This window comes from Microbacterium sp., from assembly GCF_036566905.1.
Classification (GTDB): domain Bacteria; phylum Actinomycetota; class Actinomycetes; order Actinomycetales; family Microbacteriaceae; genus Microbacterium.
On the sequence record NZ_DATCVK010000218.1, the window covers coordinates 56,893 to 112,630 of the forward strand.

Consider the following 55,738-nt stretch of genomic DNA (forward strand, 5'->3'; position numbering starts at 1 on the left):
ACCGACTGGGCCGACGCCGGCTTCGGGCTGTTCGCCGACAAGACCGTGCGCGACGGGCTGCCGACCGCCTACGACTGCGGCGACTTCGCGTGCCGGCTGCCGGTCACCGACCCCGCCGGGCTGAATCCCTGAACGGCTGTTTCAGACCCAGCTGTCCAGCCACATGTGCAGGTGCCAGAAGTCGTACGGCACGTCGACCGCCGCGATGATCGGGTACCAGAAGGCCGACAGCGCCAGGGCGACGCCGAGGAACACCAGCACCAGGCGCTGGCCGGTGAGCCGGCGGTAGGAGCCGGCCGTCGGCGGCCCGGCGATGTCCTTCAGCGCGAAGGTCAGCGCCAGGAGCATGAACGGCAGGATGAGCACCGTGTAGAACTGGAACACCGTGCGCTCGGGCAGGAACAGCCAGGGCACGTACGTGACGGCGACGCCGGTGAGCACGAGCGCGTAGCGCCAGTCGCGCACGACCACGAAGCGGTACGCCAGGTACAGGACGGCGGCCACCCCGGCGTACCAGATGAGCGGGTTCGGCATCGTAGAGATGACCTCGACGCAGCCGTTCGAGGTGCCGCAGCCGTTCACGCCGAGCGCATCGTGGTGGTAGTAGACACCGGTCGGGCGCATCAGCAGCGGCCACTGCCACGCCGGGCTCGCATACGCGTGACCCGAGGTGATACCCGCCGTCGAGGAGTACATCGCCACGTGGTAGAGCCACAGGCTCTCGAGCGGATTGCTTCCGGCGTGGCGGTCGTAGCCGCCGTCGGTGACCAGCCAGCCGGTCCACGACGCCACGTACACGAGCACGGCGACGGGGACGAACAGCACGAACGTGACGAGACCCTGGCGCACGGCATCCGTCGGCCAGAACAGCACGCCCGCGCGGCGACGCGCGAGCGCGTCGGTCACCACGAGGTAGACGCCGAGACCGGCGAGCACCCATGCGCCCGACCACTTCACGGCGCTCGCCGCCCCGAGCGCCGCGCCCGCCGCGATGAGCCACGGCCGGTTCCACAGCACCGGTCCCCATGACGGAGCCTCGTCGCCGTCGAACCGCGCCGCCACGGACTCGGCGATCCGCGTCATCGTGCGCTCCCGGTCGCGCAGCACGAAAAGGAAGGCGAGCAGCACGAAGAACGTCAAGGAGGTGTCGAGCAGCGCGACGCGGCTCATCGAGATCGCGAGTCCGTCCACCGCCATGAGCAGCCCCGCCACCACCGCGAAGGTGGTCGATCGCGTCAGGCGCTTCGCGATCAGCATCAGCAGAAGGACGGAGGCGATGCCGAGGAGCGCGGTGGTGATCCGCCATCCCCACCCCGACTCGGGGCCGAGCACCATCATGCCCAGTGCGATGATCCACTTGCCGAGCGGCGGGTGGACGACGAAGGACGGGTTCGTGGTGAAGATGTTCACGTCGCCCGCCAGGAAACGCTCGTTCGCGCCGCCGGGCCAGGACCCCTCGTACCCGAGGTTGAGCAGCGTCCAGGCGTCTTTGACGTAGTACGTCTCGTCGAACTGGTTCATCAGGTCGTGCGCGGCCGCGAGGTTCCACAGGCGCAGGACGGCGGCGATGACGAGGACGATCGCCGGTCCGAGCCAGGCGTAGAGGCGCCGGGCGCGCGCATCCCCGCTCAGGCGGCGCGCGAAGCGGTCGTACAGGCTCGGACGTGCCGGAGGGAGGAGGGGCGCGGCGGGCTGGTCGACGCTGGGCTGGTCGACCGCGGGCCGTGGGGCATCCGTCACCCGGCAAGTTTAGGCTGAGGGCGTGATCATCCTCGCGGCGACCCCCATCGGAAACCTCGGGGACGCGTCCCGCCGCCTCGTCGAGGCGCTCTCCGAGGCGACCATCGTCGCCGCCGAGGACACCCGCACGACGCAGCGGCTGCTGGCGGCGCTGGGCATCTCCAATCGGCCGCGCCTGATCGCCCTGCACGACCACAACGAGAAGGAGCGCGCTCCGGAGCTCGTGGAACTGGCGCGCGACCAGGACGTGCTCGTGCTGAGCGACGCCGGCATGCCCACCGTCAGCGACCCCGGCTACGGGCTCGTCGCGGCGGCCGCCGACGCGGGCGTCCTGGTGACGGTGATCCCCGGGCCGAGCGCGGTCGTCACCGCGCTCGCCGTGTCGGGCCTCCCGACCGACCGCTTCACGTTCGAGGGCTTCGTGGCGCGCAAGCCGGGGGAGCGGGCGGCGGCCTTCCGCGCGCTCGCCTCCGAGCCGCGCACCATGGTGTTCTTCGAGGCGCCCTCGCGGGCGGCGGCCACGCTGGCCGACATGGCCACCGCCTTCGGCGCGGACCGCCGTGCGGCCGTCTGCCGCGAGCTGACGAAGTTGCACGAAGAGGTCGCGCGGGGTCCGCTCGCCGACCTCGCCGGGTGGGCCGAAGCCGGTGTGCGGGGCGAATTGGTCATCGTCGTCGAGGGTGCGCCGGCCCGCGCCGTCGCCTTCCCCGACGCCGTGAACCAGGTGCTCGAACTCGTGCGCGGCGGCACGCGACTGAAGGATGCCGCCGCCGAGGTGTCCGGCCTCACCGGGCACTCCAGCCGCGAGCTGTATCAGGCCGCGCTCTCGATGCGCGGGGAGCGCGCCTAGGGCTTGCGCTTCTTCAGCTGGTGCACCGCCTTCTCGACGAGCTTCGTGGCCGCCTTCACATCGACGGCCGTCGCCTTCGAACCCGCGAGCACGACCTCGCCCACCGCGACGGCGTCGTCGAGTCGGGCCAGCGAGCTGTCCGTGTACCGCGTCCGATCGACCGCGGCCGCCGCCCCGAGTGCGCGCTCCAGCGAGGTCGTGTCGGCTTCGACGCCGCCGCCGGTCGAGGCCGCGTCGACGAGGCGCACCTCGTCGAGCACTCCCCAGGCGCCGGCCGCGAGCGAGAACTCCGCTGAGATCTCGACCACGCCGTCGGCTCCGACGACGATCCCGGGGACCTCGGCAGTGTGGAGCTCGTTCCATACGGTGAACTCCAGCGGCGCGCTCCAGGAGCCCTCCGACGTGGTGGCGCGCAAGGTGCGCGCGTCCGTGTCGGGGCTGTTCGTGCCCTGTGTCGTCGCCTGCAGCACGTAGGTGCCGGCCGGAACGCCCGTCACGGTCTGCGAGACGGAGGTCTCGTACGCCGACCCGTTCCAGAACGTCACGGCGTAGTCCCCGGCGACCGCGTCGGCGCTCTGCTGGCGCGCGGCCGGCGCGGTCAGCGACCACGCGCCCATGTCGGCGCTCTCGAACCCGGGGTTCACGACGAAGTTGGGCGCGTCGACGGTCACGCTCGCCGTGACCGCGAGCCCGGAGTCGGTGCGGCCGGGGATCGAGTACTGGCCGGGCCCGCGGATCCACTCGACGGCGTCGCTCCACTGCACCGCGTGGTACTCGGTGGTGCCGTCGTTGAAGTCGATCGCGAGTTTCGCGGGCAGCTCGATCGGCGCGCCGTCGACCACGACGAGCGACACGTCTTCGACGCCGACGATCTCGCGGGGCGCGACCGCCCCGGTGCGCACGTACGAGAACGTGCGGAGCGACTCGAGCGGTGTGCCGTCCCCTGCGAACAGCGCCTGGTTGTCCCACGCCGAACCGCCGTAGAACTCGCCCACGTGGAGCGGGTCGTAGTCGCTGGCGGCGCTCGTCGCCCAGCCGGAGCCGAACTGCTCCCAGAGCACGCGGTTGGCGTCGATCTCGGACGCCGGTCCGACGGGCAGCCAGGCCGGCTCCCAGTAGTACACACCGATGCCCGCATCGCCCACGGCAGCGACCGCCGCGATCACGTCGCGAAGCTCCCACGCCTGTCCCTGCACGCTCACCGGGTACTGGCCCGTGATGCCGCCCGCGCCGATGACGTTCGGGTAGCCGTCGCCGTCCTCGAGCGTGTGCGCCCAGCTGGTCTCGGCGACCATGACCTTCTTGTCATAGGTCGTGGCGATGTCGGACAGGACGGTGGTGAGGTTCTCGACGGTGCCGTGCCAGTACGGGTAGTAGGAGCTCGCGAAGACGTCGTAGTCGACACCGAACGACGCAAGGCCTGCCGCGTAGGTGGCGTACCGGCCCGCCGTCTCGGGGTTCGTGAAGTGCACCGCGACCAGCGCGCCGGGAAGCACCTCGCGGACGGCGGCACTGCCGGCGGAGACCAGCGCCGCGAACTGCGCGTCGATCTCGCGGCCGGGCCGGGTGTGGCCGGCGATCGCGTTGTTGGTCTCGTTGCCGATCTGCACCATCCGCACATCCACGCCGGCGTCGGCGAAACGCTGCAGCGCGGCGGCGGTGAAGTCGTGCAGCGCCGTCACGGTCTCAGCGTCGGTGAGCGCCTCCCACGCCTTCGGCGCGAGCTGACGCGCGGGGTCGGCCCAGAAGTCCGAATAGTGGAAGTCCACGAGCACGTCCAAGCCTGCGGCGGTTGCACGCTCCCCGATCTCGACGGCGCGGTCGACGTCGACGTTGCCGCCGCCGTAGCCGCGGCCCGACGCGTCGGAGGGGTCGTTCCAGACGCGGATGCGCACCGAGTTCACGCCGTCGGCGGCGAGCACGTCGAAGAGGTCCGCGGGCTGCCCCGCGGCATCCCGGAACACCACGCCGCTCTCCTCGAGCGAGATCACGGTGGACACGTCGACGCCCATCGCGAAGTCGTCGGCCAGACCTTCGACCCTGTCGACGAAGATGCCGGCGTCGACCGGTCCATCGGCCTCATCGGCGGCGGCCGGGGCCGCCAGTGCGAAGCCTGCGATGAGGGTGACGGATGCCGCGGCGGCGGCGAGGACGGACCGCACAGGGCGGCGGAAGAGGAACGACATGTTTTTCTCCGATCGACGGTGATACGGGATGCCGTCAGCCCTTGACGGAGCCGGCGGTGAGACCGCCGACGATGTAGCGCTGCAGCGACAGGAAGAGGACGAGCACGGGGATGGCGGCGATGACGGCGCCCGCCGCGAACAGGCCCCAGTTGGAGGCGAGCTGGTTGGAGACCCACTGGTACATGCCGACGGCGAGCGTCCAGTTCTCCTCCGAGACGAGGACGATCTTGGCGATGATGTAGTCGCCGAACGCCGCGATGAAGGCCAGCAGCGCGACGACCGCGAGGATCGGCGTCACGAGCGGGATGATCAGTCGCCAGAAGATCTGCGCATGCGTCGCGCCGTCGATCTTCGCGGACTCGTCGATCTCGATCGGCACCGTGTTGAAGAAGCCGTACATGAGGAACGTGTTCACACCGAGAGCGCCGCCCAGGTACACGCAGATGAGCGCGATCTTCGAGTTGAGCCCGAGCACGGGCACGACCTCGCCGAGGGCGAGCAGCATGAGGAAGATCGCGACGAACGCGAGCGCCTGCGGGAACATCTGGATGATGAGCAGGCCGGTCAGCCCGGCGCGGCGACCCGAGAAGCGGAAGCGCGAGAACGCGTAGGCGGCCGCGGCGCCCATCAGCACCGCGCCCACCGCGGCGATGCCGCCGATCAGCAGGGTGTTCCCCGCCCAGGTCCAGAAGCGCGTCTCGCCGAGCGCGGCGTAGTTGGACACGTCGATCACGCTGAAGAGGGCGTTGCTGGCGGCCAGCGTGCCGTACGGGTTCAGCGATGCCGACAGCACGTACACGAGCGGGAAGATCGCGTAGAAGATCACGACGACGGCGAGGAGGTACTTCCAGCCGACCTCGAGCAGCCAGCGCCGTCGGCGGGCGGCACGGCGATCTTCGGAGGCACGGGTGGTCTGTCCCGCAGCGACCTCGGTGGTGGTGGTCATCACTGGAACTCCTCGAGCTTGCGGGTCTGGCGGAACGCGATCGCCGAGATGCCCCCGACGACGGCGAACACGAGGATCGACAGGGCGCTCGCGAGGCCGTAGTCGGCCGCGCCGCCCGAGACCCCTGAGATGTCGTAGATGGCGGAGATCAGGATGTCGGTGGCACCGAGCGCGTACGGCGCGCCGGGTATCGCCGGGCCGCCGTTGTTGAACATGTAGATGACGGTGAAGTTGTTGAAGCTGAACGCGAACGACGAGATCAGCAGCGGCGCTGTCGCGACGAGCACCAGCGGCAGGATGATCGAGCGGAGCTGGCGGGCACGGCCGGCGCCGTCGATGGATGCCGCCTCCAGCGCGTCCTGCGGAAGCGCCTGCAGCGCGCCGGTGCACACGAGGAAGTAGTACGGGTAGGTGAGCCACAGGTTCACCCAGACCACGGCGGCGCGGGCGAGCCACGGATCGCCCAGCCAGTTGATGTTCGCGCCGAAGAAGAACAGGTCGTTGATGATGCCGAACTCGGCGTTGAACATGCCGCGGAACAGCAGCGCCGACATGAACGCGGGGAACGCGTAGGGGAGGATGTACAGCGTTCGCAGGAACCGCCGGCCCTTCAAGCGCGCGTCGTTGTAGATGAGCGCGAGGAGGAGTCCCAGTGCGAACGGCAGCACGACCGAGAGCGTCGCGAAGGCGAAGGTCCACACGGTGACCGAGAGCAGCGTCTGCGCGAGCGCGGGATCGGTGAACAGGCGGACGAAGTTCTCGAACCCCACGTTCACGTACCAGCCGGTGGGAAGCGCCGAGCCGTCCTCGGCGACGAACGAGCCCTGGTCGTTCGCGGTGTAGACCGTGCCGGTGGTCGTGTCGGTGATCGTCTCCGCCCCGGCGTCCCACACCAGCGTCGATTCGTAGACGGCGCCCGATGATCCGTCGCGCGTGCGGATCGAGCCGTCGTTGGGGTCTTCCGATACCGCGACCCGCAGGCCGGCGATCTGCTCCTGCAGCTCGGCGTCGGTGATGACCGTGGCACGCGGCACGACGTCCCAGCCGGGGACCTCCGTGGGGACGCCGCCGCTGCCCACTTCGGCATCCCGGGCCTCTTCCAGCGGCTGTTCCGCCGAGCCCACGAGCACGTCGCCGTTCTCGTCGACGACCGCGAAGCCGAGCTCGCCGACCCGCTCGACCACCGAGAGCGGGTAGGTCGGCGAGTCCTCGATCCGGCGCTCGCCCTGGATGAGCGCCGCCTCGACGGCCTGCTCCTGCGTGCCGGCGTGCCCGGTGCCGTAGTTCGTGAAGGCGATGTACGCCGTATACCCGAAGATGAACACCTGGAACACGAGCAGGAACACGAGCCCCGGCAGCAGGTACTTGAGGGGCAACGACCGTCTGGTGAAGTAGACGATGTCGGCCGCGAGCAGCAGCACGAGCGTCGCCGAGAACACGACCCAGGATTCGACGCGGAACGCGCTCAGCAGCGTCATCACCCCGAACGCGTTGACGAGCGCCATCAGCGCGAGCTTCGCGAGGAAGCCCCAGCCGGGGCCGCGCCAGCGGCGCGCGTGCGATTCGCGCGGCGGCGCCTCTGCCGGCGCCAGTGGCGTGGTGGGTGCGTCCACCGTCATGCGTCTGCTCCTGTCACGGTCCCCGTCGACCTGTGGGGCATCGGGGTGCGGATGTGTGGGTCGAGATGGTTGTGGGGTCCGGGAGGCGGGGAGAGGCACTCACCCGCCTCCCGGAGTCGGTCGGCCGCAGCAGCTCTGCGGCCCGTTCAGGCGACCGCGATCAGCCCGCGACCGCGGCCTGGACGTCGGCGACCATCGTGTTCCACGTCGACACGGGGTCGGCGCCGTTGATGATCTGCGACTGTGCGGCGTTCCAGAGATCCCACACCGAGCCCATCTCGGGGATGCTCGGCATCGGCACGCCGTTCTGCGCCGACGCGAGGAAGCCCGCGATGATCGGGTCGGACGAGACCTCGGTGGCCAGGGTCGACCACGCGGGGATTCGCGGGTCGGCCTCGTAGAGCGCGCGCTGCGCCTCCTCGGTGCCGAGGTAGTTCACGAGGAACTCCTGCGCGAGCAGCGCGTTCTTCGACTGCGAGCTCAGGTAGAAGCCCTGCACGCCCACGAACGGCGCCGCCGTCTCGCCGCCCGCCGTAGGGATCGGGTTCACCGCGATGTTCGCCACGTCGGGGTAGGCGCTGATCGCCCACGGGCCCTGGATCGTGTACGGCGCCTTGCCGGTGTTGAACAGCTCGTTGTTGATGTCGTAGTCGACCGTCGTCGAGACGTAGCCGGTGCCAGCCGAGCCGTTCGCACCGAGCCATGTGGCGAAGGCCTCGCCCGCCGCGCCGCCCATGCCGACCTCGGTCGTGTACGAGCCCGAGTCGTCCTGCACGAAGACGGGAGCGCCGAACGACGTCTGGAAGCCGTACATCGTGTAGCCGTCGCCGGTCTCGCCGTTGGTGTTGATCACGAACGGGCGCTCCGCGCCTGACGCCAGGCCCTTCTGGATCATGTCGTCCCATGACGCGGGGGCATCGGCACCGACGAGGTCGACGTTCTGCACCAGCGCGATGGTCTCGAGCGAGTACGGGAGGGCGTAGAGCTGACCGTCGTAGGTCATGGCCTCGAGGGCGACGGGCTCGAACTCCGAGGCCTTGTCGCCGAGGTCGATCGTGTCGACGACGCCCGCGGCGACGAGCGCGCCCAGCCAGTCGTGCGCGCCGACGGTGATGTCGGGGCCCTCGCCGGTGGGGACCTGCGCGATGAAGTCGTTGCGGAGGTCCTCGAAGTTCTTCTTCACGAGCGTGACGGTGGCGCCGGTCTCCTCTTCGAAGGCGGCCGCGGCGTCGGCGATGGCCTGCTCGCGCTCCTCGTCGGTCCAGATGACGAGCTCGGCGCCGCTGCCGTCGGACTCGCTGTCGCCGTTGTCGGACGAGCCGCCGCCGGCGCAGCCGGCGAGGACGACCGCTGCCGTGAGCGCCAGCGCTCCGAGTGCGATCTGCTTTCGCATGGTTTCCCTTTCGGTGGTGGGTGGTGTTGCAGGTTTCGGGTGCGGGTCAGGAGGTGCGATCCGTGCGGACGACCGCGATGCCGCCGGCGGTCACGACGAACCCGCCGTCGACGGCCCGGCCCGTGAGAAGCTCCACGCCCGAGGCGGCGAGGGTGACCTCGTCCTCTCGATGGTTGATGGCGACCGTGTAGTCGGCCGCGTCGCCGCGGCGCACGACGACCTCGAGCCCCTCCGGGTGGACGGAGGGCGCCACGCCGGCGTCGGCGTAGACGTCGGTCATCACGGTGCGCAGGCCGGCGGCATCCAAGCGGGTGCTGATGTACCAGCCGTGCCCGGCGCCGTGCGCGTGGCGGGTGATCGCGGGCTTGCCAGCACCGGGGCCGTCGACGTACGTCGCCATCACGTCCGCGGCGCTGGGCACCAGGTCCTCCTGCCAGGCATCAGCGAGGAGTGTGGCGGATGCGGCAGCCGTCCACTTCACCGCGTGGCGGGCGCCTTTGCGCAGGGGGAGGAACTCCTCCACGACCACGCCCAGCGCATCGCGCAGGGGCGCGACGAAGCCGCCGGGGTGCACGGCGTCGTTCTCGTCGACGATCGCCGAGAAGAACGAGACGACGAGGGTGCCGCCCGCTTCGACGTACCGCGTCAGGTTCGCGGCGTCTGCGGCACTCAGCAGGTACTGCGCGGGGGCGAGGACGAGCTTGTAGCCGGACAGGTCCTGACCGGGGAGGGCGAAGTCCACCGTGATGCCGTCACGCCAGAGCCGCTCGTAGAAGGCGCGGATCTGCTCGGCGTGCGAGACGTCCACCGACGGGCGCCACTCGAGGTCCTGCGCCCAGAAGGACTCGAAGTCCCACAGGATCGCGACGTCCGCCTGTACCCGCGAGCTGCGCACCTCGTCGAGTCGTCCGAGCGTATCGCCGAGCTCGACCACCTCGCGCCACACGCGGGACGAGGTGCCGGCGTGGGGGATCATCGCCGAGTGGAACTTCTCGGCGCCCGAGCGCGACGCGCGCCACTGGAAGAAGAGGATCGCATCGGCCCCGCGCGCGAGGTGCGTGAGCGAATTGCGGGCCATCTCGCCGGGCCGCTTGGCGACGTTTCGGGGCTGCCAGTTCACCGCCGACGTGGAGTGCTCCATGAGGATCCACGGCTTGCCGCCGCCCACCGAGCGCGACAGGTCGGCCGCGATCGCGAGCCCGACCTCGCCCTCCGGGTCGGCGGCCCAGAGGTAGTGGTCGTCCGACACGATGTCGACCTCGCGGGCCCACGCCCACATGTCAGTCGTCCAGCTCTGGTTCGCCATGAAGTTCGTCGTGATCGGCTGTGAGGCATGGGCGCGGATGGCATCGCGCTCGGCGACGAAGCATTCGCGGAGCTGGCGGTCGGTGAAACGGGCGAAGTCGAGACGCTGCGCCGGATTCACGACCGAGGGTGCCGCCGCGGGCGCACCGATATGGTGCCACTCGCCGTATCGCTGGCCCCAGAACGTCGTGCCCCACGCCGCATTGAGGGCATCGAGGGTGCCGTACTTGTCGCGGAGCCACCCGCGGAAAGCCTGGACCGACTGGTCGGAGTAGTCCTCGCCGACGGGCACGCCGTACTCGTTGTGCACGTGCCACATGACCACGGCGGGGTGCGACGCGTAACGCTCGGCGAGCGCCGACGCGATGCGCACGATCGCCTCGCGGTAGGCGGGCGAGGAGTGCGAAGCCATGCCGCGCGCTCCGAAGCCCATCGTCACCCCTTCACGCGTGACGACGCGGGCATCGGGGTGATCGGCGAAGAACCACGCCGGGGGAGAGGCGGTGGGGGTGCCGAGGTCGACCGAGATGCCGTTGTCGTGCAGCAGGTCGAGCAGCTCATCGAGCCACGTGAAGTCGAAGACGCCCTCGCTCGTCTCGATCAGAGCCCAGGCGAAGATGCCGACGCTCACGAGGTTGACGCCCGCCTCGCGCATCAGGGCGACGTCTTCGCGCCACACCTCCCGTGGCCACTGTTCAGGGGTGTAGTCGCCGCCATAGGCGATTCCCCGGATCTCGGGCCAGCGGTCGGGCGAAGTCATGGACACTCCATCGGGTCGATGCGGGGTGATCCGCAAGTCGTGGGCGGGCACTGTCCGTGGTTGGACTGTGACCGGTCACAGTTCTACCCGAGCAGGTGCGGGGACGCAGGCTCCGGTGGACAACCGTTACATAACTGTGACCGGTCACAGTCGGCCTCGTGTCGGCGCCATGATCGCGTCGCGGCGGGAGTAGAGTCGCTCGTCGTGGACGAGACGACGACCGTGCGGCGCAAACCGACGATCCGCGATGTGGCCGCGGCGGCCGGCGTCTCTCGCGGCACGGTCTCGCGGGTCATCAACGGCGGGCACTGGGTGTCGCCCGACGCGCGGGTGGCCGTCGAGGAGGCGATCCGTCGCACCGGCTACACCGCCAACCACGCGGCGCGCAGCCTCGCCACCGGGCGGGCCGGTTCGCTCGCATTCCTGCTCACCGAGCCGCAGCATCTGCTGTTCGACGACCCGACCTTCGCGCTGCTGCTCCGCGGCGCCGCCGAAGCCCTCGCCCAGAGGTCGATGACGCTCGTGCTGCTGGTCGCCGGCACGCCGGCGGAACGCGCCAACGTCACGCACTTCGTCAGCGCCGGACACGTCGACGGCGTGCTCCTCATCTCGTCGCACGAAGCCGATCCGCTGGTGGAGGAACTGCTCGAAGCCGGCGTGCCCACCGTGTGCTGCGGCATCCCGCTCGGTCACGAAGCCCAGGTGCCGACGGTGTCGGTCGACGAGATCGGCTCGGCGCGCGAGATGACGCGCTACCTGCGGAGCCGCGGCCATCGCCGCATCGCGATGATCGCCGGCCCCCACGACACCCCAGGCGGCAAGTTCCGGCTCGTGGGCTTCGAAGAGGAGATGGGCGCGGACTTCGACCCCGCGCTCGTCGAGGAGGGCGACTACAGCCAGGAGTCCGGCGCCGTCGCGATGGCGCGCCTGCTGGAGCGGACGCGCGACATCGACGCCGTCTTCGCGGCGAGCGACCGGATGGCCGCCGGCGCCGTCGCGACGCTGCGCAAGGCGAACCTGCGCGTGCCCGAAGACATCGCGGTCGCGGGATTCGACGACTCGGGTCTCGCCGCCACCCACGAGCTCGCGCTCACCACGATGCGCCAGCCGTGGGACCGCATCAGCGAGGGGATGGTGTCGCTGTTGCTCGATGTCATCGCGGGCGCCAACCCGGAGCCGATCACGCTGCCGACGACGCTCATCGTGCGCGACAGCGCCTGAGCATTGCGTTCGCGCCCGAGTTGCGTTCGGGCCTGAGTATTACGTTCGGGCCGGTTTCTGTGCGCCCGCGGCGGCGTCCGGTCACAGCGGCGGTCGGGGCATCCGCGCTGGCTAGACTCGTCGGGTGACTTCCGGCCCCTCGTCCTTCTACATCACGACGCCGATCTACTATCCGAGCGACGTGCCCCACATCGGCCACGGCTACACGACCGTGGCGGTCGACACCCTCGCGCGCTGGCACCGCCAGGCGGGCGACGACACCTGGATGCTGACGGGCACCGACGAGCACGGCCAGAAGATGATGCGGGCGGCCGCCGCGAACGGCGCGACGCCGCAGGAGTGGGTCGACCGTCTCGTCGGCGAGTCGTGGTTCCCGCTGCTGAAGACGCTGGATGTCGCCAATGACGACTTCATCCGCACGACGCAGCCGCGCCACGAGGAGCGCGTCCGCGCGTTCGTGCAGGCGATCTACGATCGCGGCTACATCTACGCCGGTGAGTTCGAGGCGCTGTACTGCGTGGGCTGCGAGGAATTCAAGACGGAGTCCGAGATCGTCGACGGCACCGGGCCCTTCGAGGGTCTCAAGGTCTGCGCGATCCACTCCAAGCCGCTCGAGCTGCTGCAGGAGAAGAACTACTTCTTCAAGCTGAGCGAGTTCCAGGACAAGCTCCTCGAGCTCTACTCCGGCGGCGACTTCATCCGGCCCGAGTCGGCGCGCAACGAGGTCGTCTCGTTCGTCAAGAACGGCCTGAAGGACCTCTCGATCTCGCGGTCCACGTTCGACTGGGGCATCAAGGTGCCGTGGGACGAATCGCACGTGATCTACGTGTGGGTCGACGCGCTGCTCAACTACGCGACAGCCGTCGGCTACGGCAGCGACCCCGAGGAGTTCGCGCGACGCTGGCCCGCCTACCACGTCGTCGGCAAGGACATCCTGCGCTTCCACGCCGTCATCTGGCCCGCGATGCTGATGGCCGCCGGCGTCGACGTGCCCAAGGGCGTCTTCGCGCACGGCTGGCTGCTCGTCGGCGGCGAGAAGATGTCGAAGTCGAAGCTCACCGGCATCGCCCCGACCGAGATCACCGACGTGTTCGGGTCGGACGCCTACCGGTTCTACTTCCTGTCGGCGATCGCGTTCGGCCAGGACGGCTCGTTCTCGTGGGAGGACCTCTCGGCCCGCTACCAGGCGGAGCTCGCGAACGGCTTCGGCAACCTCGCGTCGCGCACCACCGCCATGGTCGAGCGCTACTTCGAGGGCATCGTTCCGCCGCCCGCCGCGTACACCGAGGCCGATCTGCACATCCAGACGACGGTGGCGGATGCCGCCGCCCGCGCCGACGCCGCGATCGAGCGCTTCCGCATCGACGAGGCGATCAGTTCGGTCTGGACGATCGTCGACGCGCTGAACCTGTACATCACCGAGAACGAGCCGTGGACGCTGGCCAAGGACGACTCCCGGCGCGAGCGCCTCGGCACCGTGCTGTACACGGCGGCCGAAGGACTTCGCGCCCTGGCGGTGCTGCTGTCGCCGGTCATGCCGGAGTCGACCGAGAAGCTCTGGATCGCGCTCGGCGCCGCAGAGTCGATCGGCCGCCTGCAGGATCAGCGGATCCGCGAGGCAGGCGGATGGGGCGTGCTGAAGCCCGGCACGTCGGTCAACGGCCTGGCGCCGCTGTTCCCGCGCGTCGAGCAGTCGGTCTGATGGCGACACCCCCCGTCCCCTACCCGGCGGAGGGCTCGGACCCCTCGCAGTACGTCCGCACCCGCGAGAAGGGCTCGCGCGACGTCACGTACCCCGTGGCGCCCGAGCCTCTCGCGGTGCCGGTGTACGACAACCACGCCCACCTCGAGATCGAGGACGGCGAGGTCGGTCTGTCGCTCGACGAGCAGCTGGAGCGGGCCGCGGCGGTCGGTGTCGTCGGCGTCGTCCAGGCGGGCGGCGACATCGACTCCAGCCGGTGGTCGGCGTGGGCAGCGGCATCCCATCCCCGAGTGCTGGCAGCCGTCGCCATCCACCCGAACGAGGCGCCCGCGTACAAGGACGCCGGACGCCTCGACGAGGCGATCGCCGTCATCGACGAGCTGGCGGCGCAGCCGCGCGTGCGTGCGATCGGTGAGACCGGACTCGACTTCTTCCGCACCGGCGAAGACGGGCGGCCCGCGCAGTTCGAGAGCTTCGAGGCGCACATCGCGCTCGCGAAGACGCACGGCATCGCGATGCAGATCCACGACCGCGACGCCCACGACGCCGTGCTCGAGACCCTCGAGCGGGTCGGCGCGCCGGAGCGGACCGTGTTCCACTGCTTCTCGGGCGACGCCGCCATGGCGCAGGTCGCGGGCGAGCGCGGCTACTGGCTGTCGTTCGCCGGCAACGTCACCTTCAACAACGCGCAGAACCTCCGCGACGCGCTCGCGGTGATCCCGCGCGAGCGGATCCTCGTCGAGACGGATGCCCCGTTCCTGACCCCGACGCCGCACCGCGGTCGTCCGAACGCGCCGTACCTCGTCCCGGTGACCGTGCGGTTCATGGCCGCCGAACTCGGCATCGACGTCGACGAGCTGTGCGCACAGCTGGCGGCGAACACGCTCGAGGTCTACGGAGCATTCGAGGACTGACGGGCGTTCGGGGGAGCGGTGGACGGCGAGCTGTGGGATGTGACGGATGCCGACGGCATCCCGACCGGGCGCACGCACCGTCGTGGTGACCCGGACTTCCCTGCGGGGATGTTCCACATCGTGGCGTCGGTGTGCGTCGTGCGCGGCGACGGGCTCGTGCTCATGACGCGGCGCGCGGCCACCAAGGACTTCCCGCTGGACTGGGAGTTCCCCGCCGGCAGCGCTCTCACTGGCGAGACGAGCGCCGAGGCCGCGGTGCGTGAGCTGGCCGAGGAGGCCGGGGTGCGGGTCAGCGCCGACGACGTGGTGCTGGTCGGCCGGCTCACCGAGAGGACGGCCCTCTTCGACGTCTACGTCGCGGCCGTGGCCGGCGACCCGGCGCTGACGCTCGATCCGGAAGAGGTGTGCGAGAGCGCATGGGTCCCGTTCGCGGAGGCGCTTCGCCGCGCAGCGGCGGGGGAGATGGCAGCGCCGTGGGTGCGGCGCCTGGAGCAGTTCGGCCCGCGTCTGGCCGAGCTCGTGGAGTCGCGAGGCGCGTAGCCGGCTGATTCGCCGCGCGTCGGCTCGGGTGACGAGCCGATACGGCACAGCTGAGCCGATGCACCGCGCCAGCGCGCCCGTCAGTCGGGCAGCGGCATACCGCCGGCTCCGGGCTCGTCTGAAGGTGGCACCTCGCCTGCCGCGCCTTCGCCGATGACGGGCTTGGCAGCGGCGATGTGCGAGATCGAGCGCCACACCAGCAGCAGCGTGATCGCCGATCCTGCGAAGGCGAACCACCAGGGGGCGGTGAGTCCGAACAGCTGGGCCAGGATGCCGCCGATGAACTGCCCGATCACGAGTCCGCCGAAGACGCCCACCATGTTGACCGAGGCGATCCGGCCCTGCAGCTCCATCGGCACGAGTCGCTGGCGCACGGTGGTCGAGATCGTGCCCCACACGAAGGCGTACACCCCGAAGCCGAACATGATGACGAACGCGACCGCCGGCGACGTGGTCAGGGCGAAACTCAGGTGCATGAGCACCTCGAGCGACAGGCACACGCGCATGAGCGTCGAGAACGACACGTGCTTCTCGAGCCAGCCGAAGCTCGCGATGCCCACGAGGCCGCCGAGCGCGGACGCGGTGGTGAGTGCGCCGTAGCCGACGGCGCCCATGCCGAGGTGCTCGGTGGCGTAGAGCACGAGCACGCCCCAGGGGGCGGCCCAGGTGACGTTGAACACCAGGATGATGATCACGAGGGTGCGCACCGGCGCGTTGTGACGCAGCCATCGGAGGCCCTCGCGGATCGCGTGCACCTTGGTGCCCGCCGCACCGGGATGATCCGGCACGGGCGTGCGCGCGATGCGCGAGATGAGCAGCACAGCGAGCGACACGCAGACCACCTGCAGCAGGAACGGCCAGAACGAGCCGAGCGCGAACAGGAAGGCTCCCAGCGGCGGACCGGCAAGCTGGTTGGCCACGAGGTAACCCGCCTGCATCCGCGCGTTGCCGATGCCGAGGTCTGCCGGCTTCACCAGCATCGGCAGCAGCGTGCTGCCGGCGGAGTCGGCGAACACCTCCGCCGTGCCGTAGAGGAACGCCGTCGCGAGCACCAGCCACACGGTCGCCTGGCCGGTCACGAGGAAGCCGACCAGGGCGAGCACGACCACCGCTCGCAGCCCGTTCGCCAGCATCACGAGGCGGCGGCGGTCGTGGTGGTCGGCGACGGCGCCCGCGAGCAGGCCGAAGAGCAGCCACGGCAGGAACTGCATCATGGCGCCCGCGGCGACGAGGAACGGCGACGACGTCAGCGAGGCGATCAGCAGGGGCGCGGCGGCGAGTGCGATGCCGTCGCCGAGATTGCTCGTCCACGACGACGCGAGCAGCCACCGGAAGTCGGTCCCGAGGCGGCGCGGCGCGATGATCTCCCCGAGCGAAGGCATCCCGCCATCCTATGAGGGCGGCGGACGCGCGACGCGCGCTGCCGGGATGTGGCCTCAGCTCGTCGGTGCAGCGGCGCCCTTGTGCGTGAACAGCGTCTCGGTCTGCTCGATGTCCATGCCCTTGGTCTCGGGAATGCGCAGCAGCACGTAGAAGAACGAGAGCGCCGCGAACAGGGCGTACATGCCGTACGTGAGCGGCAGCGACCACGACGACATCGCCGGGAACGAGATCGTGATGAGGAAGTTCGCGATCCACTGCGCGCCGGCGGCGACCCCGAGCGCCTTGCCGCGGATGCGGCTGGGGAAGATCTCGCCGAGCAGCACCCAGACGAGGGGTCCCCACGAGGCGCCGAACCCGACGACGAAGACGTTCGCCGCGACGAGCGCGATCGGTCCCCAGGGAGCCGGCAGGGTCACCGCGCCCTCGGCGTCGGTCTCGGAGAACACGAACGAGAGCGCCATCAGTCCCAGCGAGAGCGCCATCATGACGGAGCCCGTGAGCAGGATGGGCTTACGCCCCACTCGGTCGACGAGGAAGATCGCGATGAGTGTGACCAGGACGTTCGTGATGGAGGTCACGACGCTGATCGTGAACGAGTCGCTCTCGTCGAACCCGACCGACTGCCACAGGCTCGTCGAGTAGTAGAAGATCACGTTGATGCCGACGAACTGCTGGAAGACCGACAGGATGATGCCGACCCAGACGATCCGCTGGAGGCCGAGCACAGGTCCTCGAAGCGACACGCCCTCGTTCTTGCGGTCGGTCTCGATCGCCGTCTGCAGGTCGCGGATGGTGTGGTCGAGGTCGGCGGCCGGGACGAGCCGCGAGAAGATCTCCTTCGCCTCGGCGTAGCGGCCCTTCGCGATGAGGTAGCGCGGCGACTCCGGCAGCGTGAACGACAGGATGCCGTAGACGGCCGACGGGATCACGCCGACGAGGAACATCCACCGCCACGCCTCGAGTCCGAACCACAGCACGTTGTCGGCGCCGCCCGCGGTGTTGGCGAGCAGGGCGTCCGACAGCAGCGCGGCGAAGATGCCGATCGTGATCGCGAGCTGCTGCAGCGACGCGAGGCCGCCGCGGATCTGTCGCGGGGCGATCTCGGCGATGTAGGCCGGCGCGATCACCGAAGCGATGCCGATGCCCAGTCCGCCGATGACGCGCCACAGCGCCAGGTCCCAGGCCGAGAACGCGAGGCCGGCCCCGATGGAGCTGACGAAGAACATGATCGCGCCGAGGAACATGACCCGCAGGCGCCCCCAGCGGTCCGACAGGTTGCCGGCGATGATCGCGCCGACGGCGCAGCCGAGCAGCGCGATCGCGACGACGAATCCGGTGATGACGTCGTTGAGCCCGAAGTCCTGCGAGATGGAGTCGACGGCGCCGTTGATGACCGACGAGTCGAAGCCGAACAGGAAGCCGCCGACGGCGGCGGCGACCGAGAGGCCGATCGCGCGGCGCCCGTAGGGGCTGCGGAGAGAGAACGCGTCTGCGGGGATCGATCCGGTCGAACTCATGGTCGTACGCTAGCGGCCGAGTGCGCCGAGGGCGAGGCCATCGACGGCTCGTCGGCGAACCCGCGCGGGCGGCTGCCGCCGCCGTCGCAGAACGGCTGCTGCGACCCCGCGATGTCTGCGACCACGGGTTCCCCGGCCAGGCGCCGCGGCGACGATGGGTACAGTGAACGCATGCCCGTGACACTCCTCGGTGCGGCCGAGATCCGCGCGCTGGCCGCCGACCTCGACGTGACGCCGACCAAGAAACTCGGGCAGAACTTCGTCGTCGACGCCAACACGGTCCGCAAGATCGTGACTGTCGCAGAGGTGTCTCCCGGCGACCGCGTGGTCGAGGTGGGGCCCGGACTCGGGTCGCTGACCCTCGCGATCCTCGAGGCGGGCGCGTCCGTCACCGCCGTCGAGATCGACCACCGACTCGCCGAGCGTCTGCCGGCGACGGCGGCCGCCCACGGCGTCGCAGACGGCGCCCTCACCGTCGTCGACGCGGACGCGCTGCGCGTGACCGAGCTGCCCGGCGACCCCGCCGTGCTCGTGGCGAACCTGCCCTACAACGTCAGCGTGCCGGTGCTGCTGCACTTCCTCGAGAACTTCCCCGGCCTCCAACGCGGTGTCGTGATGGTTCAGGCCGAGGTGGGGGAGCGCCTCGCCGCCCCGCCCGGATCGAAGGTGTACGGCGCGCCGAGCGTCAAGGCCGCCTGGTACGGACCCTGGCGCCTGGCCGGCACCGTCTCGCGCCAGGTGTTCTGGCCCGTCCCCAACGTCGACAGCGTGCTGGTGGGATTCCGCCGCGACCCCGAGCCGCGCGGCGACGAGACCTTGCGCCGGAGGACGTTCGGCATCGTCGATGCCGCGTTCCAGCAGCGGCGGAAGATGCTGCGTCAGGCTACGTCGGGCGTTCTCGGCGGCACCGCGGCCGCCGCATCCGCGGTGCTGGAGAGCGCCGGCGTGGCGCCGACCGCCCGCGGCGAGGACCTCTCCATCGACGATTTCGTGCGCATCGCGCAAGCCGCCGGAGACGCCACCGTCGTGTGAGTTTGGTGATTGTTCACCGTGTGGTGACCGGATGCGCCGAAACATGCCGGTAACATTTCTGCGTCTGCCGTCCCGTTCACGGGCAGCTCGCCTCGCGGTGGACCGGAGTGAATCGACATGCGACCCGCCGAGTATCCGGCCCCTGAACGCATCTTGCTGCACATCAGCGACACCCACCTGCGTGCGGCGTCGACGCCTCGCCTCTTCGACGCCCTGGACGGTGCGGCTCAGCTGGCCCGCGCGCTGGGGGTCATCGAGGACTCGGGCATCCGGCCCGACGCGGTCGTCTTCACGGGCGACCTCGTCGACCTGGGGGAGCGCGGCGCCTATGCGGACCTGCGCGCCCTCGTCGAGCCGTTCGCCGCGCGCATCGGCGCCCGCGTGCTCTGGGTGATGGGCAATCACGACGATCGCGCGGCGTTCCGCGCCGAGCTGTTCGGCGAGGCGTCCGACACGCGTCCCGTCGACCGCGTCGACGAGCTCGACGGCCTCCGCGTCGTCACCCTCGACACGAGCGTCCCGGGGCACCACTACGGCGAACTGCGCGACGAGCAGCTCGCGTGGCTGACCGAGGTGCTGGCGACGCCCGCCCCGCTCGGCACCATCCTCGCCATGCACCACCCACCGGTTCCGGCTGTGCTGCCGCTCGCGGCGAGCGTGGAGCTGCGCGACCAGGCGCGCCTGGCGTCGGTGCTGCGCGGCAGCGACGTCCGCGCCATCATCGCCGGCCACCTGCACTACTCGACCTTCGCGACCTTCGCCGGCATCCCCGTGTCGGTGGCGTCATCCACCTGCTACGCGCAGGACCTGACGGTCCCCGTCGGCGGCACCCGCCCGCAGGACGGCGCGCAGGCGTTCAACCTCGTGCACGTCTACGACGACACCGTCGTGCACTCGGTGGTGCCCGTCGACGCTCCGCGCACACTCGAGTACATCGACCCCGACGAGGCGCAGCGCCGCCTGCGCCTGGCCGAGGTCGCGCCCTTCAGCGCCGTGCGGAGGGATGCGCCGACCGAGCCGATTCCTCTGCTGCGCTGAGCTCAGCGCGCTCCCACGGCGCCCGCACCGGGAACATGCGCTCCAGCGCATCTCGCAGGCTCCGAACGCGCACGTCCTCGGGGACCTCGGCATTGCCGCCGTCGTTCAGGCAGAACATGTCGACGTCGGTGCGGTCGGCCAGGCGCTGCATGCGGCGAAGCCCCGACGCCATCGTGGTCTGCGCGTAGCGCACGCGCGGCTCGCGCGTGGCGACCGCCCGCCCGGTCATGAGCGCGTAGTAGTGGTAGAGGCTGTTGGTGACCGAGATGTCGGTGGCGGAGCGGAAGCGGGACGCCGCGGTCCGGGCGAAGTCGTCGGGGAAGGCGGCCTCGAGCTCGGTCATCACGCTCTTGCGCAGCGGTGTCGCGCAGTGGTCGAGGTCGCGCACGATCGTGCGCCCGAACCGCTCGCTGAGGAGGGCTCGGTTGACGCGGAGTCCGTTGTCGTGGCCGCTGCGATGCAGCGCCGGCGCTCCGGATCCGATCCGCACCTCGCACTCGACGAACTTCGTCACTCCCGCGGGCGTGAAGAACAGCTCCGGCTCCACCAGCCGCCCGAAGAACATGTCGTCGTTCGAGTACAGGAAGTGCTCGGCCAGCCCCGGGATCCGGTGCAGCTGCGCCTCGACGGCGTGCGAGTTGTGGGTCGGCAGCACCGACGGGTCTGCGAAGAACTCCTCGCTGCGGACGATCGTGACCTTGGGGTGGTCGAGGAGCCACGACGGCGCGGGCGAGTCGGTCGCGATGAAGATCCGCCGCACCCAGGGGGCGTACATGTGGACGCTCCGCAGCGCGTAGCGCAGCTCGTCCACGTGCCGGAAGCGCGCAGGGCTGTCGTCGCCGTCGCCGACGACGTACTCCGCCATCTGGGCGGCGCGCATGCGCTGGAAGGCGCTCGAGGAGCCGTCCACCCACGAGAAGACGAGGTCGACCTCCTCGGTGAACTCGTGAGGCTGCGGATCGAACATGCCGTCCAGCGTCCGCCAGGGACGCCCGTAGCGCTCGACCGTCGTGTACGACAGGTCGTCGGCGGGCGTGAGCTTGCGGGTGAGCGCGTTGTCGTGCGGCGCCTCGACGAGGTCGCCGGTGGAGCGCCAGAACTCGAGGTGGGCGCCGAGCGCGGCGGTGTAGCGCAGCGTGCCGTTGCGGCTGATCCGGGGACGGTAGACACGCACGGCCGATGGCGCTGCGGCGAGAGGTGGTGCGTCGGAGGCGAGCACCGGGGGACGCCCCTTCGCCTTGAGGTACACGGGCTCCGTTTCGCAGAGGCCGGCGAGCGCGGCCAGGGCGGCGTCCCGATCGTCGAGGTCGACGGCCAGCGCCGGGATCGCGCGATCGTGGCGGATCAGGGTCACGGTGATGCCGGCCGCCTCCAGGGCGCCGGCGACGAGCAGCAGATCCGTCGTGCGGGCCTCGACCGGCGTGACATCGTCGTGCACGAGATGCAGGATGCCGCGGTCGACGGCGATGTCCGCGCGCTCCAGCAGTCCCGTCCATGTGCGGGCGGGCTGCGGCAGAGCCGAGAGTGCGGCCATATTTCCTCCTTCGCTGGCGACGACGTGTCGCCGTCCGGTGTGGTCACCTTAGGCATCATCCGTTACGAAGACGTTTCCGCCCCCATCCTTGACACGGCGCATCGCGTGTGCCTGCCGCCCTGGGCGCAGGTGAAGCACACGCCGGGGGCCGTCACCTGCGCACCGGACGCCGCGCCGATAGCCTGGACCGGTGACCGAAGACGCGCGCTACCTGTCCCGTGGAGGAGACCTCCACCGCCCCTACGCCGCCGCCGCCGACCGCTACGCCCGCGCGGAGTACCGACGCGTCGGCACGTCGGGGCTCACCCTTCCTCCCGTCTCGCTCGGCCTGTGGTGGAACTTCGGCGACAACATCCCGTTCGACAACCAGCGGGGGCTGCTGCGGCACGCCTTCGACCGCGGGATCACCCACTTCGATCTGGCCAACAATTACGGCCCGCCCTACGGCAGCGCCGAGACGAACTTCGGCCGCATGATGCGCGAGGACTTCGCCCCGTACCGCGACGAGCTCATCATCTCGTCGAAGGCCGGCTACGACATGTGGCACGGGCCCTACGGGAACGGCGGCGCGCGCAAGTACCTTCTCGCAAGCGCCGAGCAGTCGCTGAGACGCATGAGCGTCGACTACGTCGACATCTTCTACTCGCACCGCGTCGACCCGGACGTCCCGGTCGAAGAGACCGTGGGCGCGCTCGACACGCTCGTGCGTCAGGGCAAGGCCCTCTACGTGGGCATCTCGTCTTACAGCGCCGAGCGGACTGCGGTCGCGGCATCCGTCGCCCGCTCGCTGGGCACGCCGCTGGTCATCCACCAGCCCTCGTACTCGATCCTCAACCGCTGGGTCGAAGACGGCTTGACGGGCGTCCTGAAGCACGAGGGCATGGGGGCGATCGCCTTCACGCCGCTCGCCCAGGGCCTGCTCACCGACAAGTACCTCGGCGACGGCTCCGCCGAGCGTGCGCAGCAGCGCGCGTCGCTTCCGGGCGGCTCGCTCAGCGAGAAGGGCCTCACCACCCTCCGCTCGCTCGACGTCATCGCGAAGGAGCGCGGGCAGTCGCTCGCCCAGATGGCGATCCAGTGGGTGCTGCGTGACCCCGTGGTCGCGTCCGCGCTGATCGGCGCATCGCGCCCGGCGCAGCTCGATGAGAACCTCAAGGCGCTCGACGGTCCCGCATTCGACGCGGAGGAGCTCGAGCGCATCGACGCGCTGTCGGACGGCATCGACGTGGACCTCTGGGCGGAATCGGCGAACCGGTGACTCAGGCCCTCGCCGCCGACGGCGTCCGGGTGCGGGCGCCGGGCAAGCTGAACCTCTTCTTCGAGGTCGGCGGCGTGCACGAGGACGGCTACCACGACGTCGCGTCGGCGTACCAGGCGGTCTCGCTCTACGAGGACGTGTGGGCCTCGCCGTCCGACGAGTTCACCGTGGCGATCTCGGGCTCGGTCGACGTGTCGGGAGTGCCGGCCGACGACCGCAATCTCGCCGTGCGCGCGGCGCGCCTCGTGGCTCAGCGCATCGGGTACTCCGGCGGCGTGCATCTCGACATCGTCAAGCACGTGCCCGTCGCCGGCGGCATGGGCGGCGGATCCGCGGATGCCGCGGCCGCCCTCGTCGCCTGCGACGCGCTGTGGGGGGCAGAGCTGGGCAGCGCGGAACTGCACAAACTGGCGTCCCGGCTGGGTGCCGACGTTCCGTTCGCCCTGATGGGAGGAACGGCGATCGGAACCGGCCGCGGCGACCAGCTCAGCCCCGCCCTCGCGAAGGGCCGGTTCGACTGGGTGGTGGTGCCGTCGAACGCGGGACTGTCGACGCCCGAGGTGTACGCGCACCTCGACGAGCTGCGCGCGCGCCCCGACATCGCGGCGACGAGGACGCCTGCGGTGGATCCGGCGGTGCTGCAGGCTCTGCGCGCCGGCGACCCGGTCGCCCTCGCGGAGCACACCCGCAACGACCTGCAGATCGCGGCGCTCTCCATGCGGCCGCAGCTGCGGGAGGTGCTGGAGCTCGGCGAGGAGTCCGGAGCGCTCGCCGGGCTGGTGTCGGGGTCCGGCCCTACCCTGGCATTCCTGACCGTCGATCCGGAGTCCGCGCTCGAACTGCAGATCACGCTCTCGGCCGCGGGGTACGAGGCGCTTCACGTGCACGGCCCGGTGGCCGGGGCGCGCGTGGTCACCTGACCGGCGACCTGAGTCCCCGAGTTCCGCACGTCGACCTGAGCCCGCACTGGCGGGCGTGGAGAGGAAGATCCCCATGAAGACGCTCGATCTCACGCACGGTGCCGACGAGTCCGACCGCGTCGCGTTCCGCACCGGCCCCGTCGATGAGGAGTCCCGCACACGGCTCGCGGCGAACGGCCTCGACTACCGCCGGCTCGCGGTCGACCACGACGGGTTCGTCGGCTGGCTGCAGAGCGTGGCGAGAGGATTCCAGGACGGCGAGCGCACCGACGAGCAGGTCTCGGCCTCGCGCGACCGCAGCGGTTACCGGCGGCTCACGGGTGTCTACGATCCCGCCGGTCCGATGGCCGACGCGCCGGTGGCGACGATCGCCTCCTGGCTCGGCGAGCTCACCGTGCCCGGCGGCGCGGCGATCCCGTCGTGCGCGATCTCGGCGGTCACGGTGGCGCCGACCCACCGCCGGCGCGGCGTCGCCCGGGCCATGCTCGAGGGGGAGCTGCGGGCCGCTCAGGCCGCAGGCATCCCGATGGCGATGCTCACGGTGAGCGAGTCGCCGCTCTACGGCCGCTACGGATTCGCTCCCGCCGCGGCGAGCACGTCGTGGGAGATCGAGACGAAGCGCGCGGCGTGGATCGGCCCGCAGCCCGCCGGGCGCATCGACTTCGTCACCCGCGAGCGCGTGCGGGAGCTGCTGCCGTCGCTGCACGAGCGTGTGCGTCACCGCTTCCCCGGCGAGATCGACGTTCCGGGAAGCCATTGGGATGGGTTCGCCGGCACGAATCCGGCCGCGGAGAAGGTCGGCGAGAAGCGCGCCGTGCAGTACACGGATGCCGCGGGCGAGGTGCGAGGCGCCGCGGTGTACGCCGTGCGCGAGAACCACGACGACTTCACCAAGGCGACGGTCACGGTCCACTACCTCCTCGCCGAGACGGACGACGCGTACGCGGCGCTGTGGCGGTTCCTGCTGGAGCTCGACCTGGTGGCGGAGGTTCACGCGGGCGAGCTGTCGATCGACGAGCCGCTGCTGTGGATGATCGCCGACCAGCGTGCGGCGAAGGTCACGGTGCGCGATCACCAGTACGTGCGGATCATCGACGTGGTCGCATGCCTCGAGGCCCGTCGCTACGGCGCCGCGGGCACGCTCGTACTCGACGTCTCCGATCCGATCGGGCTCTCGACGGGCCGTTACCTGCTCGAGGTCGGCGACGCCGGCGTCGGACGCGTGACCGCCCTGGCCGACGGCGCGGCGCCCGCGGGGGCCGTAGAGGTCGCCCTCGGAATCACCGAGCTGTCCGCCACCTACCTCGGAGCCGTGTCGCCCGCGACGCTCGTCGCGGCGGGCCGGGTGGAGACGACGGATGCCGCGACCGCCGCTCGCGTGCTGGGCTGGCACACCGCGCCGCGGCTGAGCATCTGGTACTGACGCCCGCAGATCCTCGCGCACGACGCCCGGCGGGAACACATCGGCAGGCGGGCAGGTTCGGTCCTCTGGGGCAGACCAACCCACCTGGAGGAATGATGAAGGCTGTGCTCAACGGCGTGGTGATCGCCGAGGCCGACAAGGACGACCTCGTGCGCATCGAGGGCAACTGGTACTGGCCGCCGGTGGCGGTCGCGAAGGGCGCCCTGGTCGAGAGCACGACGCCCTACACCTGCCCGTGGAAGGGTGAGGCGCAGTACTTCAGCGTCCGGGCCGGTGAGCACGAGCACACCGACCGTGCGTGGTCGTACCCGACCCCGCACGCCAGCGCCGTGACGCGCGTCGGGGCCGACTTCTCGGGGTACGTCGCATTCGACCGCGCCGTGCAGATCGCCGACTGACCCGGTCTCCTCGACGCCGGGCGCGCGGCGAGCCCTTCCGGCTCGCCTAGCCTGGAGGGGACATGGCACTTTCGCCAGTTCCGCGCAACCGCGCGGGCGCTGGAGTCCGTGCCAAGTTCGTGCCAATTTTTCGGCTCACCTAAATCTCTACATCGGCCTCTCACAGACGTATATATGCGTCAGAGGGAGCACACGATGCCAACGAGAAAACTGCCGTCCGGGAAGACCCAGGCGCGGCGCTGGGACAAGACCAGAAGCAAGTACGTCAGTCTGGGGACCTTCGATACCGAGGAAGCCGCCGAGCGGGCCATCACGAAGGCCGACCTCATCGAAGAGATGGGGTTGGTTCCGGAATCGACCGGCACGAAGAGAGCACCGCGCGCTCGTGGCCGCGAGAAGTTCGCCACGTACGCCGAGCGCAAGCTGAACCTGAAGCGCCACAAGATCAAGCGGACGACATTTCACACGTACTCGTTTAATCTTCAGGCCCACCTGATGCCGACATTCGGTTCGACGGCGCTCGCAGACATCTCCGTCGAACGGGTCGAAACGTGGTGGACGACCATGGAGCAGAACCCGCACGGTCGCCGGAAGGCATACGCGCTCCTCAATCAGTTCATGAAGCGTGCCGTCAAAGAGCGCATCCTCACCGAGAACCCGTGCCAGGTGGAGGGAGCGACGAAAGACCCTTCGAAGAAGCGTCCGACGTTCACTGTCGGAGACTTCCGCATGCTTCACGACATGGCCGACTCCGAGCAGATGAAAGCCATGCTTTGGGTACTCGTGGGTACTGGAGCGAGGGCGGGGGAGGCGCTCGCGCTCAAGTGGGAAGACATCGATCTGACAGCCGGGAGGGTGGACATCCACCGGCACCGGACGAACTACGGAGAGTTCGACGGCACGAAGAGCCACGAGGATGGCAGAAGAGTCCTCATGATGCCTCAGGAGGCCACAGACGCTCTTTTCAGGCTGTATAAGTCAAGGAACGCCGTACCCGGTGACTACGTTTTTCTGACGGCGTACGGCAAGCCGATGAGCTATAACTCCTTCTCCCATCATTTCGTCAAACTCAAGCTCGCCTGCGGGTTGGACGACATGCATGCTCACGACCTCCGGCACGTTCACCTGTCCGCGTTCGCGAAGAATGCGACCTTGGCTGAGGTCATGAGCCGGGCCGGACATAGCGACTATCGGTCCGCGCTCCGCTACCAGCATGTGGACGAGGAGCGCCAGCGGGCGATTGTGTCTCAGATGACCTTCTAGGCGTCTGGGGTCGCTCGCGTCGTCCGGGCATTTCTAGCGTTAGTGCGTACGTCCTCTATGTATGTCGTAGCCGCACGTGTGCGGGAATCTCGCGGCATACGTCGCCGCCTGAAAAGTCGTAGTGCAGGACGCGCAAACTCAGGCCTTCGTCTGGACGATATATATCTACGTGAAGCCTGAAGATGCCCTAGCCGCCCTCCGCTCCCTCGACGCGCTCGCCCCGCAGCGCCGACGCGAACTCATGGCACGCGCCGTCCACGCGCCAACCGATGCCGCCCGCGCTCGACTTGTCTTCGTTGCTCGCGCCGAAGATGCGCGTGTGTCCGAGGAGCTAGAGGAGACCGGGCGGGAAGTTTATGAAGCTCGCCTGAAGGCGATGCGTGAGCGGGAACTATCCGAGGACGCGCCGGAGAAGTCTTCAGTGCTCGTCTCCCGCCCTCTGAGGATTGAGGAGGGCATCTACCTGCCCCCGGCGCGTCCGGTGACTGTCCGCTTCGTGGAACCGCGAAAGCCGGATGCCGAAATCCCCGAGCGCCGGGCCAACGTAATCGGCATGAACCATGCTCAGCGCGTGGCCGAGCGCGAGCAGCAACAGCACGTTCCTACTGTGCTAGCGGTGCACCCGAAGACGGGCACGCCACTTGTCCACGGTTCACGTGGTTACAGGCTGGGTTGCCGTTGCGACGAGTGCAAGATCGCCAAGCGCCAGAGCAGGACACCGAAGGGTGCCCGTCGCCCGAACGGGGAACCCGCGCCCCACGGCAGTCTGACGCGCTACAAGACGTGCCGTTGCGATGACTGCCGCAATGCTGCCCGGGAAAACGCACGAGAGTACCGGGCCAGGAGACGTGCCGAAACCACTTTGGACGATAAGTAGTAGTGAGACGTATACATAGTCTCAGCGGAGTTCGGAAACCGCGTCACTTAGGTGAGCCAGCCGGTAAGCGTTTCTTCCATCTCTTCCGCGACCGGCTGGCTTCCCCTCTCTCCGAACAGAGAGGCAATGAAGATATGGAATCAAGAAAATGGCACCCAAGCCTACTCAGAAGACGGATCAGCATACCCTGAAGCCGTTCGAGTTCCACGAATTCGTGCAACATTTCCCGCACGCCGCGTTGGCGAAAGCTGGCATCAGTCGCAATGCATTCGTGAGCGTGAGCGTAATGCTTTCTCGGCATTGCACGTTCAAGACTGGCGAGCATATCTATCCCAGTGTCGGAACTCTCGCTGACGAAGCGGGCGTGAGCAAGCCGACCGTGCGGAAGGTACTCGCGTACCTGCAACGGATCGGCGCGCTCGAAGCTGTCGGCACACACCGGAACCCGGGCGGCGGCACGCCGGTCACCGAGTACAGGTTTCGCGTTAGTCAGACCGTGCGCGAAGTCCTCACGGTGAAGGATCGCAACTACCGCAGTGGCAATCTCAGAACCACTGAGACAGCCCCAGTAGAAAACTCAGAACCACTGAGGGTCAATCTCAGAACCACTGAGGGTCAATCTCAGAACCACAATAGGAGTCATAAGGAAAATATGAATGACTCGTCGGAAGAATCCTCCTCGCCCGCGCCTGTCGTCGCTGAGCCTTCGGCTCGCTCCGGCGCGCCGAATGTCGGGGATGAACAAGAGGTTCCCGACTGGATGGATGACTTGCTTTCTTCGGTTGGCTCGCCCGTCCTCGATGGCCTCTGAGACGCCCTGCGCGGCAATCTGAGAGCAAAACACCTATTCGAGCTATCGGTGCGTATTGGCACATTTCTGAGGCTTTGTACGGGCATACACCATTACCGATGAGTCCTCACGCCATTCGCGAAACGATCCGAGAATGGAGGCACTTCTCGAAAGTGCGATAGTAACTAATGGCGGGTAGTGCAGAGCGTCGATCACATCGTGTTCGTAGGAACTCCTTGACGATGTGCTGGTCGAAAACTGGGCTTCTCTGCACTACTACGCCACAGATTTCAAGGGAAGTACAGGAATGAGCAGGACGGGAAGACCATCATCTGTGGAGACACACGCTCTTCGCGGACGCATCGAAGAGGCGCTAGACGCTGGCGAGACATACGAGTCCATTCGCACCTGGACAGGGCTGTCTGTCTCCAGCTTGAGCCGCTTCGCAATTTCTCGAAAGTCCGACCTCGCCAAGCTCGTAGATGGAGAGCCGAGCACCACAGATGTGATCCTCCGCTCCATCGAGATTGCGGATGATGCTCGCGATCTTCGACGCCGAACAAAGCGGCTCAACGCGACGCCCGTTGCTCGCGCGAGGGCAATCAAGGTTGAGGCCGAAGCGCTCACAGTCGTGATTGACCGGCTCGGGATCGATGACACTGCCGCCGAGAAGACATTCGAGCAGACGCAGGCTCTCCTCCAAGCGCTGGCCGATCACGCGATGACCGATCCGGACAGCACTCGCTCACTCCTGCGGACCATGAGGGCGCACCCTGCCCTTTCCCAACTGGCAGAAGCGCTACAGCGCAGATTGAGGAAGACACGATGAGTAAGACGACGGAACCCCGCATTATTCATATTCGCGCGTCTGGCGTGACCTTGCCAGCCGTGAGCGCCGCAGGCGATGCCGTCGCGGGACGCGTCATGCGACGCGGCGAGGAAGTAGAAATCACTCCCGACCTATACGCGGCGACTATTGACCGTACAGGAGCGAGCTTCCTCGATCAGACCCCCGAGGAGCAGGTTAAGCGGTACGGCATGGTCAAGTGGGCCGACGGCCCTTGCCCTCCCGAAATCCAGGTTGGCGATGACGATGAGGGCTACCGGTACAAGGCAGGACTCCGCGCCCGTGAGGACGCCAAGGCCGTCAGCAATCCCACCGACCGCAGAGAAGCACTCGCGGATGTAGAAGCCGAGTACGGCGACGTTCTCCACGTGCGCCCGCAGTACAACCCCGCGCACCCGATTGGTTTCTAGAAAATGAGCACTACGAAGTCGCGAACCGCCGATGACGCGATGCTTGCCCTGCTCGATGTGCTCGATGAAATCCATACCGGAAAACTTCGACTCCCGGTCAGTGCCGTTGAGGACTTGAATCGTGGGCTTTTCGCGCTCGCCAGGATTGCAGGGGAGCGACCATGAACCATGCTGCAGAGCTTCGAGCCCTCATCGCAGACATGAGGAGTATCGAAGCCGATTACGCGCCGACGCCGGACACGTGGACCGAGGAAGCCATCCGGGGCATTTTCGAGAATCCCGAGTCGGAGCGCCTTCTACGCGGCGAGCATCACACGTACACGCCCGAGGAGCGCCGCGAGGTAGATCGCCTCAGCAAGATTGCCGCCGAGGAAGCTCGCAACCAGTGATCACAGAATTCTGAGTGCGCATGGTCTAGCCGCGCTCAGTCTGCCGCCCGCAGGGAGCGGCACAGCATCCCCCACACGGTTCGTCTCATCGCGTTCCTCCGTGTGGGGGATGTCTCTATCAAAAACGATGGTCGGGTGAGAGCGTGCTGATACCCGCGATCAGGTCCAACTCACCATCTCAAATATAGCTCTCACAACCTCTTGTTAAGACAGATGGGTTTTGAGAGTATTGAGACATGAGCCGCTACGCCTACATCCGCACCAGCACCAAGGATCAAAACGCCGACCTTCAGCGAGATGCAATCGCCAAGATCGACGGGATCAAGCGCGTCTACGCTGACGAAGGCGTAAGCGGCACGCTGGCATCCCGTCCGGACTGGGACCGGCTGATTGATCGACTCGAAGAGGGCGATGAGGTCATCGTTTGGAAGTTCGACAGGATCGGACGCAACACGATGAACGTCCTGGAAGCCGTGAAGACCATCACGGACAAGGGAGCCGCGTTCCGTAGCCTGACGGAGCAGATCGACACGTCAGGCCCGATGGGACAAGCGATGCTCACAATCATGGCCGCTTTCGCCCAGCTTGAGCGCGACACCATCGCAGAGCGCACCCGCGCGGGACTCCTGGCCGCGAAGGCGAAAGGCAAGATCGGCGGGCGTCCGTCTGTGGTGGATGCGAAGAAGCTCGCGACGATCAAGAAACTCGTAGCGTCCGGAGACCACAGCCGCGCCGACATCGCGCGCATGGTCGGCGTGTCCCCTGCCACCCTCTACCGGGTGATCGCGACGCTCTGACGGGCCGTGGCAGAAGAATCTGACTTCCGCCCCGACGCCTCGATAGCCTGAAGCGGTGAGTGAACAGCCGCCATGGAGACCGATAGTCGCGACTGGACGAGAGGACGTGCTAACGGAAGGATTCCCCGTCTATCTGCGTGAGGCCATCTATCCGTGGATGTCAGCGCGGGCAGGCGCGGACGGCGGCTGGGCAAAGGCAGATTTCTTCGTTGAGTTTCAGAACGCAGCGAAAACTGACATCGGGTTTAGATCTGGCGGGTATCACAAGTGGCGCGACGCGGTTCTGCCGCAGTTGAGAGCCGTTGACGATGCCGTGTTCACCAATCTCGTTCACTACGGTCTGAGCAGGCACTTTGTCTCTCAGGGCACCAAGACGCTACCCCTCGAAGACGTGCTCAGCGACGGCGGGTCAGCGTGGACGGTGGTCCGCGCAGGCAACTACGCAGCCCTGACGCAACGCGTGCCCGATGGCGTGAGAACAGCAATGGCTAGTGTTCTTTCCGCCACCGATGTGGCCTCCCGCAAGCTTCAGGAGGCTTGGTCAGACGCGTATGGAGTGAACCCGCGCCCATCCGTAGCATTCGGCCACGCTGTAGTTGCCGTGGAGACAGCCGCGCTGACTGTCATTCCGACCCCGGTGCCGGAACCCACGCTCGCCAACCTGTTCTCAATACTCGAAGCAGACAATCCCAAGTGGACGCTGGTGTTTCGCGACAGCGACAAGGCACCAGGTGCGAAGACTCTCGCGGCGATGATGCGGACTCTCTGGCGGGGCCACGAAAGTAGGCACGGGAGGCCGGACTACGCAGACGCCACCCTCGAAGAGGCTAGGGCGGCTGTCATCCTGGCGGCGACGCTCGTGCAATGGTTCACCACCGGAGTGGTGCGTCCTACGCAATAACTAGACGTGACACGCAGCCCCATGCGTTGCGCGTTCAACTGACGCCGAGCCGACCGGCGCTCGCCGCTGACTGGCCGCTACGCGCGGCGTCGTGCCAACTCCGTGCCAACTGGGTAGGCTTGAGATGCCTGTGAGAGCCTTTGATTTTCAAGAAAAAGGGACAGTCAAGGGCAGTTTGTAGAGACATGGCACATCTTCTGGGGGCCGAGGCCCTGCACCTGGAGTTCCCGACGAAGGTCGTCTTCGACCGGGTATCGCTCGGCATCGACGAGGGCGACCGCATCGGCGTCGTCGGCCGCAACGGCGACGGCAAGTCGAGCCTGCTGGCGATGCTCGCCGGCAGGCTCGAGCCCGACGGTGGCCGCGTGACGGTGCGCGGCGGCGTGCGCGTCGGCGTGCTCGACCAGGCGGACACCCTGGACGACACACTCACGGTGCGCGAGACGGTCGTCGGCGATCGCCCCGACCACGAGTGGGCCGGCGACTCCCGGGCGCGCGACGTCATCGCCGGGCTGCTGGGCGACCTGCCGTGGGACGGGCCCGTGGCGGGCCTCTCGGGCGGTCAGCGCCGGCGCGTGTCGCTGGCGACGCTGCTGGTGGGCGACCACGACGTGCTCTTCCTCGACGAGCCCACCAACCACCTCGACGTCGAGGCCATCGCGTGGCTCGCCGCGCACATCAAGGGCCGCTGGCCGGCGAACCAGGGAGGGCTCCTGGTCGTGACGCACGATCGCTGGTTCCTCGACGAGGTGTGCAACACCACGTGGGAGGTGCACGACCGCCTCGTCGAGCCCTTCGAGGGCGGCTATGCGGCGTACATCCTGCAGCGGGTCGAGCGCGACCGCCAGTCCGCGGTGATCGAGCAGCGGCGGCAGAACCTGGCACGCAAAGAGCTGGCGTGGTTGCGCCGCGGTGCCCCGGCGCGCACGTCGAAGCCGAAGTTCCGCATCGACGCCGCCAACGTCCTCATCGCCGACGTGCCCGAGATCCGCGACGCGACCGAGCTGCGCTCGCTCGCCGTCTCGCGCCTCGGCAAGGACGTCGTCGACCTTCTGGACGCCGCCGTCTCGTACGACGGGCGCGAAGTGCTGCATCCGGTCGAGTGGCGGATCGCCCCCGGTGAGCGCACCGGCATCCTCGGCGTCAACGGCGCCGGCAAGTCGACCCTTCTCGGGCTCGTGGCGGGGGATGTCGAGCCGACCGCGGGGCGGGTCAAGCGCGGCAAGACCGTGAAGGTCGCGACCCTCACCCAGCGCCTCGACGAGCTGGAGGAGCACCTCAACGATCCGGTGCGCGTCGTCATCTCCCGCCTGCGCACCACGTACACCTTCGGTGCGGGCTCCAAGGCGCAGGAGCTCACCCCCGGCCAGCTCCTCGAGAGCATGGGCTTCCAGAGCGCCCAGCTCTCGACGCCGGTGAAAGACCTCTCCGGTGGTCAGAAGCGCCGGCTGCAGCTGCTGCTCATCCTCCTCGAGCAGCCGAACGTGCTCATCCTCGACGAGCCCACGAACGACCTCGACACCGACATGCTCGCCGCCATCGAGGACCTCCTGGACTCCTGGCCGGGCACGCTCCTCGTCGTGTCGCACGACCGCTACTTCATCGAGCGCGTCACCGACCAGCAGTACGCGATCCTCGACGGTCACCTCCGCCATCTGCCGGGCGGTGTCGACGAGTACCTGCGCCTGAGGGCCCGGTCGCTGAGCGACCGTGACGAGGCGAAGCGCACGAGCGGGACGGATGCCGCGGCCGCAGGCCCCGCCGCGACGGCGGGCCTCGCCGGGCCGGAGCTGCGCGCCGCGCAGAAGGAGGTGTCCGCCCTCGAGCGGCGCCTGACCAAGCTCGAGGCGCAGATCGGCGCCGCTCGCACGGCGCTCGCCGACCACGACCAGGCGGATTACGTGGGCCTGGGCGCCGAGATGACCCGCATCGGCGAGCTCGAGAAGGAGCGCGACGCGGTCGAGGAGCGCTGGTTCGAGCTCACCGAGCAGATCGGCTGAGCACGGGATCTAGTCGTGGGCGTCGAAGCCGAGGCTGAGCTTGCGCAGCAGCCCGGCGAGCCGCTCGCGGTCGCTCCGCGAGAGGGTGTCGAGCAACAGGGCCTCGGCGTCGACCAGACGCGTGATGGCGGCATCCACCCGGATCTTCCCCTCGTCGGTGAGGGTGACCAGGACGCTCCGGCCGTCGTCGGGATCGGACTCGCGACGCACCAGCCGGCGGCCGACGAGGCGATCGATGCGGTTGGTCATCGTGCCGCTCGAGACGAGCGTCTGCTGCAGCAGCTGCTTGGGACTGAGCTGGAACGGCTCTCCCGCGCGGCGGAGGGCCGACAGCACGTCCCACTCCCACGGCTCGAGCTCGCTGCGTCGGAAGGCGTCGCGCCGCGCGCGGTCCAGGTGCCGCGAGAGCCGGTCGACGCGCGAGAGCACGCCGAGCGGCGAGAAGTCGAGGTCGGGGCGCTGCGTCGTCCACGCCTCGACGATGCGGTCCACTTCGTCGCTCTGCGCCGTCATGCCCTCATTATCGCGGGGCCGGCGCTCCGGCATGCTCAGCGACCGGAGGCGGTCTGGCAGACTTGACGGGCGGCATCCGGAGTCCTGGTCGCCGCGTTCCGCCGTGGTGTAACGGCAGCACGACAGCCTTTGGAGCTGTGAGGTTCAGGTTCGAATCCTGGCGGCGGAGCATGACCGACACCACCCCTGACAACGCTCTGGCCGTCATCGTCCTCGCCGCCGGACAGGGCACGCGTATGAAGTCGTCGCTGCCGAAGGTGCTGCACCGGATCGGCGGTCGTCCGCTCGTCGGGCACGTGCTCGCCTCTGCGGCCGCGCTGGCGCCGGCGCGCACGCTCGTCGTCGTGCGGCACGAGCGCGATCAGGTCGCCTCCGCGGTCGCCGACCTCGCGCCCGACGCGCGGGTCGTCGACCAGGACGAGATCCCCGGCACCGGTCGTGCCGTCGAGGTCGCCCTCGCGCAACTCGAAGGCTTCGCCGGCGATGTGCTGGTGCTCTCGGGCGACTGCCCGCTGGCGGATGCCGGGACCCTGACCGCTTTCCTCGCGGCGCACCGTACGACCGACGCGGAAGTGACGGTCATGACCGCCGTCGTCGACGACCCGAACGGGTACGGACGCGTGATCCGCGACGCCGACGGCGACGTCGCACGCATCGTGGAGCAGAAGGACGCCGACGACGCCGAGGTCGCGGTCCGCGAGATCAACGCGGGCATGTACGTCTTCCGCGTCGACGCGCTGCGCACCCACCTGCCGGCGATCGGCACCGACAACGCCCAGGCCGAGAAGTACCTCACCGACGTCGCCGGCCTCGTCCGTCGCGCGGGCGGCAGGGTCGCGGCATCCGTCGTCGACGACGTCACCGTGACGTACGGCGTGAACGACCGCGCACAGCTCTCGGAGGTCGGGCGCCTGCTCAACGCGCGCACCGTGCGCCGCTGGCAGCTCGAGGGTGCGACGATCCTCGACCCGGCGACCACCTGGATCGACGTCGATGCGAAGCTCGCCCCCGACGTGACCGTGCTGCCCAACACGCACATCCTCGGCGCCACCGTCATCGACACCGGCGCGATCGTCGGACCCGACACGAGCCTCGTCGACTGCGAGGTCGGTGAGGGCGCGACCGTCCGGCGCACCGACGCGACGCTCGCCGTGATCGGCGCCCACGCGACCGTCGGCCCCTTCGCGTTCGTCCGTCCGGGCACGTACCTGGGCGCCAGGGGCAAGATCGGCACCTTCGTCGAGACGAAGAACTCGACGATCGGCGAGGGCAGCAAGGTGCCGCACCTGTCGTACATCGGCGACACCACGATCGGCCGCGGCGTCAATCTCGGGGCCGGCGCGATCACCGCCAACTACGACGATCTGGCCAAGCACCGCACCGAGATCGGCGACGAAGTGCACGCCGGCTCGCATAACGTCTTCGTGGCGCCCGTTAGGATCGGAGACGGCGCGAAGACGGGGGCGGGGGCGGTCATCCGCAAGGATGTGCCCGCCGGTGCTCTCGCTCTCAGCGTCGCCCCTCAGCGCAACGTCGAGGGGTGGGTCGAGAAGAACAGACCGGGTACCCACGCGGCGGATGTCGCCGCCAAGGCCCGCAGCGCACAGAAGGCGGACGATGGCGCGCAAGAAGAAGACCGTTGAACTCGACCGGGCGAATGACATCGCCCCCGGCCTCGTCGCCAAGACGAAGAAGCGGCTCGTCATCGCGCGCGGGAGCTCGCACCCCGAGCTCGCGGCGCAGGTCGCCGAGCAGCTGAGCACGGAGCTGGTCCCCACCGAGTACCGCACCTTCGCGTCGGGCGAGATCCTGACGCGGTTCGAGGTCTCGATCCGCGGCTGCGACCTGTTCCTGATCCAGAGCTTCGGGCCCCCGGTCAACGAGTGGATGATGGAGACCCTCATCATGCTCGACGCCGCGAAGCGGGCGTCGGCCAAGCGCATCACCGTCGTCGCGCCGTACTTCCCGTACTCGCGTCAGGACAAGAAGGGCCGGGGCCGCGAGCCCATCAGCGCCCGCCTCGTCGCCGACCTCTTCAAGACCGCCGGGGCCGACCGCGTCATGAGCGTCGACCTGCATGCCGCGCAGATCCAGGGCTTCTTCGACGGACCCGTCGACCACCTGTTCGCCAAGCCCGTGCTGCTGGAGTACTTCGAGAACACGCTCAGCGAGACGGACCGCGACCGTCTCACGGTCGTCTCGCCCGACACCGGACGCGTGCGCGTCGCCGACCAGTGGTCCGACAGCCTCGACGCGCCGCTGGCGATCATCCACAAGCGCCGCGATCCCAACGTCGCCAACCAGGTGACCGTCAACGAGATCGTCGGCCAGGTCGACGGCCGGGTGTGCCTGCTCGTCGACGACATGATCGACACCGGCGGCACGATCGTGAAGGCCGCCGAGGCGCTCAAGGCCAACGGCGCGACCAAGGTCATCGTCGCCGCGACGCACGCGATCTTCAGCGATCCCGCGGCCGAGCGCCTGCAGAGCCCGGCGATCGACGAGGTCGTCGTGACCGACACGGTGCCGATCCCCGACGAGAAGCGGTTCCCGAGCCTTACGATTCTGCCTATCGCACCGCTGCTCGCACGCGCGATCCACGAAGTGTTCGAGGACGGCTCCGTCACCAGCATGTTCGACGGGGCGGCCTGACGCCGGCACAGGGTCGGACCCCCGACTCCGCGGCGGCGACGGAAGGATGAAGAATCCATGACGCAGCCGCTGAACTCCCCACCGTTGACCGAAGCGCGCCTGACGGTGGCGCGTCCCTGGGCGCTGGCCGTCGACGACGTGCTCGCCCATCTCGAGGCCGACGCCGCGGGACTGAGTACCGACGACGCGGTGGCGCGCCTCGGGATCGCCGGACCCAACCGCCTCCCCGAGCCGGCGCGCAAGCCGGCGCTGCTGCGGTTCCTGGCGCACTTCAACGACACCCTGATCTACATCCTGCTGGGCGCCGCCGTCATCAAGGCGCTCATGGGGGACTGGCTCGACTTCTGGGTGATCATGGTCGTCGCCATCATCAACGCGGTGATCGGCTACATCCAGGAGGGGCGGGCCGAGAAGGCGCTCGCCGGCATCCGCGGGATGCTGTCGGCCGATGCCAGTGCGCGCCGCGACGGCGGCTGGGTGACGGTGCCCGCCGCCGACCTGGTGCCGGGCGACGTCGTGCGGCTCATGCCCGGCGACAAGGTGCCCGCCGACCTCCGGCTGCTGCAGGCCTTCCAGTTGCGCATCGACGAGGCCGCGCTCACGGGGGAGTCCGTCCCGTCGTCGAAGACCACCGATCCGGCGGCGCCGGAGGCGGGGGTGGGCGACCGCGGATCGATGGCGTTCTCGGGCACCATCGTCAGCGCCGGGCAGGGCCGGGGCGTGGTCACCGCGACCGGATCGGACACCGAGCTCGGCCGCATCCAGAGCCTCGCCGACGAGGCCGAGTCGCTCGCCACCCCGCTCACCCGTCAGCTCGACGGCTTCGGGCGCGTGCTCACCGTCGTGATCCTGGCGATGGCGGCGATCATGATGATGATCGGGCGCTTCCTGCACGGGATGCCGTACCCCGAGCTCATCTCGGCGGCGATCGGCTTCGCCGTCGCGGCGATCCCCGAAGGGCTCCCGGCGCTGGTGACGATCACGCTCGCGATCGGCGTGCAGCAGATGGCCCGCCACAACGCCATCACACGCAAGCTTCCCGCGGTCGAGGCGCTCGGCTCGGTGACCACGGTGTGCTCCGACAAGACGGGCACGCTCACCCGCAACGAGATGACCGTGCGGCACATCGTCACACCGCTCGCCGAGTACAGCGTCACCGGGCTCGGCTACGTGCCCGAAGGCGACATCGTCCCTGCTGCCGGGGGTGCGGAGGCTGCCGCGGGCGCCGGGACGCCGGCCGACCGCGGCGATCTGGCGGCGCTCCTGGCCATCGCGACGCTCTGCAACGACGCCCACATCGTCCGCGGCGACGACGGCGCGTGGGGCCTCGTCGGCGAGCCGACGGAGGGCGCGCTCAAGGTGGTCGCGATGAAGGGCGGTGTGGGCAGCGCCGGCGGACGCCGGGTCGCCGTCATCCCGTTCGACTCCGCGAACAAGCTCATGGCGACCCTCAACGAGGGCGCCCGGTCCGGGGGTGCCGCCGGCGAGGTCTCGCGCGCGATCCTCGTGAAGGGAGCACCCGACCGCCTGCTCGAGCGCTCGCTCACCCAGCGGGGAGCCGACGGGTCCGAGCCGCTCGACCTGGTGCGCTGGAACACGGCGATCGAGGCGTTGAGCTCGCAGGGACTGCGCGTGCTCGCGGCGGCGCGCAAGCCGGTGCGACCGACGACGGATGAGTTCGCGCTCGACGACCTCATCGACCTCGAGTTCATCGGCCTGTGGGGGATCGTCGACCCGCCCCGGCCGGAGGCCGTCGAGGCGATCGCGGACTGCCACACCGCCGGCATCCGCGTGAAGATGATCACGGGGGACCACGCCGGCACGGCGCTCGCCATCGCACACGAGATGGGGCTCGCAAGTGCCGATGCCGAGGTGCTCACCGGCGCCGAGCTCGAGGCGCTCACCCAGGAGCAGCTGCGCGGGGTCGTACGCGACGTCGACGTGTACGCGCGCACGAGCCCCGAGCACAAGATCCGCATCGTGCGGGCACTGCAGTCGCACGGCGAGGTCGTCGCGATGACCGGTGACGGCGTCAACGACGCTCCCGCGCTGACGCGGGCCGACGTCGGCATCGCGATGGGCATCAAGGGCACCGAGGCGACCAAGGAGGCCGCCGAGTTCGTGCTGGCCGACGACAACTTCGCGACGATCCGCAGCGCGATCGCCGAGGGGCGTCGCATCTACGACAATCTGCGCAAGTCGATCGTGTTCCTGCTGCCGACCAACGGGGCGCAGTCGCTCGTGATCCTGGTCGCCGTCGTGTTCGGGCTTGCACTGCCGATCACGAGCGTGCAGGTGCTGTGGGTCAACATGGTGACCGCGGTGACCCTCTCGCTCGCCCTCGCGTACGAGCCGGCCGAGCGCGGCATCATGCGCCGCCCGCCGCGCGCCACCGGCGGGCCGATCATCGATCGCCGCGAGCTCGGCTTCGTGCTGGTCGTGTCGTTCCTCATCGGCGGCGCGGCGATGGGCGTCTTCTACGGCGTCGTCGCGACCGGAGCCGACATCGAGGTGGCCCGCACCGAGGCCGTGCTCATGCTCGCGCTCGGACAGCTCGCGTATCTGCTCAACTGCCGGTTCCTCGGGCGCTCGAGCCTCACGCTCGACGTGCTGCGGGGCAACCGAGTGGTGTGGTGGTCCGCCATCGCGCTCATCGTGCTGCAGGTGATCTACACCTACGTCCCCTTCATGAACGTGCTGTTCGACTCGCGACCGTTGGCCGCGGCATCCTGGATCCTCCCGATCGTGGTGTCCATCGGCATCTTCCTGGCCGTCGAGGTGCTCAAGGCGGTGCTGCGGGCACGCGGCACGTCATCGACATCCGCTGACACGCTCAAAGGCGGCTCATAGGACCGGTTGACAGGATCCTCTTCAGACGCTTCCGCGTCACCGCTCGCACGACACGAGCCCGACCCGAGCCAGGAGGACCGTCATGATCCGCACCGCACTCGCTTCCCGCCCCGTTCGCGCCGGAGCGGCGCTGACCGCCGTCGCCGGCGTCGCGCTCCTCGCCGGATGCGCGCCGGAGGCCTCGGAGGCCGAAGAACCGGCGACGACCGACACCTCGGAGAGCACCGACAGCAGCTCCGCCGACACCGGCTCGAGCGGTTCCTACGCCGACGGCACGTACACGGCGGACGGCTCGTACGCCACGCCCGAGTCGGTCGAGACGATCACCGTCACGGTGACCCTCGAGGACGACGTGATCACCGCGGTCGAGGTGACAGGCGACCCGCAGAAGCGCGAGTCGGAGCAGTACCAGGGCGAGTTCATCGGCGGCATCGCCGACGTCGTCGTCGGGCAGGACATCGACGACATCCAGGTCAGCCGCGTGGCGGGCTCGTCGCTCACCAGCGGCGGCTTCAACGAGGCCATCGAGACGATCAAGTCCGAGGCGGCGAACTAGTCCGTGAGCACGGTGCCGGACTCCTGGCGCTTCGACGCCATCGGCACCAGGTGGGAGATCGTCACCGAGCGTCGCCTGCCGGTGCCGGTGCGTGACGAGGTGACCGCCCGCATCGACGGGTTCGACCGCGAGTGGTCGCGGTTCCGGGCGGACTCGGTGGTGAGCGCGCTGGCGCGGACGGCCGGCGCCGTCCCCGCACCCGCAGACGCCGTGCCGATGCTCGACGCCCTGGCCGCCCTCTCGGACGCGACCGGAGGAGCCGTCAACCCGCTGGTCGGCGGATCGCTCGACGCCCTCGGCTACGACGCGGCCTACTCGCTGCGTGATCGCGGGGCAACGCCGGCACCCGCCGGATGGCGCGATCTGCTGAGCTGGCACGACGGGCGTCTCGCGCTCGTCGAGCCGGCCACCATCGACGTCGGCGCTCTCGGCAAGGGCCGCCTGGTGGACCTGATCCTCGGCATCCTGGTCCGCACCGAGGCCGGCGACATCACGGTGGACGCCGGCGGCGACCTCGCGGTGCGGGGGCACCCGCAGCGCATCGGCCTCGAGCACCCGTTCGACCCGCGTCGGGCGATCGGCGTGTGGGAGGTGACGGATGCCGCGCTCTGCGCGTCGGCCGTCAACCGCCGCGCATGGCCCTCGGCGACGGGCACCGGCACCCTGCATCACGTGCTCGACGCGCGCACCGGGCAGCCGGTGCGGACGATTGCCGCGACGTGGGCCGTCGCGACCGACGCGATGGCCGCCGACGCCGTCGCGACGGCCCTGTTCTTCGACGGCGGCCCCCGCCTCGCCCACGAGTGGGGCGCCGAATGGGTGCGCATGACGACGGACGGCCGCGTCGAGTGGTCTCCGGGATGCCGCGCCGACCTCTTCGTGCGAACGGATGTCGGACCCGGGATCGCGCCGGCTTCGCGACCGAATAGCCTTGAACAGTGACCGAACCCCTCTCCGGACACGTCGTCGCGGTCGCCCGCGACGACGCGCATCGCTTCAGCAAGCCGACGCGCGAGAGCATCACCCTGATCGCCGGCATCGGCGTCGAGGGCGACGCCCACGCCGGCACCACCGTGCAGCACCTGTCCCGCGTCCGGCGGGACCCCACGACGCCGAACCTGCGCCAGGTACACCTGATCCACGCGGAGCTGTTCGACGACATGGCCGAGCGCGGCCACGAGGTGCATCCGGGCGCCCTGGGTGAGAACGTGACCACCGCCGGCATCGACCTGCTCGGGCTGTCGCGCGGCACGCGACTCGCGCTCGGCGACGACGCCGTGATCGAGATCACCGGCCTGCGCAACCCGTGCGTCCAGATCGACGGCGTCTCGGAGGGGCTGATGAAGGAGCTCGTCCACCTCGACGACACGGGCGCCACCGTGCGCCTGGCGGGCGTCATGTCGGTCGTGCTCGAGGGCGGCGTCGTGCGTCCGGGCGACGGCATCCGCGTCATCCCGTCCGCAGGCCGCCACGAGCCCCTGCAGCCGGTGTGACCCCGATGGGCACTCTCACCGCCATCTGGAATCGCGCGTTCGCGGTGCTCGGCCGCGTGTCGATGTACCGCCTGGTGTATCTCGCGCTCGCGACGCTCGCGGCAGTGGCCCTGCTGCTCTCGTTCTTCGGCCTCGTCGGCCCCGATCCGCTGCAGCTGATCGTGACGCTCGCGGTGCTCTCGGCGGTGTGCGTGGGGGTGGATGCCGCCGCCCAGCGCGTGCTCAACCTGCCGTGGCGCCTGGAGTCGTCGCTGATCACGGCGCACATCCTGCTGTTCGTGCTGCGCCCGACGCTCGAGCTCGTGGGGCTGCTGGGGATCGTCATCGCCGCTGCGGTCGCCTCGCTCTCGAAGTACCTGCTCGCCTGGCGCGGCCGCCACATCTTCAACCCTGCGGCGATGGGCGCGACGGCGCTGACCCTGCTGAGCGTGGCGTGGCCCGATCTCGGCGCGTCATCCTGGTGGGTCGGGACACCCGCGCTCGCCGCCCCCGTCATCCTGCTGGGGCTCGCGGTGCTGGTGCGCACCGAGAAGCTGCGCGTCGTCGCCGTGTTCCTGGTGTTCGCGGTCGCGGTCGCGGTCTTCCGCACGGCCGCGCAGTACCAGGCCGCAGGCGTCGAGATCGACGTGCTCGACCTGCTGTGGCCGATCCTCTGGTCGTCGCCGTTCCTCTTCCTCGGGGCGTTCATGCTGTCCGAGCCGCTCACCCTGCCGCCGCGCCGCTGGCAGCAGCTGACCGTCGCCACGGTGGTCGGCGTGCTGGCCGGGTGGCCGATCCCGATCGGCGACATCACCCTCGGGCAGGAGCGGGCGCTCCTCGTCGGCAACCTCGTGGCGTTCGCGTTCGCCGTGCGCACCGCCGTGCGCCTCACCCTCGTCGCACGGTCGGAGCCCACGCCGAGCGTGCAGGAGCTCACCTTCCGCGTGCACGACCGGCTCGCGTTCCTTCCGGGCCAGTACCTCGAGCTCGAAGTGCCCCACCGTCACCCGGACGCCCGCGGCACGCGCCGCGAGTTCAGCATCGCGTCGGCGCCCGAGGACCTGCCGCTGCTGAAGGTGGCGTTCAAGGACGGCAAGACCACCAAGCCGCTCAGCTCGTACAAGAAGGCGCTCGCCGAGGTGCAGCCCGGCGACGCCCTCGCGATCACCGGCGTCTGGGGCGACTTCCTGCTGCCCAAGCGCGACGCGGCGCCGATCCTGATGGTGGCCGCCGGCATCGGCGTCACGCCGTTCGTGTCGCAGCTGCGCCACGCGCACGCCGCAGGCCTCGACCGCGACATCGTGCTCGTCTATGTGGCGTCGGACTCTTCAGAGCTGGCGTACCGCGACGAGATCGCGGCATCCGGGGCGCGCGTGATCCTGTTCACCCGTGACCGGCCGGCGGATCTGCCCGAGCACTGGCTGTGGGCCCAGGGTGTTCGCCTCGACGCCGACGGGCTGCTGCGCGTCGTACCCGACATCGGGTCGCGTCACGCGTACATCTCGGGCCCGGCGGCGCTCATCGCCGACCTGGCACCGGCGCTCGAGCGCGCCCGCACGATCACGACGGACGCCTTCAGCGGCTACTGAGGGCCCGCACTCACGTCGGTCGGGCCGGGTCGACCGGGCGAGCGGGTAGACGCACCTCGAACATCGTGTCGCCGGGGGTGCTCTCGACACGGATGCCGCCGCCATGGGCATCCACGATGGCCCGGGCGATCGAGAGGCCGAGGCCGGTGCCGCCGGTCTGGCGTGCACGTGAGCGGTCGGCGCGCGCGAAGCGCTCGAACAGCTCGTCCTTGATCGACGGATCGATGCCGGGGCCGTCGTCATGCACCCGCAGGACCGCCATGCCGTCGTCACGGGTGACGCTCACCGTCACCGTGGTGCCGGCGGGGGTGTGCGTGCGGGCGTTGGCCAGGAGGTTGGCGGCGACCTGGTGGAGCCGGCCGGTGTCGCCGGCGACGAGCACGGGTTCATCGCCCACGTCCAGCACCCACTCGTGGTCGGGACCGGTGGGTCGGGCATCGCCGACCGCGTCGATCACGAGCCGCGTCAGGTCGACCGTGCCGTAGACGAGCTCCTGGCCCTCGTCGAGGCGCGCCAGCAGCAGCAGGTCCTCGACGAGTGAGGTCATGCGCAGCGACTGCGCTTGGATGCGCTCGAGCGAGGCTTCCGTGGTCTCGATCGTCGCCGCGCCCTGTCCGCGGCTGAGGGCTTTGAGCGACAACTCGCTGTAGCCGCGGATCGATGAGAGCGGTGTGCGCAGCTCGTGGCTCGCGTCCGCGACGAACGCGCGCATGCGCTCCTCGTTGCGCTGGCGCGCGGTGAGCGATTCGTCGACGTGGTCGAGGAGCGTGTTCAGCGCTTCGCCCACGCGGCCGACCTCGGTGCGCGGGTCGGCCTGGTGCGACGGTACGCGTTCGGCGATGGTGACCTCGCCCTGGTCCAGTCGCTGGGTCGAGACCCGCGCCGCCGTGTCGGCGACCGCGCGCAGGGGTGCGAGGCCTCGCCGGATGGTCCAGGCGGTCGCGACCGCGAGGAGGAGCAGGCCGCCGGCGGTGAGGAGGCCGATCGTGGTGAGCATACGGGCGAGAGTCTCGGAGATTCCGGCCCGGGACAGCCCGACGATCGCGTACGCGCCGCCGAGGGAGACACCCTCGATCCGATACGTGCCGAGGTCGTCCACCGTGACGACGAACTGACCCTGCTGCGACGTGAGGCTCTGGGCGATGGCGTCGATCTGGTCGTCGGTGAGCGACACGACGGACCCGTCCGAGTCGACGATGGCAGCGGTCGGCTGGCCGGGCGTCGATTCCACGGCCAGGAAGAAACCCGGCCGGGGCGCCGGCTGCTGTTCCAGGATCTGCTCCGCCGTGAGACCGGTGGCAATGGGGCCGCGCATGAACTCGACGCTCTGGCGAGCCGCTTTCACCTCGTTGTCGAGCTGTGTCTCGAGCACCTGCCCGAGGATCGCGCTGGTCGCCACCGCGACGAGCACCATGATGAACGACGTGATGCCGACCACCGTGACGATGAGCTTGCGCTGCAGGGTCCACGGCGCACGGCGCGGGAGCCGGTCCTCGGCGGCGGCGTCGGCCGCGGTCTCGGCGGGGGCTGCGGAATCCTCGACGGATGCCGAGGCGCCGGCCGCGGCATCCGTCCCCGTCTTCTGTGCCTCGGGTGAGCCGGTCCCGTCGGTCACTGGGGCGCCTTGATCATGTAGCCGACGCCCCGGACGGTGTGGATGAGGGGCTCGCGGCCGGCGTCGATCTTCTTGCGCAGGTACGAGATGTAGAGCTCGACGACACTGGAGCGGCCGCCGAAGTCGTAGTTCCACACCCGGTCGAGGATCTGCGCCTTCGACACGACGCGGCGCTGATTGCGCATGAGGTAGCGGAGCAGCTCGAATTCGGTCGCGGTGAGCTCGATCTCCTCGCCCGAGCGCTCGACCTCGTGGCTGTCCTCGTTGAGGGTGAGGTCGCCCACGCGGAGGATCGGCTCAGCCCCCGCGGCGTGAGCGGTGCCGGCGCGACGCATGAGGCCCCGGAGGCGCGCCACGACCTCCTCGAGGCTGAAGGGCTTCGTGACGTAGTCGTCGCCGCCCGCCGTGAGGCCGGCGACGCGATCGCTCACGGCATCCTTCGCGGTGAGGAACAGCACGGGGACGTCGTCGCCCGCCTGACGCAGCCGCTGCAGCACGGCCATGCCGTCGAGGTCGGGCATCATGATGTCGAGCACCATCGCGTCGGGCTCGAACTCGCGGGCGGACTGCAGCGCCTCGAAACCCGAGCCGGCCGTCCGCACCTCCCATCCCTCCATGCGCAGCGCCATCGACAGCAGGTCGGTGAGCATCTGCTCGTCGTCCACCACGAGCACGCGGAGGTTCGAGCCGTCGGGACGCAGCAGGGCGGGTGCGGGGTTGGTCATGCGTCCATTGTGGACGTCTTCCTATGCGGTTCCTATGGAGCGCGCTATGCGCGGGCTGTGAAATCCCGGCGCCTCCGGAAGAGGAGCGCGGCGGCATCACATAACCGCTTCATAGGTGCTCCTTGCGGAGCGCATCACCGCTGTTCGTAGCGTCCTCTCGACGGCCGGCAATCCGCCCGCCAAGAGGAGACCCATGTACATGACCTATCTGCGGCGGGAGCTGGCCGGCCGCAAGAAGCAGACGATCATCGTGGCCGCCGGCCTCGCGATCGCCATCGCGCTCGTGATGATCGTGAACTCGCTCGCGGCCGGCGTGAGCGCCGCGCAGGCGCAGGCGCTCGAGTCGGTGTACGGCGTCGGCACCGACCTCACCGTCACGGGCGCGCAGGCCGAGCCCGGGCAGGGCGGCGCGCGGTTCGACTTCGGCGAGGACGGCGGCGAGACCACCGACGACGGCACGACGGAGCTCAGCCAGTCGCGGCTGGTGACCGAGCCGATGCGTTCGACCCTCGACGCCTCGACGCTCGACACGGTGACCGCCGTCGACGGCGTGGAGTCGGCGTCCGCTGCGCTCAGCCTCACGAACATGACGTTCTCGGGCGAGCTGCCGCAGCGCCCCGACTCGGGTGACACCGGCACGACGCAGGTACAGCCTCCGCAGCAGACCGAGGGCGGTGGCGGTGGCTTCGGCGGCGGCTCGTTCGGCGTGGACTCGTTCACGGTGCTCGGCATCGACCCGGCGGCCGACGCCGTGGGCCCGCTGTCGGCGGTGGAGCTGAGCGACGGCCGCGGCCTCGAGGCGTCCGACGACGGCGCGTACGTCGCCGTGCTCGATGCGACCTACGCCACGACCGCCGACCTCGCGGTCGGCGACACCATCGACGTCGGCGGCCAGGACTTCGAGATCGTCGGCCTCGTGGCCTCGACGTCCGACGAGGCCGACACCGCGTCGAACGTCTACGTCCCGCTGGACGTCGCCCAGGAGCTCTCGGGCGCCGGAGACGTGATCTCGACGGTCTACGTGCAGGCAGCCTCGTCCGACGCGATCTCGTCGGTGCAGACGGCGCTCCAGGAGGAGCTGCCCGACGCCACCGTGAGCTCGCAGTCCGATCTCGCCTCGACCGTGTCGGGGTCGCTCTCGAGCGCGTCGTCGCTCATCACGAGCCTCGGCACGTGGCTGTCGCTCATCGTGCTCGCCGTCGCACTCGTCCTCGCGGTGCTGTTCACGATCTCGGGCGTCTCGCGCCGCACGCGCGAGTTCGGCACGCTCAAGGCGATCGGGTGGTCCAACGGCCGCGTCGTGGGCCAGGTGGCGGGCGAATCGGTCGTGCAGGGCCTCATCGGCGGTGTCGTCGGCCTCGTGGTCGGTTTCGCCGGCATCCTCGCCATCAACGTCATCGCCCCGACCATCTCGACGGCGCCGTCGACCCAGGGCTTCGGGCCTGGCGGCGACGGCGCCCAGATGCCGGGCGGAGGCCCCGGCACGTTCGGCAACTCCGTCATGCAGCAGACGGGCGCCGACATCGTGCTGCAGGCACCGGTCACGCTGTGGGTCGTCGTCGCGGCGGTCGGCATCGCGGTCCTCGGGGGCCTGGTCGCCGGCGCCTTCGGCGGCTGGCGGGCTGCGCGGCTGAGCCCCGCCGAAGCCCTGCGGTCAGTGGGCTGAGGCTTCCGTGTCCGGGACCATCCCCCCTGCACCCGAATCCATCACCACGACACCATCTCCAAGAAGGGGAGAGCACGTCATGACCATGACCGACACCGAGGCCGCCTCGGCTCCGGATGCCGCAGCCGCGGCGCAGTACCGGCTCGAGGGCGTCACCCGCACCTACACGCAGAAGGGTCGCGTCGTGAAGGCGCTCGCCGGCGTCGACCTCACGATCGTCGCGGGGGACTTCGTCACGATCCAGGGACCCACCGGCGGCGGCAAGTCGACGCTGCTGCAGCTGCTGGGGGCGCTCGACCGCCCCAGCACCGGCTCGGTGCACCTCGGCGAGATCGACATCGCGACCGCGAGCAACCGTGAGCTCGGCCGCATCCGCGCGCACGAGATCGGCTTCGTGTTCCAGGGGTTCAACCTCATCCCGACGCTCACGGCGCACGAGAACGTCGACATGGCGCTGGAGCCGCTGGGGCTGACCAAGGACGAGCGCGCCACCCGCGTCGCCGAGGCCCTCGCGCACGTGGGCCTGGCCGAGCGCGCGGACCATCGGCCGGGCGAGCTGTCGGGCGGTCAGCAGCAGCGGGTCGCGATCGCGCGGGCGATCGTCAAGCGCCCGCGCGTGCTCCTCGCGGACGAGCCCACCGGCAACCTCGACGAGAGCATGCGGGACGAGATCCTCTCGGTGCTGCAGGCGCTCAACGACGAGGGGCTCACACTCATCGTCGTCACGCACGACTCGGCCGTCGCGCGCCGCGCCCGACGGCGGCTGCGGCTCGACAAGGGGACGGTGCGCGACATCACGCGCTGACCGGCGGCGTCACCCCGCCGATCAGCCCGCCGAGCGGGCATGGGCCGCGATGCGATCGAAGAGCGCGTCGCGGCCCTCGTCGATCCGCTGCTCCTCGGGGTGCGTGTCGTAATAGGCCAGGATGCGGCGGGCGCCCTCGTCGAAGGTGATCGTCGTACGGAACTCGGGCACGAGCTGCGTCACCTTCGACGAGTCGAACAGCATGGAGTGCGCCTTGTCGCCGATGAGAGTCGGGCCGAGCTCCGGTGCGAACGCCGCGATGGTGTCGGATGCCACGTGCACGAGGTCGGGGGAGTCGATGCCGGCGGCATCGGCCAGCCAGTCGTAGATCTGGTTCCAGGTCGGCGCGTGCGTGCCGGTGATGGTGAACGCCTCGCCGATCGCCGCCGGATTGCCGAGCAGTCCGTTGAACGCGACGGCGAAGTCGTCGGAGTGCGTGATCGTCCACAGGCTCGTGCCGTCGCCGTGGACGATGACGGGGCGCCCGGCGCGCATGCGCGCGATGTCGGTCCAGCCGCCGAGGGTCGGCAGCAGGCGCTCGTCGTAGGTGTGCGACGGTCGCACGATGGTCACCGGCAGGCCGCGGTCGCGATGCGCGGCGACGAGGACGTCCTCGCAGGCGATCTTGTCGCGCGAGTACTGCCAGAAGGGGTTCCGCAGCGGCGTCGACTCGGTCACCGGCACCCGGCGCGGCGGCTTCTCGTACGCCGAGGCCGAGCTGATGAAGACGTACTGCCCGGTGCGGCCCTCGAACAGCTCGAGATCGGTCGCGATGTGCTCGGGCGTGAAGGCCAGGAACTCGGCGACGACGTCGAACCGGCGGTCGCCGATGGCGGCGCGCACCGTCCCTGCGTCGCGCACGTCGGCCTCGATCAGCTCGACCTGCGGCGGCAGCGGACGTCGTGCGCTGCCGCGGTTGAGGACTGCGACGTCGTGCCCGAGAGCCACGGAGCGGCGAACGCACGCCGCGCTGATCGTTCCGGTACCGCCGATGTAGAGGATGCTCGTCACCCACGTGAGCCTACGCCGCGACCCGGGCGCCTCGGTGGGAGGCGCTCACTCGCTGACGGCGAACATCTTCCCCGATGTCGGCGGCGAGCCCTAGCGTTGCGGTCATGAGCAACGACGACCTCAGCGACGGTTCCGTCGGCACCGTCATCCGTCCGGGCGATTCCGAATGGGAATCCGCCCGCCGTTTCCACTCCGGCATCGGCGAGCCCGCTGCCGTGATCCGCGCCGCCAGCGTCGATGACGTGCGCGGCGCCGTCCGCTATGCCTCCGCCGAACGGCTCGAGATCATGATCCGCGGCGGCGGCCACAGCGCCTGGGGCGGCGTGCCCGGCGGCCTCACGCTCGACATCTCCGCCCTCGACGCCGTCGAGGTCGAGGGCACCCGCGTGCGCGTCGGCGGCGGCGCCCTGTGGGGCGGCGTCGCCCACGCGCTGTCCGAACGCGGCCTGGGGCTCAGCTCCGGCGACACGGCCTCTGTCGGCGTCGGCGGTCTCACCCTCGGCGGCGGCATCGGCTGGATGGTGCGGGCGTGGGGACTGGCCGCCGACCAGCTGGTGGGTGCGCAGCTCGTCACCGCCCGCGGCGATGTGGTCGAGGTGACCGAGACCTCTCACCCGGAGCTCTTGTGGGCGCTCCGCGGCGGCGGCGGCAACTTCGGCGTCGTGACGAGGTTCGACTTCGAGGCGCACCCGCTCGACGGCGTCGTCCACGCCGTCTACGGGCTCGAGGGCGATGCCCGCCCGGTCCTGCGCGTGCTGCGCGAGGTCATGGCGGACGCCCCGCGAGATCTCACCGTCACGTACATGGACGTCCCGGCGATGGACCCGAACGCCCCGGCGGGCGCCTCGATCACGGCGGTCTGGGTCGGCACCGACGAGGATGCCGCGCGTCGTGCGCTGGCGCCGCTCGCGAGTGCGCCCGGGGTCACCGAGCGGGACTTCGGCGTGCAGGACTACCCCGACGTGCTGATGGAGGCACCCGAGTTCGACCCCGAGCGGCCGATGCCCGGGTTCGTCGGGGGCAACACGCTGCTGGGCGTGCTCGACGACGAGGCGATCGATCGCCTCGTGGCGTTCCGGGAGCAGCATCCCGCGTCGGTCGTCATGCTGCGCTCGCTGGGCGGCGCGTACGCCGACGTGGCGCAGGACGACACCGCCTTCCCCGCGCGCGACGCGACGTGGTTCGCGATGGCCGGCGCGTTCGACATCCCGGGCATGCTCGACGACGCAGGGCGCGCGGAGGCCGACGCCGCGTGGGACGCCATCGAGGCCAAGGGGTCGGGCGTCTACGGCAACTTCACGGTCTCGACGGCCGACACGATCGTCCAGCGCATGTATCCGCCGGCGACCATGGCCCGTCTCGCCGCGATCAAGCACGCGTGGGACCCGGGCAACGTGTTCTGCCGCAACCACAACGTCAAGCCCGCGCCGGACGGCCGCGCCGCCTGAGACGCCGCACCGCGCCGGCAGACACGACGAGGGCGGATCCCCGTGATGGGGATCCGCCCTCGTCGTGTGCGGGACGCGTCGGTCCGACGCGTCGGCGTCAGTGGGTGTCTTCGGCCTCGATCTCGGTGCGGTCGCCCGACCACAGCGTGTGGAAGGTGCCTTCCTTGTCGATGCGCTTGTAGGTGTGGGCGCCGAAGAAGTCGCGCTGTCCCTGGATGAGGGCGGCGGGCAGTCGCTCGGCACGCAGGCCGTCGTAGTACGACAGCGACGACGAGAACGCGGGGGCGGGGATGCCGGCGCCCGCCGCGGTCGACACGATGCGGCGCCAGGCGCCCTGCGCGCGGCCGAGCGCCTCGACGAAGTACGGCGCGGTCAGCAGCACGGCCAGGTCGGGCGTCTCGCCGTAGGCGTCGGCGATGCGGTTCAGGAACTGTGCGCGGATGATGCAGCCCGCGCGCCAGATCTTCGACACCGCGCCGAGGTCGATCTGCCAGTCGTACTCGGCGGCGCCGGCGCGGATCTCGTCGAAGCCCTGCGAATAGGCGACGATCTTCGACGCGTACAGCGCGAGGCGCACGTCCTCGATGAACGCGTCGGCGTCCTCGACCGTCAGGCCCTCGGCCGGGCCGGGGAGCTCGCGCGAGACCTCGCGCTGCTCGGGGTGCGACGACAGCGATCGGGCGAACGTGGCCTCGGCGATGCCCGACACCGGCACGCCGAGCGAGAGTGCGGTCTGCACGGTCCAGGCGCCGGTGCCCTTGGCGCCGGCCTGGTCGAGGATGACGTCGACGAGCGGCTTGCCGGTGGAGGCATCCACCTGACGCAGCACCTCCGCCGTGATCTCGATGAGGTACGACTCCAGCTCGCCGCGGTTCCACTCGGCGAACACGTCGGCGATCTCGGCCGGCGTCTTGCCGGTGCCGCGCCGGATGAGGTCGTAGGCCTCGGCGATGAGCTGCATGTCGGCGTACTCGATGCCGTTGTGCACCATCTTCACGAAGTGGCCGGCGCCGTCGTGGCCGATGTGCGTGACGCACGGCTCGCCTTCGGCGACCGCCGCGATGGACTTCAGGATCGGACCGAGCGTGACCCACGACTCGTCCGAGCCGCCGGGCATGATCGACGGGCCGAGGAGGGCGCCCTCCTCGCCGCCGGAGATGCCGGCGCCGACGAAGTTGATGCCGGTCTCGCGCACGGCCTTCTCGCGGCGGATCGTGTCGGTGAACAGTGCGTTGCCGCCGTCGACGATGATGTCGCCCGGCTCGAAGACCTCGACGAGCGCGTCGATGACGGCGTCGGTGGGCCGCCCGGCCTTGACCATGATGATCGCGGCGCGCGGCTTCTGCAGCGACGCGGCGAACTCTTCGTACGAGAACGCGGGCACGAAGCCGGCCTCAGGGTGCGTGGCGAGCAGCTCGTCGGTCTTCGACCGGCTGCGGTTGTGCACCGCGACGGTGTTGCCCTCACGGCTGGCCAGGTTGCGTGCGAGGTTCGACCCCATCACCGCGAGACCCACGACGCCGATGTTCGCGGTCGCCACACGGTCGGCCTGAGGACCCTGGGGCTCCGGGGTCTCCCGGGCCACGTCCTCGGGTGCCGGTGCGGCCTCGTGTGCCGTCGTCGCCTCGTCAGGAGCCTGGTCCTGATCCGTCGAGATGTTGGTCTCGGCCTGATTGCCGCTCGCTGAAGGGTCGTTCGAAGACACACGCGCTCCTGAGGTTAGATCGTCTCTTTCAGCCTAGAGTCTGGCGCGTCCGTGTTACACCGCAGCGGCGGGATGCTCACACCCGGCCCGGGCAGGGTGTGACGTGTTCCCGGGCGTCGGATACCGTGGCCGTCGTGACCGAGCCCTCGCATCCCGAGCCCGTCCTGCCGGGTGACGCCGACGCGCGCCCCGAGCCGGGCGTGCGCGTCGTGGTCATGGGCCCGAGCGGTTCGGGCAAGTCCGCCGTGGGACTGGCGCTGGCGCAGCGCCTCGGGCTGCCTTTCGTCGACGCCGACGACCTGCATCCTGCCGCCAACGTCACGAAGATGGCAGCCGGCATCCCGCTCGACGACGACGATCGGATGCCGTGGCTCGACGTCGTCGCCGCGACACTGCACGATGCGAGTGGGGGAGCGGTGATGGCCTGCTCGGCGCTCGCGCGCCGCTACCGGGACCGCATCCGCGCCGGTGCCGCGGGCGTCGTCTTCGTGGAGCTGCGCGTGCCGCAGGACGAGCTCGCCCGTCGGATGGGTTCACGCGAGCACTTCATGCCCTCGTCCCTGCTGGCATCGCAGCTGCGCACGCTCGAGCATCTCGAGCCGGATGAACCGGGAGTCGTCGTCGCGGGCGACCCGCCGCTGGCCGATGTCGTGGATGCGGCGGCGGCTGCGCTGGAGAGGCTTCAGTCCTTGCGGTAGCCCTGGCGCCCGAGGCTCCAGAACGCGAGGACGGCCCCGATGGCGCCGACCGCGGCCATGGCGGCGATCAGCCAGAAGAGAGCGTGGCTCCAGAAGCCGTAGTCCATGGGGTCCTCCGTGGGGCGCGGGAAGCAAGTGCGTTCCTCATCGTAGCGGGGGCGCTGGTAGACTCGTGTCGAACTTCGGCGAGGGATGCCTCGCGCCCGTCGATCCCGGCGGGCTGCGGCATCCGTGATCGACGCAGTGATGCGGGCCCAACGGGCTTTCCTCACGCGCGTGCGTTCGAGTCGAAGACATCCCGAATACCCCGGGCCCGCCACCGCGCAGGCCGAGTCAGAACGGCCACGCGCCGCAGCTTACCGGGCCAGTGCGCCCACAAGGAGAACCCCATGTCGTCCGAGCCCGATACCAAGGTCCAGGCCGAGTTCCGCGAGAGCTTCGGCAAGGGCTTCGCCCGCCGTCTCCGCGCCGCCGGCAAGATCCCCGCCGTCATCTACGGTCACGGCACCGACCCCGTGCACGTCGCCCTGCCGGGCCACCAGGTCTCGCTGCTCATCCGCCGCGCCAACGCGGTGCTCGAGCTCGACCTCGACGGCAAGTCGCAGCTGACGCTCGTCAAGGACGTGCAGAAGGACCCGGTGCACCAGGTCATCGAGCACATCGACCTTCTCGTCGTGAAGAAGGGCGAGAAGGTCGAGATCGAGGTGCCGATCGTCGTCGTGGGCGAGTCCGCCCCCGGCACCATCGCGAACCTCGACAACACGACGGTCACCCTCCAGGCCGAGGCCACACACATCCCCGAGCACATCGAGGTCGACGTCGAGGGCCTCGAGGACGGCACGCACATCACCGCCGCCGACCTGAAGCTGCCGCAGGGCTCGGTCCTCATCGCCGACGCCGAGCTGCTCATCGTCGCCATCTCGGTCCCGGCTGCAACGCTGGCCGCCGAGGACGAGATCGCCGAGGCCGATGCCGAGGTCGCCGCCGAGCAGGCCGAGGCGTCGGAAGAGTCCGCCTCCGAGTAATCCCTTTCACGATGGCGAGGGGGTGCGGATGCCGCACCCCCTCGCCTTCGTTTCACCGGGTGCCGATCGCACCCACCGTTGACTTGCGCTGTATGTACGCGACACGCCGGGCGTGTCGTGCGTATAGGGCAAGTCCACCGATTTCGTCGGCGGCCGCGCCGCTCGGGCAGGATGGATGACATGGCAGAGTCGTGGCTGGTCGTCGGGCTGGGAAATCCCGGCCCCCGCTATGAGCTCACGCGGCACAACGTCGGACAGCTCGTCGTCGACGAGCTCGCCGGACGCCGTGGCGAATCCTTCAAGTCGCACAAGGCGAACGCACGCGTCGTCGAGACCTGGCTGCGCCCGGGCGCCGCGAAGCTCATCCTCGCCAAGCCGAACACGTTCATGAACGTGTCGGGCGGTCCCGTCGCCGGGCTCGCCAAGTTCTACGGCATCGACGCCGACCACGTGGTGGTCGTGCACGACGAGCTCGACATCCCGTTCGACACGATCAAGCTGAAGGTCGGCGGCGGCCACGGGGGCCACAACGGCGTCCGCGACGTCGCCAAGGCGCTCGACACTGCGGAGTTCCCGCGCGTCCGCGTCGGCATCGGGCGTCCCATGGGGCGACAGGATGCCGCCGACTGGGTGCTCGACCCGTTCGGCGCCACCGAGCGCAAGAACCTGCCGATCCTCATCGGCGACGCCGCCGATGCCGTCGAGCAGCTCGTGGCCGAGGGCCTTCTCGCCGCACAGCAGAAGCACCACGCGCCGCGCGTCTGAGCCGCGTGTCCGGCATCCGCGTTCCTCATGTGAGGAAGGGTGCCGAGATGCGGGAGGGTGGGCCGAGCTGGGCCCTCGTTTCGGCTCAGATCCTCAACTCAGGAACACGCACGGTGCAGGCGGATGCCGCGCGGCGACACCCCTGCCGATCAGGCGCCGATGCCGGTGCCGGCGGCGAGCCCGGCGGTGAGGAAGCCCTGCACGACGGCGCCGAAGACGATCGGGCCCAGCGCGGCGACAATCACGGCGGCGATGCCTGCGCCACGGCCGCGGGCGCTGACGATCGCGACCACACCCTGCACGAGAGCCCAGACGCCGAGCGCGGTGCCCACCCAGAACGAGACCTCGCCCAGCAGCACCCAGTCGCGCACGGGGGTGAGGACCGACCAGTCGAAGTCGGTGTCGAGCGCCCCCGCGGTGATCTGGCGGCCGGCGCCGAGTCCGATGCGATAGCTCGCGATGGCCGCCACGAGACTCGCGCCGACGGTCGCGACGAGTGCGAGGGCGAGGGCGACGACACCGAGGACGCTGCTCCGCTTGACCGGCGGGGCACCGTACACCGGCGCGGATGCCGCGGCAGGCGCCGCCGCGTAGCCCGCGGGCGGGGCATACCCCGGCGGTGGGGCATAGGCGCCGCCAGGCGGCACGGACCATCCCGTCGGAACCCCGGGCTGCGCGCCGGGTGCGCCG

At 69.6% G+C, this 55,738-nt stretch carries 50 protein-coding genes and 1 tRNA gene (1 of these 51 cut by a window edge); 35 read left to right on the forward strand and 16 right to left on the reverse strand.

Annotated elements, in window-relative coordinates:
- Positions 1–132, forward strand: the final stretch of a protein-coding gene (locus VIP82_RS18980; protein WP_331911482.1) for a thioredoxin domain-containing protein. It extends 1,719 nt beyond the left edge of the window; only the last 132 of its 1,851 coding nucleotides appear in the window; its start codon lies beyond the left edge, outside the window; the stop codon is at positions 130–132.
- A gap of 9 nt (positions 133–141) precedes the next feature.
- Here the strand turns inward: VIP82_RS18980 and VIP82_RS18985 are convergent, their stop codons facing one another.
- Positions 142–1,740 (reverse strand): dolichyl-phosphate-mannose--protein mannosyltransferase, encoded by a 1,599-nt coding sequence (locus VIP82_RS18985; RefSeq protein ID WP_331911484.1) that lies wholly within the window; start codon positions 1,738–1,740, stop codon positions 142–144.
- A 22-nt stretch (positions 1,741–1,762) separates the two neighbouring features.
- Between VIP82_RS18985 and rsmI the strand changes: the two genes are divergently transcribed.
- Positions 1,763–2,590 (forward strand): 16S rRNA (cytidine(1402)-2'-O)-methyltransferase, encoded by an 828-nt coding sequence (gene rsmI / locus VIP82_RS18990; RefSeq protein ID WP_331911486.1) that lies wholly within the window; start codon positions 1,763–1,765, stop codon positions 2,588–2,590.
- Here the strand turns inward: rsmI and VIP82_RS18995 are convergent.
- The 5 genes from VIP82_RS18995 to VIP82_RS19015 all read right to left on the reverse strand — a co-directional run bounded on the left by VIP82_RS18995 (position 2,587) and on the right by VIP82_RS19015 (position 10,799).
- A complete protein-coding gene (locus tag VIP82_RS18995; RefSeq protein WP_331911488.1) occupies positions 2,587–4,776 on the reverse strand; it encodes a glycoside hydrolase family 53 protein in 2,190 nt (729 codons plus the stop codon). The two genes, rsmI and VIP82_RS18995, sit on opposite strands and share 4 nt — an antisense overlap.
- A 34-nt stretch (positions 4,777–4,810) precedes the next feature.
- Positions 4,811–5,722, reverse strand: coding sequence for a sugar ABC transporter permease (locus VIP82_RS19000; protein WP_331911490.1), 912 nt, complete (start codon positions 5,720–5,722; stop codon positions 4,811–4,813).
- Positions 5,722–7,341 (reverse strand): ABC transporter permease subunit, encoded by a 1,620-nt coding sequence (locus VIP82_RS19005; protein WP_331911492.1) that lies wholly within the window; start codon positions 7,339–7,341, stop codon positions 5,722–5,724. The genes VIP82_RS19000 and VIP82_RS19005 overlap by 1 nt, the downstream gene beginning before the upstream one ends.
- A gap of 160 nt (positions 7,342–7,501) precedes the next feature.
- A complete protein-coding gene (locus VIP82_RS19010) occupies positions 7,502–8,734 on the reverse strand; it encodes a sugar ABC transporter substrate-binding protein (protein WP_331911494.1) in 1,233 nt (410 codons plus the stop codon).
- A gap of 46 nt (positions 8,735–8,780) precedes the next feature.
- On the reverse strand, positions 8,781–10,799 hold the full coding sequence (locus tag VIP82_RS19015) for a beta-galactosidase (protein ID WP_331911496.1): 2,019 nt from the start codon (positions 10,797–10,799) through the stop codon (positions 8,781–8,783).
- 204 nt (positions 10,800–11,003) lie between these two features.
- Here VIP82_RS19015 and VIP82_RS19020 point away from each other — a divergent pair, with 204 nt between their 5' ends.
- The 4 genes from VIP82_RS19020 (at position 11,004) to VIP82_RS19035 (ending at position 15,176) form a co-directional block, all read left to right on the forward strand.
- Positions 11,004–12,020 carry a LacI family DNA-binding transcriptional regulator gene (locus VIP82_RS19020; protein WP_331911498.1) on the forward strand — a complete coding sequence of 339 codons (1,017 nt, stop codon included), beginning with the start codon at positions 11,004–11,006 and terminating at the stop codon, positions 12,018–12,020.
- A 124-nt stretch (positions 12,021–12,144) separates the two neighbouring features.
- Complete coding sequence (gene metG / locus VIP82_RS19025) at positions 12,145–13,722, forward strand: methionine--tRNA ligase (RefSeq protein ID WP_331911500.1); 1,578 nt, start codon at positions 12,145–12,147, stop codon at positions 13,720–13,722.
- Positions 13,722–14,636, forward strand: a complete 915-nt coding sequence (locus tag VIP82_RS19030) for a TatD family hydrolase (protein ID WP_331911502.1) — start codon at positions 13,722–13,724, stop codon at positions 14,634–14,636. The genes metG and VIP82_RS19030 overlap by 1 nt, the downstream gene beginning before the upstream one ends.
- 18 nt (positions 14,637–14,654) lie before the next feature.
- Positions 14,655–15,176, forward strand: coding sequence for an NUDIX hydrolase (locus VIP82_RS19035; protein ID WP_331911504.1), 522 nt, complete (start codon positions 14,655–14,657; stop codon positions 15,174–15,176).
- A gap of 80 nt (positions 15,177–15,256) precedes the next feature.
- Here VIP82_RS19035 and VIP82_RS19040 read toward each other — a convergent pair whose 3' ends face one another.
- Positions 15,257–16,558: an MFS transporter gene (locus VIP82_RS19040; protein WP_331911506.1), complete on the reverse strand. Its 1,302-nt coding sequence runs from the start codon at positions 16,556–16,558 to the stop codon at positions 15,257–15,259.
- A 54-nt stretch (positions 16,559–16,612) separates the two neighbouring features.
- Positions 16,613–18,076, reverse strand: coding sequence for a sugar porter family MFS transporter (locus VIP82_RS19045; RefSeq protein WP_331911508.1), 1,464 nt, complete (start codon positions 18,074–18,076; stop codon positions 16,613–16,615).
- A gap of 171 nt (positions 18,077–18,247) precedes the next feature.
- Between VIP82_RS19045 and rsmA the strand changes: the two genes are divergently transcribed.
- Together rsmA and VIP82_RS19055 are read left to right on the forward strand one after the other, a co-directional pair.
- The gene (gene rsmA, locus VIP82_RS19050; protein WP_331911510.1) at positions 18,248–19,108 is read left to right on the forward strand and encodes a 16S rRNA (adenine(1518)-N(6)/adenine(1519)-N(6))-dimethyltransferase RsmA; all 861 of its coding nucleotides are present in this window, start codon (positions 18,248–18,250) and stop codon (positions 19,106–19,108) included.
- A 117-nt stretch (positions 19,109–19,225) separates the two neighbouring features.
- Positions 19,226–20,146 carry a phosphodiesterase gene (locus VIP82_RS19055; protein WP_331911512.1) on the forward strand — a complete coding sequence of 307 codons (921 nt, stop codon included), beginning with the start codon at positions 19,226–19,228 and terminating at the stop codon, positions 20,144–20,146.
- On the opposite strand, the gene VIP82_RS19060 is transcribed toward VIP82_RS19055, so the two are convergent.
- The gene (locus VIP82_RS19060) at positions 20,094–21,680 is read right to left on the reverse strand and encodes a stealth family protein (protein ID WP_331911514.1); all 1,587 of its coding nucleotides are present in this window, start codon (positions 21,678–21,680) and stop codon (positions 20,094–20,096) included. The two genes, VIP82_RS19055 and VIP82_RS19060, sit on opposite strands and share 53 nt — an antisense overlap.
- A 190-nt stretch (positions 21,681–21,870) precedes the next feature.
- Between VIP82_RS19060 and VIP82_RS19065 the strand changes: the two genes are divergently transcribed.
- The 13 genes from VIP82_RS19065 (at position 21,871) to VIP82_RS19125 (ending at position 33,953) form a co-directional block, all read left to right on the forward strand.
- Positions 21,871–22,938 (forward strand): aldo/keto reductase, encoded by a 1,068-nt coding sequence (locus tag VIP82_RS19065; RefSeq protein ID WP_331911516.1) that lies wholly within the window; start codon positions 21,871–21,873, stop codon positions 22,936–22,938.
- Positions 22,935–23,858, forward strand: coding sequence for a 4-(cytidine 5'-diphospho)-2-C-methyl-D-erythritol kinase (locus tag VIP82_RS19070; protein WP_331911518.1), 924 nt, complete (start codon positions 22,935–22,937; stop codon positions 23,856–23,858). Before VIP82_RS19065 ends, VIP82_RS19070 begins: the two co-directional genes overlap by 4 nt.
- A gap of 73 nt (positions 23,859–23,931) precedes the next feature.
- On the forward strand, positions 23,932–25,281 hold the full coding sequence (locus tag VIP82_RS19075) for a GNAT family N-acetyltransferase (protein ID WP_331911520.1): 1,350 nt from the start codon (positions 23,932–23,934) through the stop codon (positions 25,279–25,281).
- A 95-nt stretch (positions 25,282–25,376) separates the two neighbouring features.
- Entirely contained in the window at positions 25,377–25,679 is a 303-nt protein-coding gene (locus tag VIP82_RS19080) for a DUF427 domain-containing protein (protein WP_331911522.1), read from the forward strand.
- 195 nt (positions 25,680–25,874) lie between these two features.
- Entirely contained in the window at positions 25,875–26,942 is a 1,068-nt protein-coding gene (locus VIP82_RS19085; protein WP_331911524.1) for a tyrosine-type recombinase/integrase, read from the forward strand.
- A gap of 121 nt (positions 26,943–27,063) precedes the next feature.
- A complete protein-coding gene (locus tag VIP82_RS19090; RefSeq protein ID WP_331911526.1) occupies positions 27,064–27,819 on the forward strand; it encodes a hypothetical protein in 756 nt (251 codons plus the stop codon).
- Between the two features lie 148 nt (positions 27,820–27,967).
- The gene (locus VIP82_RS19095) at positions 27,968–28,630 is read left to right on the forward strand and encodes a hypothetical protein (protein ID WP_331911528.1); all 663 of its coding nucleotides are present in this window, start codon (positions 27,968–27,970) and stop codon (positions 28,628–28,630) included.
- A 223-nt stretch (positions 28,631–28,853) separates the two neighbouring features.
- A complete protein-coding gene (locus VIP82_RS19100) occupies positions 28,854–29,438 on the forward strand; it encodes a hypothetical protein (RefSeq protein WP_331911530.1) in 585 nt (194 codons plus the stop codon).
- Positions 29,435–29,866, forward strand: a complete 432-nt coding sequence (locus VIP82_RS19105) for a hypothetical protein (protein ID WP_331911532.1) — start codon at positions 29,435–29,437, stop codon at positions 29,864–29,866. The genes VIP82_RS19100 and VIP82_RS19105 overlap by 4 nt, the downstream gene beginning before the upstream one ends.
- A gap of 161 nt (positions 29,867–30,027) precedes the next feature.
- Complete coding sequence (locus VIP82_RS19110; RefSeq protein ID WP_331911534.1) at positions 30,028–30,255, forward strand: hypothetical protein; 228 nt, start codon at positions 30,028–30,030, stop codon at positions 30,253–30,255.
- Positions 30,256–30,491: 236 nt separating this feature from the next.
- Complete coding sequence (locus tag VIP82_RS19115; protein ID WP_331911536.1) at positions 30,492–31,052, forward strand: recombinase family protein; 561 nt, start codon at positions 30,492–30,494, stop codon at positions 31,050–31,052.
- A 55-nt stretch (positions 31,053–31,107) separates the two neighbouring features.
- Complete coding sequence (locus tag VIP82_RS19120) at positions 31,108–31,953, forward strand: hypothetical protein (RefSeq protein WP_331911538.1); 846 nt, start codon at positions 31,108–31,110, stop codon at positions 31,951–31,953.
- Between the two features lie 185 nt (positions 31,954–32,138).
- Entirely contained in the window at positions 32,139–33,953 is a 1,815-nt protein-coding gene (locus VIP82_RS19125) for an ABC-F family ATP-binding cassette domain-containing protein (RefSeq protein ID WP_331911540.1), read from the forward strand.
- A 9-nt stretch (positions 33,954–33,962) separates the two neighbouring features.
- Here VIP82_RS19125 and VIP82_RS19130 read toward each other — a convergent pair whose 3' ends face one another.
- The gene (locus VIP82_RS19130) at positions 33,963–34,466 is read right to left on the reverse strand and encodes a MarR family winged helix-turn-helix transcriptional regulator (RefSeq protein ID WP_331911542.1); all 504 of its coding nucleotides are present in this window, start codon (positions 34,464–34,466) and stop codon (positions 33,963–33,965) included.
- Positions 34,467–34,563: 97 nt separating this feature from the next.
- On the opposite strand from VIP82_RS19130, the gene VIP82_RS19135 reads away from it, so the two are divergent.
- The 8 genes from VIP82_RS19135 (at position 34,564) to VIP82_RS19170 (ending at position 43,585) form a co-directional block, all read left to right on the forward strand.
- Positions 34,564–34,635, forward strand: a tRNA-Gln gene (locus VIP82_RS19135).
- Position 34,636: 1 nt separating this feature from the next.
- Positions 34,637–36,109, forward strand: a complete 1,473-nt coding sequence (glmU, locus tag VIP82_RS19140; protein ID WP_331911544.1) for a bifunctional UDP-N-acetylglucosamine diphosphorylase/glucosamine-1-phosphate N-acetyltransferase GlmU — start codon at positions 34,637–34,639, stop codon at positions 36,107–36,109.
- Positions 36,084–37,118, forward strand: a complete 1,035-nt coding sequence (locus VIP82_RS19145; protein WP_331911546.1) for a ribose-phosphate diphosphokinase — start codon at positions 36,084–36,086, stop codon at positions 37,116–37,118. The genes glmU and VIP82_RS19145 overlap by 26 nt, the downstream gene beginning before the upstream one ends.
- Positions 37,119–37,175: 57 nt before the next feature.
- Positions 37,176–39,968: an HAD-IC family P-type ATPase gene (locus VIP82_RS19150; protein ID WP_331911548.1), complete on the forward strand. Its 2,793-nt coding sequence runs from the start codon at positions 37,176–37,178 to the stop codon at positions 39,966–39,968.
- A gap of 82 nt (positions 39,969–40,050) precedes the next feature.
- Positions 40,051–40,524: an FMN-binding protein gene (locus VIP82_RS19155; protein ID WP_331911550.1), complete on the forward strand. Its 474-nt coding sequence runs from the start codon at positions 40,051–40,053 to the stop codon at positions 40,522–40,524.
- A 3-nt stretch (positions 40,525–40,527) separates the two neighbouring features.
- A complete protein-coding gene (locus VIP82_RS19160) occupies positions 40,528–41,466 on the forward strand; it encodes an FAD:protein FMN transferase (protein ID WP_331911552.1) in 939 nt (312 codons plus the stop codon).
- Positions 41,463–42,017, forward strand: coding sequence for an MOSC domain-containing protein (locus VIP82_RS19165; RefSeq protein WP_331911554.1), 555 nt, complete (start codon positions 41,463–41,465; stop codon positions 42,015–42,017). The genes VIP82_RS19160 and VIP82_RS19165 overlap by 4 nt, the downstream gene beginning before the upstream one ends.
- Positions 42,018–42,022: 5 nt before the next feature.
- Positions 42,023–43,585, forward strand: coding sequence for an FAD-dependent oxidoreductase (locus VIP82_RS19170; RefSeq protein ID WP_331911556.1), 1,563 nt, complete (start codon positions 42,023–42,025; stop codon positions 43,583–43,585).
- A 10-nt stretch (positions 43,586–43,595) separates the two neighbouring features.
- Here the strand turns inward: VIP82_RS19170 and VIP82_RS19175 are convergent, their stop codons facing one another.
- Positions 43,596–44,999 (reverse strand): sensor histidine kinase, encoded by a 1,404-nt coding sequence (locus VIP82_RS19175; protein WP_414684705.1) that lies wholly within the window; start codon positions 44,997–44,999, stop codon positions 43,596–43,598.
- A 197-nt stretch (positions 45,000–45,196) separates the two neighbouring features.
- Positions 45,197–45,925 carry a response regulator transcription factor gene (locus tag VIP82_RS19180; protein ID WP_308869607.1) on the reverse strand — a complete coding sequence of 243 codons (729 nt, stop codon included), beginning with the start codon at positions 45,923–45,925 and terminating at the stop codon, positions 45,197–45,199.
- Positions 45,926–46,118: 193 nt separating this feature from the next.
- On the opposite strand from VIP82_RS19180, the gene VIP82_RS19185 reads away from it, so the two are divergent.
- Entirely contained in the window at positions 46,119–47,591 is a 1,473-nt protein-coding gene (locus VIP82_RS19185) for an ABC transporter permease (RefSeq protein ID WP_331911560.1), read from the forward strand.
- 79 nt (positions 47,592–47,670) lie between these two features.
- Positions 47,671–48,396, forward strand: coding sequence for an ABC transporter ATP-binding protein (locus tag VIP82_RS19190; protein ID WP_331911562.1), 726 nt, complete (start codon positions 47,671–47,673; stop codon positions 48,394–48,396).
- A gap of 21 nt (positions 48,397–48,417) precedes the next feature.
- On the opposite strand, the gene VIP82_RS19195 is transcribed toward VIP82_RS19190, so the two are convergent.
- A complete protein-coding gene (locus VIP82_RS19195; protein WP_331911564.1) occupies positions 48,418–49,407 on the reverse strand; it encodes an SDR family oxidoreductase in 990 nt (329 codons plus the stop codon).
- Positions 49,408–49,511: 104 nt separating this feature from the next.
- Between VIP82_RS19195 and VIP82_RS19200 the strand changes: the two genes are divergently transcribed.
- Complete coding sequence (locus VIP82_RS19200) at positions 49,512–50,855, forward strand: FAD-binding oxidoreductase (protein WP_331911566.1); 1,344 nt, start codon at positions 49,512–49,514, stop codon at positions 50,853–50,855.
- A 97-nt stretch (positions 50,856–50,952) separates the two neighbouring features.
- Here the strand turns inward: VIP82_RS19200 and gnd are convergent, their stop codons facing one another.
- Positions 50,953–52,395 carry an NADP-dependent phosphogluconate dehydrogenase gene (gnd, locus tag VIP82_RS19205; protein ID WP_331911576.1) on the reverse strand — a complete coding sequence of 481 codons (1,443 nt, stop codon included), beginning with the start codon at positions 52,393–52,395 and terminating at the stop codon, positions 50,953–50,955.
- A gap of 299 nt (positions 52,396–52,694) precedes the next feature.
- On the opposite strand from gnd, the gene VIP82_RS19210 reads away from it, so the two are divergent.
- Positions 52,695–53,258: a gluconokinase gene (locus VIP82_RS19210; RefSeq protein ID WP_414684703.1), complete on the forward strand. Its 564-nt coding sequence runs from the start codon at positions 52,695–52,697 to the stop codon at positions 53,256–53,258.
- Here the strand turns inward: VIP82_RS19210 and VIP82_RS19215 are convergent.
- Positions 53,243–53,365, reverse strand: a complete 123-nt coding sequence (locus VIP82_RS19215; protein ID WP_331911568.1) for a hypothetical protein — start codon at positions 53,363–53,365, stop codon at positions 53,243–53,245. The two genes, VIP82_RS19210 and VIP82_RS19215, sit on opposite strands and share 16 nt — an antisense overlap.
- A 282-nt stretch (positions 53,366–53,647) precedes the next feature.
- Between VIP82_RS19215 and VIP82_RS19220 the strand changes: the two genes are divergently transcribed.
- On the forward strand, positions 53,648–54,283 hold the full coding sequence (locus VIP82_RS19220) for a 50S ribosomal protein L25/general stress protein Ctc (RefSeq protein ID WP_331911570.1): 636 nt from the start codon (positions 53,648–53,650) through the stop codon (positions 54,281–54,283).
- 180 nt (positions 54,284–54,463) lie between these two features.
- On the forward strand, positions 54,464–55,048 hold the full coding sequence (gene pth, locus VIP82_RS19225; RefSeq protein ID WP_331911572.1) for an aminoacyl-tRNA hydrolase: 585 nt from the start codon (positions 54,464–54,466) through the stop codon (positions 55,046–55,048).
- A 149-nt stretch (positions 55,049–55,197) separates the two neighbouring features.
- Here the strand turns inward: pth and VIP82_RS19230 are convergent.
- Positions 55,198–55,738: hypothetical protein (locus tag VIP82_RS19230; RefSeq protein ID WP_331911574.1), on the reverse strand; the 541-nt coding region annotated here is incomplete at its 5' end.

Excerpts from the sequence above, each read along its gene's own strand:
- VIP82_RS19040 (WP_331911506.1), bottom strand. The coding sequence starts at position 16,558 with ATGCCTTCGCTCGGGGAGATCATCGCGCCGCGCCGCCTCGGGACCGAC.
- VIP82_RS19080 (WP_331911522.1), top strand. The coding sequence starts at position 25,377 with ATGAAGGCTGTGCTCAACGGCGTGGTGATCGCCGAGGCCGACAAGGAC.
- VIP82_RS19110 (WP_331911534.1), top strand. The coding sequence starts at position 30,028 with ATGAACCATGCTGCAGAGCTTCGAGCCCTCATCGCAGACATGAGGAGT.
- pth (WP_331911572.1), top strand. The coding sequence starts at position 54,464 with ATGGCAGAGTCGTGGCTGGTCGTCGGGCTGGGAAATCCCGGCCCCCGC.
- VIP82_RS19105 (WP_331911532.1), top strand. The coding sequence starts at position 29,435 with ATGAGTAAGACGACGGAACCCCGCATTATTCATATTCGCGCGTCTGGC.
- VIP82_RS19180 (WP_308869607.1), bottom strand. The coding sequence starts at position 45,925 with ATGACCAACCCCGCACCCGCCCTGCTGCGTCCCGACGGCTCGAACCTC.
- VIP82_RS19200 (WP_331911566.1), top strand. The coding sequence starts at position 49,512 with ATGAGCAACGACGACCTCAGCGACGGTTCCGTCGGCACCGTCATCCGT.
- VIP82_RS19055 (WP_331911512.1), top strand. The coding sequence starts at position 19,226 with ATGCGACCCGCCGAGTATCCGGCCCCTGAACGCATCTTGCTGCACATC.
- VIP82_RS19075 (WP_331911520.1), top strand. The coding sequence starts at position 23,932 with ATGAAGACGCTCGATCTCACGCACGGTGCCGACGAGTCCGACCGCGTC.
- VIP82_RS19095 (WP_331911528.1), top strand. The coding sequence starts at position 27,968 with ATGGCACCCAAGCCTACTCAGAAGACGGATCAGCATACCCTGAAGCCG.
- VIP82_RS19130 (WP_331911542.1), bottom strand. The coding sequence starts at position 34,466 with ATGACGGCGCAGAGCGACGAAGTGGACCGCATCGTCGAGGCGTGGACG.
- VIP82_RS19115 (WP_331911536.1), top strand. The coding sequence starts at position 30,492 with ATGAGCCGCTACGCCTACATCCGCACCAGCACCAAGGATCAAAACGCC.
- VIP82_RS19000 (WP_331911490.1), bottom strand. The coding sequence starts at position 5,722 with ATGACCACCACCACCGAGGTCGCTGCGGGACAGACCACCCGTGCCTCC.
- VIP82_RS19125 (WP_331911540.1), top strand. The coding sequence starts at position 32,139 with ATGGCACATCTTCTGGGGGCCGAGGCCCTGCACCTGGAGTTCCCGACG.
- VIP82_RS19185 (WP_331911560.1), top strand. The coding sequence starts at position 46,119 with ATGTACATGACCTATCTGCGGCGGGAGCTGGCCGGCCGCAAGAAGCAG.
- VIP82_RS19175 (WP_414684705.1), bottom strand. The coding sequence starts at position 44,999 with ATGGTGCTCGTCGCGGTGGCGACCAGCGCGATCCTCGGGCAGGTGCTC.
- VIP82_RS19010 (WP_331911494.1), bottom strand. The coding sequence starts at position 8,734 with ATGCGAAAGCAGATCGCACTCGGAGCGCTGGCGCTCACGGCAGCGGTC.
- rsmA (WP_331911510.1), top strand. The coding sequence starts at position 18,248 with ATGCCCGTGACACTCCTCGGTGCGGCCGAGATCCGCGCGCTGGCCGCC.
- VIP82_RS19045 (WP_331911508.1), bottom strand. The coding sequence starts at position 18,076 with ATGAGTTCGACCGGATCGATCCCCGCAGACGCGTTCTCTCTCCGCAGC.
- VIP82_RS19015 (WP_331911496.1), bottom strand. The coding sequence starts at position 10,799 with ATGACTTCGCCCGACCGCTGGCCCGAGATCCGGGGAATCGCCTATGGC.
- VIP82_RS19155 (WP_331911550.1), top strand. The coding sequence starts at position 40,051 with ATGATCCGCACCGCACTCGCTTCCCGCCCCGTTCGCGCCGGAGCGGCG.
- VIP82_RS19145 (WP_331911546.1), top strand. The coding sequence starts at position 36,084 with ATGGCGCGCAAGAAGAAGACCGTTGAACTCGACCGGGCGAATGACATC.
- glmU (WP_331911544.1), top strand. The coding sequence starts at position 34,637 with ATGACCGACACCACCCCTGACAACGCTCTGGCCGTCATCGTCCTCGCC.
- VIP82_RS19005 (WP_331911492.1), bottom strand. The coding sequence starts at position 7,341 with ATGACGGTGGACGCACCCACCACGCCACTGGCGCCGGCAGAGGCGCCG.
- VIP82_RS19220 (WP_331911570.1), top strand. The coding sequence starts at position 53,648 with ATGTCGTCCGAGCCCGATACCAAGGTCCAGGCCGAGTTCCGCGAGAGC.
- VIP82_RS19190 (WP_331911562.1), top strand. The coding sequence starts at position 47,671 with ATGACCATGACCGACACCGAGGCCGCCTCGGCTCCGGATGCCGCAGCC.
- VIP82_RS19150 (WP_331911548.1), top strand. The coding sequence starts at position 37,176 with ATGACGCAGCCGCTGAACTCCCCACCGTTGACCGAAGCGCGCCTGACG.
- VIP82_RS19215 (WP_331911568.1), bottom strand. The coding sequence starts at position 53,365 with ATGGACTACGGCTTCTGGAGCCACGCTCTCTTCTGGCTGATCGCCGCC.
- VIP82_RS19060 (WP_331911514.1), bottom strand. The coding sequence starts at position 21,680 with ATGGCCGCACTCTCGGCTCTGCCGCAGCCCGCCCGCACATGGACGGGA.
- VIP82_RS19085 (WP_331911524.1), top strand. The coding sequence starts at position 25,875 with ATGCCAACGAGAAAACTGCCGTCCGGGAAGACCCAGGCGCGGCGCTGG.
- VIP82_RS18995 (WP_331911488.1), bottom strand. The coding sequence starts at position 4,776 with ATGTCGTTCCTCTTCCGCCGCCCTGTGCGGTCCGTCCTCGCCGCCGCC.
- VIP82_RS19170 (WP_331911556.1), top strand. The coding sequence starts at position 42,023 with ATGGGCACTCTCACCGCCATCTGGAATCGCGCGTTCGCGGTGCTCGGC.
- VIP82_RS19030 (WP_331911502.1), top strand. The coding sequence starts at position 13,722 with ATGGCGACACCCCCCGTCCCCTACCCGGCGGAGGGCTCGGACCCCTCG.